We start from the raw sequence: 57,671 nt of genomic DNA on the forward strand, positions 1-57,671 counted from the left end.
ACTAATCGACTTTCTAGCTCGTTAACAATGGCTTTGTGCTCATCCTGAGACTGACTCAGCTTATATTTTTTCAACAAGGCATCAATGTCGGGTTCGATAAAATAATGCTTGGCGTATCGACCTGACTGCTCATCATGGTAGGCGCTGTTAAAGGCTGCATCAAAATAATAAATCGGTGAACTGCCTCTGGGGTAATTAGTCAGGGTCAAAGTGTATCCCGATTCATTTAATAGGGTTTCATACAGGCCAAAATTCAATGAAGAATGTACAACCTTTATTCCCACTACTTTTGCCATTTCCGCAATGACTTCACCGGTGGAATTAAAATCAGACCAGCCTTTTGGAGTAATGAGCGACAGGTAGAGAGGACGGCCCGAAGGCAAATCCCGATATCCATCCTCATCGCGGTCAACAATCCCCATCTCATCCAACAGTTTTTTTCCTGCATTTGGATGATAGCGGATGTAATAGTTGTATTGCTCGCGGTAAGCGCTGTTAACCCAATCGCTGAATCTTGCTCCAGTCCACTGGGGGTCGCCGCAATTTCTCCCTGCCCAAATACCGCAATATTAATTAATAGCTTCCTATCGATAATCATCGACAGGGCACGACGGAACCTGACATCGTTGATCAGTTGTCGAACTTCCTGATCGGGTGCATCAAAGTTCAATAACAAGCTGACAACGCTAGAGACTTCTGGGTGATATTGGTGGTTAGGCGAATAAGCTGCGTAGTTTCTGTCGATATCTGGGATAAAGGCGCTTGCCCAGTCAATCTTGCCTTGACTCAGAGTGTCGATTAATTGGTCGTTAGAGGCTATTTGCGGGTAATCAAGCAATCAACCTTGAGTGAGTCTGCTTGCCAGTAATACGGGTTTCTGCACTGTTTAATATGGCGCTCGGTCAGCTCTTTTATATCAGTGAAGGGACCGGTTCCCACTGGGTTGGGGTTTAAATAGTCGGCAGGTCGGGTAATCGCTTTCCACAAGTGATAGGGGACAATCGGACTGTCAGCGAGAATTGGGAGAAACTGTGAATCAGGCTGTTTGAGTGTTACGTCGACTCGCAACGGCCCAGTTTGTTTCACTGAGCTGATGTGTCGGCCGATGTTGTATATATCGAGCTCCGGCTGAGTTGCCTGAAGGTTGAGGCTATAAGCAACATCCTCAGCAGTAAAAGGTTTGCCGTCAGACCATCGAATACCTGAACGCAATGTGATCGTCAGTTTCCTCAGGTCGTCAGAATAGGTAACACTTTTGGCCAGACGATAATGTTTTTTGTCACCATCGACGATGAAAAGAGGTTCAAAAATAAAGCCATTTGTTGTTGCCAGTACATTCGACCGGAAGGGGTTAAAGTTTCGCTGGAAGCCCTCAGAGAGTTTGGGGAGAACCGTTAGGGTGGATTCTTGAGCCTGTGAAAAAAGAGGCAAAAGTAGTAGCCCGAAAATAAGTGCAATTCGCATCCGTGCAATCCCAACATGGTAAACCAGCGTTTAAGTAAAATTTACCTTACTCCTGATTATCCGGCAATTAGGTCATTTATTTTGGTGGCTGATTGCTAGTTATTTAACCTAACAGACCCTTTTTAGGCAGTGAATGTTGACAAAATGTTGCCGGGTTAGGGTCGCGGTGCTATGTTCAATGCTGGACGGAACAAGGCTATCCAGTCTGTACAGGACGCCTCAATCAGACATTGCCGTATCCTCCGTCACATCACTGAACGCTACTTAGGACAAAAACCACAGGAGTGGAGCGCATGGAAGAAGCAGTAGCGCTGCAAGTCAAAGAACTCCGTAAAAGCTTTGGTCAACATGAAGTGTTGAAAGGTATTTCGCTTGATGCGAGAGCGGGTGATGTTGTCTCTATCATCGGTTCGTCAGGCTCAGGGAAAAGTACCTTTTTACGCTGCATTAACCTTCTCGAGACCCCGACAGGGGGAGACATCATCGTGAACGGTGAGAAAATCGAGATGAAAGCAGGCCGGGATGGCGATCTTATGCCGGTTAATGAGCGACAGGTTCAACGTATTCGCTCGCGATTGGCGATGGTTTTTCAGGGCTTCAATTTGTGGTCACACATGACGGTACTGCAAAATGTGATTGAAGCGCCTGTGCATGTTTTGGGTGTTCCAAAAGCGGAAGCGATTGAAAAAGCGGACGCGTTACTGAAACGTGTCGGTCTTTACGAAAGAAGAAACTATTACCCCGGGCACCTCTCTGGTGGTCAGCAACAACGTGCGGCAATTGCCCGTGCATTGGCAGTAGATCCCGAAGTTTTATTATTTGATGAGCCAACCTCAGCACTTGATCCTGAACTGGTGGGAGAAGTGTTAGGGGTAATGCGCAGTTTGGCGGAAGAAGGCCGGACCATGCTGGTGGTGACGCACGAAATGGCGTTTGCCAGAGATGTGTCGAATCATGTGATGTTTCTTCATCAGGGCAAAGTGGAGGAGCAGGGCGACCCAGCTCAGCTATTCACAAATCCCAATTCTGAACGTTTACAACAGTTTATCTCATCGATTTACTAGCGCGCTGGTAAAGGCCAGCTAGTCTTAGAGGGTAAAAACGTGTCCATCAGACACGATAACCAATGACAACATCAAACCCCGGGACGATAACACTATCGCCCGGCAAGTAGGACAGGAGAAAGGATTATGAAAAAATGGCTTTTTGCCGCAGCATTGGTGGCAGTAGCAAGCTCAAGCTCCGTATTCGCCAAGGATTGGAAGGTGATTCGTTTTGGTATCGAAGGTGCTTACCCTCCGTTTAGTACAACGCTTGAAGACGGCTCTTTGGCTGGCTTTGACGTTGATATGGCGAATGCTCTGTGTAAGGAATTGAAAGCGAAATGTGTGATCGTTGCGCAAGATTGGGATGGCATCATTCCGTCGCTGCTGGCAAGAAAATACGATGCGATCATCGCAGCAATGTCGATCACTGAAGAGCGTAAAAAGAAAATAGACTTCACTGGCAAATATGCCCTTATTCCTAACAAGTTTGTTGCCAAAAAAGGTTCAGGTCTGTCATTCAATGCTGATGGCTTGAAAGGCGTGAAGATCGGTGTTCAGCGTGCAACCACTCATGACAAGTATGTCACCGACAACTATGGCGACTCTGTGTCTATTTCTCGTTACGGTTCATTCGATGATGCTTACCTCGACCTGAAAGCAGGCCGTATCGATACACTGCTGGGTGATGCGTCTGCCCTCGAAGAAGGTCTACTCAACAAAGATGGCGGCGACGCTTTTGAATTTGTTGGCCCATCTTTGACTGACCCACGTTGGTTTGGCGAAGGCTTTGGTATTGCTGTTCGTAAGCAAGACAAAGACCTGACGGCACAGCTTGATAAAGCCATCAAAGCGCTGCGTGAAAAAGGTATCTATCAGGAAATTGCTGCTAAATACTTCAACTACGACGTATACGGCGATTAATCTTCACGGCGGGACGTTTGCTCCCGCCGCTTTCTTCTCTGCGGCCCACAAGGGTCATGCAGTCTGACCAAAAGTAAGTAGTAGTTATGTTGGATTTGCAAGGTTACGAGTGGTCGATACTACAGGGAGCGTGGATTACCCTTAAGGTCGCTTTGCTTTCTCTGGCGCTCGCCGTTATGTTGGGTATGGCGGGGGCATTGGCCAAACTGTCCGAAAATCGTGTTGCTCGCAGTATTGCCACATTTTATACCACGGTGATCCGGGGTATTCCTGATCTGGTCCTAATGATGCTTATCTTTTATGGTGGTCAGATCCTGCTCAATAGCAGTCTTTATTCAATCAATGAAAGCATCAACGAATATTTTACGTCTAATGATCCCAAACACGAGTGGACCTCATACTTACCGGATTATGTCGATGTTAGCCCTTTCATTGCGGGTGTATTGACGATAGGTTTTATTTTTGGCGCTTATATGGCTGAAACCTTCCGCGGCGCAATTTTAGCGGTAGACAATGGACAGCTTGAAGCGGCAAAAGCGTACGGAATGAGTAAAGTGCTGGCCTTCCGCCGCATCTTGCTGCCACAGATGATTCGCCATGCGTTACCTGGCTTTGGTAACAACTGGCTGGTGTTGCTGAAGACAACGGCACTGGTTTCTATTATTGGCCTCAATGACATGGTCCGAATGGGTACATTGGCTGCGGGCTCGACACAAAAGCCGTTTACCTTCTATTTTGCGATTGCCCTTCTCTTTTTGTTATTTACGGCGCTTTCCACGGCAGGTTTGAAGTGGATGGAACGTAAATTCAGTATTCATACCCGATAGCTGGAGGTTGATATGGATTTTTCTCTTGTTATCGAAACGTGGCCAATCTACTGGGAAGGCTTGTACACCACAGTTTGGCTGGTGGGTTTGGCATTAGTCATTGGACTCATGGTCGCGATACCACTCGCTGTGGCGCGAAATGTGGGTAACCCTTTCATATATGGGCCTGCTTGGGCGTTCATTTATTTCTTCCGCGGGACACCGCTGTTGATCCAGCTCTATCTGATCTATTACGGGATGAGTCAGTGGATCGATGTTAAAGATACTCTTTGGCAACATGCGTGGTTCTGTGCTTTGGTAGCATTCGTCCTAAATACTTCCGCATATACAGCTGAAATCGTTCGCGGTGCCATTAACGGTTTGCCGAAAGGCGAAGTAGAAGCGGCTATCGCTTACGGTATGAGCCCATTTAAGGCGTTTCACCGGATTGTTTTACCCAGCGCACTGCGTCGGGCATTGCCTGCTTACAGTAATGAAGTGATCTTCATGCTGCACGGCTCTGCGGTGGCGGGTATTGTCACTATCATTGATTTGACGGGTGCGGCACGTATCGTGAACTCACGCTATTACGCTCCGTTTGAATCCTTCCTGACGGCAGGTTTATTCTACATGCTGCTGACTTTCGTCATCCTTTGGGTATTCAAAAAGGCAGAGCATCGATTTTTGCGCCATATGCGGCCGTTAAGTTAACCCTTATTGCTTACAAAAAAAGGACCTCAGAAGGTCCTTTTTTGATTCTGGTGGGCAGTACTGTCAGGCAAACGTTGACCAAATCGGGGCATGGTCAGACGGCTTTTCGATTCCGCGTAATTCATAGTCGATGCCAGTGTCTTGGCATTTCGCTGCCAATGAAGGCGTCGCCAGAATGACATCAATACGAAGGCCACGGTTATCGTCAAAGCCGCGAGAGCGATAATCAAACCACGAAAACTTATCCGTCACATCCGGGTATTGCTGGCGGAAGGTATCAACAAAGCCCCAGTTCATCAGCGTTGCTAGCCATTCTCTCTCTTCAGGTTGGAAAGAACATTTACCCGTCTTCAGCCAACGCTTACGGTTCGGCTCACCGATACCAATATCACTGTCCAGAGGCTGATATTAATATCGCCCATCACAATGACATCCTGCTCGTTGGTATGGGCGTCGTTAAGATAAGTCATCAAATCTTTGTAGAACTTGCGCTTCGCCGGGTACTTGGTTTCGTGCTCGATGTTCTCGCCCTGCGGGAAGTAACCGTTTAATACTGTTACCTCTGAGCCGTCTTCTTGCTTGAATGTCGCCATGATCATCCGGCGCTGCGCATCTTCATCATCTGTAGGGAAGCCTTTTTGCACGCTGACAGGCTCATGCTTACAAAGCATCGCCACACCGTAGTGCGCTTTCTGGCCGTGGTGATAGACCTTATAACCCATGGCTTCGACATCCTCGAGCGGGAAAGCCTCGTCGTGGACTTTTATTTCCTGAAGGCCAATGACATCAGGCTGATGCTTGTCAATAAGTGCCTGAAGCTGGTGAAGGCGGGCGCGCAATCCATTGATATTGAATGAGATGACTTTCATTGTGAGTCTTGCCTTGGCTAATCATGTGTTGAAAAGCTTATTCTGACTTGTTTGAGATTGTTTTTCTATGAATGGTTCACCATTCGCTTTGGCGATGACTACTTATTCCTGATTCCGAGTAACAATTCAAAGCCGAATAATGATTGTTTTTTGTTGTGTATTCAAGTCTGGAAATGAATACGTTTAATTAATCCATCGCTTTTATAGAAGATAGGCTCAACCTCCCTCTTTACCATCCACTGCTATGTTGATCTCATTCGGAGATAGGTATGAATAAATGGGTAACCTCTCTTTTCAGTCTGTGTGTTATCAGCACCATCACTCGCAGAAGTTAGTACAAATCCAAAAACCATTTCAATACCCAAAGCCCTCAAATGAGTTTTTTTTCATCTCGCTCATCCACAGACTTAACATTCGATGACTTGTGAGTCTCATTTTTGTGACTATGCTTTTTATTGATATTTAAGTTATTTTTTTGGAGCGCCGAAATGAAACTATTCCAAACATGCAAGTTTGCGCTTCTGGCTTTGCTGGCGATATCGGTAACGGGGTGTTCAAAATACGGCCCATTTGATGAGTCACAAATCTGTCGGGCCGGAATTGCTGCTATCAAGAAGAAAAGCCCCGCGGTGGTCAATGTCGACAAGATTGATGAAGAGAAGAAATATAAAATTTATCACGTGTCTTACAAAAGGGCTGACGACGGTAAGTTGTGGAAATACCGTTGCAAAGTGGACAGATCACGTGTTGTTTGGTCTCAGGGTAAAGGACGCTGGCGTGATAAAGGGCAGGATCCAACAGTGAAGTTCGATATTGATGACGATTTTATCGAAATTACAGAAAAGTACCCTGATGGCACTGAATCTAGAAAGGTCAGGTATAACATCAGCCAATTGATGTAGCATCGGCCAATAATAGTGCTGATTTAAAAGTAAAAAAGCCAGCTCAATGAGCTGGCTTTTTCAATGTTGGTGGTGGGGGAAGGATTCGAACCTTCGAAGGCAGTGCCGTCAGATTTACAGTCTGATCCCTTTGGCCACTCGGGAACCCCACCACAAGTGCGGGGCGCATATTATCAAACAGGCTAAAGCTGTAAAGTCTTTTCTCACAAAAGCCGTGCGTTTGCTGGTTTTTTCGGCGTGGTGATGTGATGTCATTCGATATTGTGAACATGGATGGAATTATTTAACCGATCTTGGAGTCAAAAAAGAAAGTGATTGGTGCAGTGTTCGGTCTTGTTGTTGACGCTGGCAAAGGCAGGTAAATGTGAAATTGATTACTTTTTTCTGTTTTCGCACTATGCGCTGACACGGCAGTTCACTAAGATGCCGCTAATTAAAATTTCTGTGTTATTGGTATTTGAATCAATTAATAACACACATATTCAGGCCAAGAGCAGGGAGAATGATCACCATGTTTAAAAAGTTGATTGGGGCCACGCTTATCGTGTTTACCGCATTTGCTGCTAATGCGGCCAAGTTTGATGAGGGGACACACTATCGGGTATTGGACTTACCCAAGTCTGAAACGCCAAATGTGACTGAATTCTTCTCTTTCTACTGCCCACACTGTGAACGACTCGAACCCACTGTTGAGGCATTGAAAAAGCAGCTTCCTGAAAATGCGAAGATGCTGAAAAACCATGTGTCATTCATGGGTGGAAAAATGGGTGTTGAAGTTTCGAAGGCTTATGCGACCGCAGAACTTTTGAAAGTCGAAGACAAGATTGTGCCTGTACTCTTCCACCGTATTCACAAATTACGCCAAGCACCAAAGAGTGTTGAAGAGCTTCGTCAGATTTTCATTGATGAAGGTGTATCAGCTGAGAAGTTTGATAAGACGTTCAACTCTTTTCCTGTCAATGCGATGGCGAATCGCTACATGGCATCGTTCAAAAAAACCGGACTGACAGGTGTACCAGCACTGGTGGTGAACAACAAGTACGTTGTTCAGATGCAAGGTCTGCGCACTATGGATGACCTTTATAGCTTGGTCGATTATCTCCTCGTGAAGTAAAAAGTCATCGTGAAAGAAAGGCCGTCCTCGAGTATCACCCTACGACGATGGCAGCCTTTCTTTTATTATCATTACCAATGCTACCGCTCATGCCCATCCTCCTATCACCTAGAACAGCAATAAGTTGACTCCATCTCTGTGTTCATTAGTATTTTTCTATGCCTTGGTGCATGCGGATAAATGCTTTCCAGCCAATAATGAAAAATAAGTCGTCGGCTGGACGAATGAAAAACACACTTAAAGGAACGACACATGTCTGACGCAATGAACGAACAACAGCAGGATAAAATTGAAGCCGCGACATTTCGTCGTCTTTTGAAGCATCTTGACGATAACAAGGACGTGCAGAACATTGACCTGATGATCCTCGCTGATTTCTGCAGAAACTGTTTAGCAAAATGGTATATGGCTGAAGCAGGTAAAGAAGGCGTGGAAGTCGATTATGATCAGGCTCGGGAGCATGTATACGGCATCCCTTACAACGATTGGAAAGACAAGTACCAGTCTAAAGCGACGCCAGAACAAATGGCGGCGTTCGAAGCACGTCAGAAACAGAAGTCAGAATCGAAATAATTCGTGTGGATTGGTTTCAGTACGATGAGTAAAGGATAAAAAAGCGGCATTGCCGCTTTTTTATTTTCCCAAAGCTCAAACAGAGATGTTCAAGCTGTTTTGCTGTCCAGAGACGCCATGACTGCCTTTTTTTCTGCAAGGTAGTCGTCAAGACCGCGTTGACGAAGGGTGCAAGCAGGGCAATCTCCACAACCAGAACCGATAACGCCGTTATAACAGGTCAAGGTTTCTTCTCTGACGACATCCAATTTACTGTATTTGTCAGCCAGCGCCCATGTCTCTGCTTTGTTCAGCCACATCAGCGGCGTTTTAATATCTAACGGCTTATCCATTCCCTGAACTAAAGCGCTGTTCATGGCCTTGACGAAATCATCACGGCAATCAGGGTAACCAGAAAAGTCTGTTTCGCACACGCCAGTGATGACGGTATTGGCACCAAGCTGATAGGCGAAGATACCCGCAAGCGTCAAAAACAGAATATTTCTTCCCGGTACAAAGGTATTAGGTAGGCCGTTTTCCTGAAGCTCATGAGACACTTCAATGTTGTCGCGGGTCAATGAGCTGGCAGCCAGTTCATTGAGCAAGCCAACGTCCATGATCTTATGGGAGGTCGCACCCAGCGATGCCGCAAGTTTTTTTGCGACGTCAATTTCTTCCTGATGGCGTTGATTGTAGTCAAATGTGATGCAATGCACTTCATCAAACTCGGCCAATGCCTGAATCAGACAAGTGGTGGAGTCCTGTCCGCCACTAAAAACGACAACGGCTTTGTTCATAGCAATACCTTGTGGTGAATCGATTTATGGCGGCATAGTACCTGAAAAATTATGACGCCTCTATCCGTCTTGCTGCTTGATAGTCGAGTTAGCGGCCGACTTATTCTTCTAAGTAATCGTTGATACTGGCGATAATGGTCTGATCGACATGAAAAGTTGCGTCATAATGCCGACCACATAAAAGCATCGCATCATTTGATGGCGTGTTATTCATCAGAGAATACAAATATTCGCCATGTCCGATATTCAAGGTGCACTCAATGTTGTCTTCCTGCACTACCTTATTAACAAGCTCTCCCGTGATGGTGTTTACATGTGAAACAAGAGCATCTGATACTTTTGAACCAGAAATGTCTGATTGCGACTTTAACGTCACGGCCGGGGCTTTGAGCATAAGGAGAACACTTTTTCTTTCGGAAAGTCCGAGACGCAGGCGGCTCGCATGCGTTATGGAGACCGCAATTTCCTGACCATTGGTAAGTTTACAGTTCACCGTATCGCGGAGCCCCTCAGAGAGCAGTGATTTTATCTCGGCTGAGAATTGGTTTCTGGCACTGGTTTGGAGAGAGAAATGTGCCAAAAGATCCAGAAGGTTATCCATTGACAAGTTTTCATCCTGAAGCGCATTCATCGCCAGACCTTGTACCTGTTGAGTGAGGTGGTAAACCTTGAGCAGGCGAAGTCCAAACGTGGTTAATGTCGCGCCGCCACCACCTTTTCCTCCTTTTGCGCTTATAACGATCGGTTTATCAAACGCATGGTTCATGCCATTGATCGCATCCCAAGCTGCTTTGTAACTGATACCCGCCGCTTTTGCGGCTTGATTGAGTGATCCTGTTTGTCTGATTTGATTGAGCAAGACCATGCGCTTTGGGTTGGCAAAAAGCTTGCCGCTATGAGACAACACCAGTTCCGCATCAAGGTTCATTTTTCTGGCAATCTCCAAGTTGTTTGAGGTTTCACAGTGTGATTGATTCAAAGCGACCATTGATTGAAAGAGCTGTGTTGCCAATGATCGCAGTCAATGTCCGTCGGTAAATCTCAGTTTTTCGCTTGTCGAAGCGTTATTTACTAAGGTATATAACGAGTGGGTAGATAGATCAATGAGTGAAGTTGAGTTGTGGAAGTGCGAGGTATGGAATCGACATAATGTTTGCAGTCACTTTATTTCCTGCGTTTAGCAGAGCGACGTTTCATTCAACGGCCTCAGCAATAGGGCGATTTCTTTGCCGGGCAATACTGTGCTTATTGGTTTCGTTCTTTGTGGCTTCTCGCTGCTCAGCGAAAGAGACAATGACCGTTTTTGCTGCCTCGTCATTGACCAACCCATTGACGGAGGTTGGAGAACAGTATGATGCTGAAAACGGGACTGAAACACGTTTCTCTTTCGCCTCGTCTTCTGCGCTCGCGCGGCAAGTTGCCTATGGGCCCTGCCGACATTTATATCAGTGCAAATCAGACATGGATGGATTACCTCGTCGATCAGAAAGCTGTCTCCACTGACACTCGCAAGACATTGCTAACTAATCAGCTGGTGCTTGTTGTGCCCTCTGCAAGTGCAGTTGCCCCTATTACCCTCAACGGTTCTTGGGATATCAAGAAAGCCCTTGGTGATGGCCGACTTGCTGTTGCCGACCCAGACCATGTGCCTGCGGGCCGATATGCCATGCAGTCATTGAAGTTCTTTGACCTATGGCAGCAGGCCGCGCCTCTTTTAGCTCGTGCCAGTAACGTGCGTGCAGCCCTTGCGCTGGTGGAAAGAGGCGAGGCATCAATGGGCATTGTCTACCTCACGGACACGTATACCGAAGACGCCAATGCTCCAAAGAAGGTAAAAGTCATTGCCCGCATACCTCAAAATACACATCAGCCCATTGAATACCCAGCCGTGTTAGTGAGAGAAAAATCGAGCGACACAGTCAGAGCGTTTTTCCAGTACCTACAAAGTGACAAAGCGAAAGCTATTTTTATCAAGTACGGTTTTGGAGTATTGGATGCTCAGTGACTACGAAACGGCAGCCCTGCTGTTGAGCCTTAAAGTGTCAGTCGTCGCCGTTATGTTCAGTCTGCCGCTTGGCATTTTATGTGCGTGGTTACTGGCCAGAACCGAGTTTTATGGCAAGTCGGTGTTTGATGCGTTTATTCACTTGCCGCTTGTATTACCGCCTGTCGTGATTGGTTATCTCTTGCTGGTTGGTATGGGTCGACAGGGCGCAATTGGCCAATTTCTTTATGACTGGTTTGGGCTCAGCTTTTCATTCAGTTGGCGCGGCGCGGCGTTGGCCTCGGCAGTGGTGTCATTTCCGCTCATGGTCAGAGCGATACGACAGGCGTTTGAGGGGGTTGATCTTCGCCTTGAACAGGCAGCCCGTACCTTGGGCAGTAACAGGCTCCGGGTGTTCTTGACTATCACGCTACCGTTAAGCTTTCCCGGCATTGTTTCGGGGATGATCATCGCCTTTGCCCGCACCTTGGCGAGTTTGGTGCCACTATCACCTTTGTATCAAATATTCCCGGAGAAACGCGGACCATTCCCCTTGCCATGTATTCGTTTATTGAAACCCCCGGCGCGGAGTACGAAGCGTTTAGGCTCTGTGTTATCGCTGTCTTTATTGCACTCATGTCATTAGCGGCGTCTGAATATCTGACCCGCAAAGCCAGAGCGAGGGCAGTGGGCACATGCTGAACATCGACATTGCCAAACAGCTTGGTGACATTCGTCTTGAAGTAAACGCCGCCTTACCTGAAAAGGGAGTGATTGCTGTTTTTGGTCGTTCAGGCGCGGGGAAAACATCGCTGGTAAATATGTTGGGTGGGCTCAGTTCACCAGACGCTGGGCAGATTTTTCTCAACGGCCGATGCCTTTTCAAACTTGGTGAGAAAGACCTTCCGATTGAAAAACGCCGGATCGGTTACGTGTTTCAGGAAGCGCGGTTGTTTCCGCATTACAGTGTCTCTGGCAATCTGCGTTATGGCACGCGAGGCAGCAAACCTCAACATTTTGAACAGATTGTCGAGCTACTTGGGATCACGTCCTTGCTTAGCCGTTATCCAGCGACTCTTTCTGGTGGCGAGAAGCAGCGTGTCGCAATTGGGCGGGCGCTATTAACATCACCAGATATCCTGTTGATGGATGAGCCACTGGCCTCTCTCGATACGCCCCGTAAAAGAGAACTCCTGCCTTACTTACAGTCTCTGGCTCAGACATTGGCAATCCCCATCATTTATGTCAGTCACAGTTTGGATGAGATTTTACAGCTTGCAGACCATATGTTGGTGTTGGAGCAAGGGAAAGTTATCGCGCAGGGCGCATTGACTGATGTCTGGAACAGTGAAGAAATGCGCCCATGGTTACCCACGAAAGACTTGAGCACTGTGATGATTGCCACCGTTGATGGGACTCACCCAGACTACCCGATGACCCGCCTCAAGCTTTCGAATGGCAGTGTGCTTTGGGTTAGCGGCACGTTGCTCGAGCAAGATGCCGACAGTTCGCAAAACCAGATTCAACTGCATCAAGTAAGGGTGAGGATTAACGCCAGCCATGTCTCACTGTCACGAGAGAAACCTCTGCGTTCGAGTATTCGTAACCAGTTACAGGGATGTATAAAAGAGTTTCACATCAGTGAGGAGGGAAATCAGGTACAAGTCAAAATCTCTGCCGGACAAGACGAGCTTTGGGCAAATATTACCCCATGGGCATTTGATGAACTTGAGTTAGCTGTTGGTGTTGAAGTGTATGCCCAAATCAAAGGTGTCTCGATGACTCAGGCTGATCTCGCGCAATCTCATTAGCCTGATTTGGCTGAAAGAAAAAATCGGCAGCCGCTTTTATGTCACTTCAAAGCAAGACTGCCGGTGATCAAGTGATCACTTGTGGTTAAATCAACGAGAAGAAAAAGTCACCCTTTGGGGCAAGTCCGTGTTCAGCGGTTATATCGCTGAAGTTCCTGCAAAGCAGGGGAAATATCGCCAATGTGTTCTCTCACCCATTCAGCGTTATAGTAAGTGTCGAGGTAACGGTCGCCACCATCACAGAGCAGCGTCACAATTGAGCCTTTCTCGCCACGTGACTGCATTTCCTCGGCCAGTTTCAGTACGCCGAAAAGGTTTGTTCCTGTTGAGGCACCAGCTTTTCTGCCGATTAATGATTCCAACCAGTGGATGGTCGCGACACTGTCGGTATCGGCAATGGTTGTCATGCGATCGATAACGCCGGGAAGAAAACTCGGCTCCACGCGAGGGCGTCCGATACCTTCGATTTTACTGCCTCTATCGCGGGTAAGCTTGATATCGCCTGTGCGATAGAATTCGTGGAAAACAGAGTTTTCCGGATCAACCGCCATCAACTGAGTCTGGTGGCAGCGGTAGCGGATAAAGCGGCCAATGGTTGCTAGATTGCCGCCAGTACCTGGGCTCATCACAATCCAGCTAGGTTCAGGGAAGCGCTCAAACTTCATCTGCTCGAAAATACTGTTGGCGATGTTGTTGTTACTGCGCCAGTCGGTTGCGCGCTCTGCGTAAGTGAATTGGTCCATATAGTGACCATTCAACTCATTGGCGAGTCGACGTGACTCTGCATAAATCTGATCGGAACGCTCAACAAAGTGCGCTTCGCCGCCATAAAAGCGAATCTGATCAATTTTCTTTGATGCCGTGCTTTTAGGGACAACGGCAATAAAACGCAGACCCAGCAAACGAGCGAAATAGCTTCTGAAATCGCCGTGCTGCCTGATGACGATTCAATGATAGTGGTCTCTTCATTGATCCAACCATTACACAACCCATAAAGAAACAGAGAGCGTGCAAGGCGGTGCTTGAGGCTACCCGTTGGATGAGTACTTTCGTCTTTCAGGTAGATATCAATGTCTTTGAAATAATTAAGCTCAAGCTTAATTAAATGAGTATCTGCTGAGCGCTGAAAGTCGGCTTCAATTTTACGAATTGCTTCGCAAACCCACTGATTATTTCTGGTCGAATTTGGATAATTTGTCATCATTGGCGCTGCCCTTACAGCAAGAAATTCATTTGTTTTTATCTAATCCCGAATATGCTTCTGTTAATTATCATAAGTTCAGTGAAAACTGACTTATTTACAGAGAATGCAGTCATTAACGGGACGTCGTGACGAATACAAACTTTCTTGTCCTTGGTCAGCGTATAAGGTGATGTCACTGACCATGTTCATATCCAACATCATTTCAGGAGGTCATCAAGTGAAACAAACTTCATTCCATACATCTCAGACTCTCCTTTTTGTAAAGCTATTTGGAGCTGTCGCTTTTTAGTCAGTAAGCGATGTAAGCCACTGACTAGGCTGATTTTCTAGCCTCAATCGAATGATATAAATGTAGCAAGATAAGCTGGAAAAAACCTTGCTTTAAATTACTCAATTTAAGCAATATGTAGAAAATTATTTTTCTAAAATTTAATTTTGTGAAAATTATTTTTCCTATATGTGATTTTTGGGGGATTTAAATGGATTCGTGGTTTCTTTCTGGGGCATTCATTCTCCACTGTTAGCAAGGGTGCTTTTCGCCGGAGAGTGTGTTTCGAGATGTTTGATTGATGAAATTGGCTGTTAGCGGATGTCCGCTGAGAATCAGCTTAATAACACATCCCAACGCGATTGCTTGCAGGTTGTGAGCAAAAAACACTCAGGTGGTAAACACAAAAGCTTGTGCCATGAGCAGAGCGATTTCAGACCCTGTTGAACAATCTTCAACAGAACAGGCGTATGGGATAGACAACGCCAAAAGCATACAAAAAGAGAGTAAGACGATGTAACAACCAACAAAGCGATGAATAACGGAAGAATGGCGGCATTGCCGCTTTGAGAATAACGCCCCGAAGAGGGACAGCGCACGGAGGAAGAATGCGCGTTTTTATTGATTTGGCATGGTATTTCCGTCAGCAGTGGAAAAGGTATATAGGCTCTATCCTTGTTCTTTTGCTGGTTTCGCTTTTTGAGCTTATGCCCCCGTATTTAATTGGATATACCGTCGATGGTGTTGTTGATGGCGGCATAGAGACAAAAACTTTGGCAATGATTGTGCTCGGGTCTATCGGTTTATGGACCATGGTGTACTTCCTGCGGATCCGCTGGCGTATCTGGCTGTTTGGCGCGGCGGCACAGCTTGGCAAGGTACTGAGAGACAGACTATATCGTTGCTTCTCCTCGCACTCACCACGCTTTTTTGAACGTTACAAAACGGGCGACCTGATGGCGCGTGGTACCAACGATGTACGTGCAGTAGAGATGACAGCAGGTGAAGGCGTACTGACTGGCGCAGATTCATTGATCAACGGCATTTTAGTGTTGATTGTAATGACTGCCGCGCTGGACTGGCGTTTGACGCTGTTGGCGTTGTTACCGATGCCGATAATGGGTTTCTTGACCAACCGTTTGGGTAAGCGCCTACATACTGCGTTTCGTCAGTCACAGAGTGCCTTTTCTGACTTATCAGACTATACCCAGTCATCACTAAATGGCGTGAGAATGACTCGGGCATTTGGCTTAGAGAATCGTCAGATAAACGGCTTCAACGAAGCAGCTGATATTACCCGTCGCAAGAACATGGAAGTAGAGAAAGTCGACAGTCTGTTTGACCCGGTTATTCAGATAACCATTGGCTTGTCTTTCTTCCTGTCTGTCAGCGGCGGTGGTTATCTGGTTGCGACCGATCAAATGACCATTGGCGAGCTGACTGCATTTACCCTTTATCAGGGATTAATGATTTGGCCGATGCTGGCATTGGCATGGCTGTTCAACATCATTGAACGCGGTTCAGCGGCGTGGGCCCGGCTAAAAGAAGTGTTTGATGAAGAGCCCGAGATAAAAGGCGGTGACAAAACACCGGGTAATCATCAGGTGATCAATATTGAACTGCCCGAGTTTACCTGGCGTGGTCATAGCGAACCGACGTTGAAAAATATCTCACTGCAATTGGCACCCGGAAAAATGCTCGGCATTGCAGGCCCTGTCGGCAGCGGTAAGTCAACGCTGCTCAATCTTCTGTTGCGTCTTGAAGATGCAGAGAAGGGCGGCGTCAGCTATGGCGGGGTGGACATTCGTGAATTCACATTGGGTAGTTGGCGCGGCAAGTTTGCTGTCGTCACACAGGCACCGTTTCTTTTCTCTCGCACGATTGAAGAGAACATCGCGCTTGGTCGGCCTGATGCGTCATTCGAAGAGATTCGTCATGCGGCAAAACAAGCGTGTATCGATGAAGATATTCTCCAATTGCCAGACGGCTACAAAACTGAAGTCGGCGAGAAAGGGATCACCCTTTCTGGTGGTCAGAAGCAGCGTATTGCGATTGCCCGCGCCCTGTTGTTGGATGCTGAAATCCTGATTCTGGATGACTCTTTGTCAGCGGTAGATGGCCGCACTGAGCATACGATCCTTGAAAACCTGCGTAAGCGTCAGGCACATCAGGCAATGATCGTTGTAGCTCACCGCCTGTCTGCGTTGGAGTCAGCTGATCAGATCATCGTGTTGCAAAAAGGGCATATCGATGAAAAGGGCAGTCATAACGCACTGGTTGAACAAAAAAGCTGGTATGCGCAGATGCATCGCTACCAGAAGATGGAACAAGTTCTGGAAGGCAAATAATGAATAAGAAAGAGATTCTTATCCGATTGCTGAAATATATGCTGGCGGATAAACGGACACTGGCTGTGTCTTGTAGCCTCTTACTGCTGGCATCACTGGCTGACGTGAGTGGCCCTTGGTTAATTCGGATATTCCTTGATGACTACCTCGCGAACGACCTGTTTCCACCTCAGGCTCTGTGGGGGTTGGCGGCAGGTTATATCGGTGTCACGGTTGCATCAGGTCTTCTGCATTATGGTTATGGTATTCGCTTTAGCCGAATGGCTGTGGGCATCGTGCAGACTATCCGGAAACGGGTTTATAGCAGCGTACTGAAACAGCCGTTGTCGGCTTTTGACTTTGTGCCGATTGGTAAGCTGGTATCGCGAATAACCAATGATACTGAGTCGCTGAAAGACATGTACGTGACAGTGTTCGCGACATTCTTGAAGACCATTACTCTGTTGACGGTGATGCTCGGAGTAATGCTGATGCTAAGCCCAATGCTGACAGCGGTGGTATTTTTGCTGGTGCCTGTGGTGATTGGTGTGATGTATGCCTACCAAAAACGCTCGTCACCGGTATACCGTGAGTCACGCGATTTACTGTCAGATATCAATGCGGTGATGTCAGAGTCAATACAGGGTATGAGCCTCATCCAACTGATGGCACAGGAAGAAAACTTCTGCCGTCGTTTTGAAGCGATGACGGCTAAGCGCCTTAAAGCGGAAATGCGAATTCAGCGCATGAACGGCTTTTTCCTTCGTCCGCTGATTGATTTGATGTCTGGTGTGGTGTTGATGGCACTGGTTGCACTGTTCGGCCTCAACGGAACCGAAGTGATTGGTGTCGGTCTTTTGTATGCATTCATTAACTATCTGGGCCGTGTAACGGAACCTTTGGTTGAGCTGATGATGCGCCTTGCGTTATTGCAACAAGCCATTATTGCTGGTGAGCGTCTTTTCGAGCTGATGGATATCAAATCGCAGCAATACGGAGACGATGAGCAGCCAATGCAAACGGGCACCATTCGCTTCAACCAAGTCAACTTTAGCTACGATGATAAAGTACAAGTCATCAAAGGTGTTGATATTGACGTTAAGCAGGGCGGCTTTCTGGCTCTGGTTGGTCATACTGGCAGCGGTAAGAGTACACTCGCAAGCCTGATGATGGGGTTCTATGATGTGAATGCAGGCAGTATTGAGCTTGATGGTCGCCCAATAGGTAGCCTCAGCCATTCCTCACTGCGTCAGGGGATTGCTATGGTTCAGCAGGACCCGCACGTCATGTCTGACACGCTGAGAGAGAATGTCTCCCTTGGCCGTGAGGTGTCTGATGCGAGTATCCTTAAAGCGCTCGAGCAGGCGGAGCTGGGAGATTTTACCCGCGAGCTTGCTAAAGGCTTGGATACGCCACTCGGTGATGGTGAAATTGGCCTGTCAGCAGGGCAGAAGCAGCTTCTTGCACTCGCTCGTGTGTTGGTAGAAAAGCCAAAGATCCTGATCCTTGATGAAGCGACAGCGAACATAGACTCAGGGACTGAAGACAAAGTACAGCGCGTGCTTGCAACACTCAGACAAGACATGACAGTGGTGGTGATAGCTCACCGTCTCTCGACGATTGCAGAAGCTGATCAGATACTGGTGTTGCATCGCGGCGAAGTGGTCGAGCGCGGTAATCATAGCTCGCTACTCGGTCAGAAGGGGCGCTATTGGCAGATGTACGAACTGCAACAAGCCAGCGCACAGCTTAAAGAGCTGGAGCAACTTGCCGGGTAAACGCTGGTTTCATTTCGGTATCTACCCAAATCAAAAACAGCCGCTCTTGCGGCTGTTTTTTTATAACGGGGAGGCCAAAGGACTACTGAGCTTTCCTGATTAGTCCTTCTTGCGTGGCCGACGCGACAAGAACACCTTCACGGTTATAAATCTTACCGGTCACGAACCCACGCGAATTGGAGGCGGAAGGCTCTCAATCGCGAATAACAACCAATCGTCGATTCTGAATTCACGGTGAAACCACATCGAGTGGTCAATCGTTGCGATTTTCAAGCCCGGAGACATCGAGGTAATACCGTGAGGTTGCAAAGAAGTCGAGAGGAAACTCCAATCAGAGGCATAGCCCAAAAGGTACTGATGAACCCTAAGATCATCAGACATTTCACCGTTGGCGCGTATCCATAAATATTGTTTACCCTCATGTACTTTTGGCGCCATCGGGTTATTCACCACCGCAGGGCGAGTTTCGATAGCGCGCGCTTCCGAGTAGCGCTCAACTAATCCTTTGGGTAATTGGTCTGCCATAGACAACACCAGTTGTTGCTCAGATTTCAGATCATCCGGCTCCGGCACATCACTCGGCATAGGCACTTGATGGTCAAACCCCGGCGCATCAGATTGATAAGAAGCGGTAAGGTAAAAAATAGGCTTACCATTTTGAAAGGCTTTCACTCTTCGTGTGCTGAAACTACCGCCATCTCTGAGCTTTTCGACATCATAAATGATGGTGCGGTTTGGGTCGCCGGGCAGCAAGAAATAGCTGTGAAAGGAATGCACAAACCGATCTTCATCAACTGTTCTTTTTGATGCACAAAGCGCCTGACCAATAACTTGTCCACCGTAAACCTGAGGAAAACCCAAATCCTCACTCTCCCCGCGGAATAGACCTTCTTCAAGTTTCTCAAGATTAAGCAGTTGCAAAAGTTGCGAAAGTTGTACACTCATCACAGTACCTTCAGTGAACTTACATTTATTGATAGTTCTTCCAGTATAACGGGAACTAATTAGCGAGATCATGGTTCAAAATGTCGTTTTCAGCATTTCAACGATTAACGTGCATTTATCGGGCATTGAAAAGAGAAGGATCTCCCATGAAGAATTTGTTTTTTGGCTCTATTGTGGCGGCGTGCATTTTAATTTTTACCGCGTGTAGCGGCACTGCCAGCGAAAGGGACTTGGCCGAAGTAAAAGGCTCCGTGAGTTACTTACAGCGCATTGCCTTACCACCTAACGCCAAAGTTACTATCACGCTCGGCGATGTGTCAATGGCTGACGCCCCAATGAAAGTGATAAGCAGCAGCTCATACATGACGGAAGGAAAACAAGTACCGCTACCTTTCAGTCTCTTCTATGCTAAATCACAGATAGACCCAAAGAGAACGTATGCAGTTCAGGCGACGATAGAAGTCGATGGGAAATTGATGTTTGTGAACGACACCGCTTACAACGTGATAACCGATGCACAGAACACCGTCAATCTCGACATGATGTTGGTAATGACCCAGCACTAGATAAGATCAGCCATCCGGTTCTCCATTCCAGCGGAAGCGGCGTAGCGACACCACGCCGCCTTCAGACACACCCACGCCTTCATCCCTCAGCTTTTCTCGCTGCCTAACAAGCTTATCCCCTGTAAGCGAAATCGTGCCCTTAGCATTAATAACCCGGTACCACGGCAATGCAGAGTCTGTAGGCAGGTTACCCAGCAACTTACCAACATGCCTCGCATGGCGCGGATAGCCAGCCATTTTTGCGACATCACCATAGGTTACTACCTTCCCTGATGGAATGTTTGCCAGCACAGCATAGATCTGTAAATCAAAGTCAGACATTGAACTTGTAAGAGTCGGTTAAGGTTATAAACTGAAATTAAAAGAAAATTCCTGCGTTAGGGCAATAACCTACCACCGAAGTAATTTTGGTGTCGACAGGAATGAGCAATGGAGAGGCAAATACATGTCAGCACTGACATTAATGATGACTGCTGTGGTCATGGTAGTAGGCGCAGCATACGCAATGGGTGCCTCTGAAGGGGACCTGTCTCTATTGGCTTTTGTTACGCCCACCCTGTTTTTTCTTCGGGGGGGCGCTGCCGTTTGGATACTGGCGCTTGGGCTGCTGCTTTATGGCATCTCCTTTCCTTATCAGCCGTTTCTCTCTCAATGAGCCTTTGGATGATTGTGCCTGCACTCTTTCTCATCACGGGTGTACGAAGAAATACGCAAGTCTCTGTACTTATCCTTGCTGTGATTGTCGCCATGCAGAGCGGCCTGCTTGCCCTACAATGGGAAGAAAAGCTTGCGGGTGAAATGCACTACACATTAATCCAAATCCTGGGCGTTAGCTTGGTATGGCTGTCGATGTACTTCTGGAAGCCGGTCAAAACCATCAGCTGGTGGCCCGCGGTTGTGCTCCCCATGCTGGCCATTAGCGGACAGTTACATGGCATATTTTTAGTGGTATGTGGTGTGCTGCTGATTCAGTCACTTCAATGGCTGAAAGTAGGGAACCATGAGCCCAACGGCGACAAATTTTCTGTCGTTCTACCTGCTATCGCTTTTGCCACTATTGTTGTGTTTCCGCAGTTTTCCGTCCCAAACCCCGTATTTGTATCATGGCTAATGGTGCTGACCATTGCATGGCTGGGTGACTACCTGCTGACGCCGGAAGAGGAAGAAGAGGAATAAACGGATATTTATTCATCAAACAGTCACGGCAGCACTGATAAAGCCTTGCATTGCCTCCCCCCATCCCACATAATGCGGCGCAAAGCTAAGGAATACTTAGCTTTAATCATATCTATGGAGACCTCCTTGGTTCTCCCGCAACACTATCTTGCGTAATGGGTCAGGCCTGGAAGGGAGCAGCCCCCGCTTGGGACGTGTGTGCCGGGATGTAGCTGGGGAGGTTTCCGCCCTTTGTGGATAGCTGTTGTCGTTTCTACCATATCTTCACTAAATTCCAACCATAAAATCATTCTTGACACCAATTGATCATCAAACTACGTTAATTCTGTTTCTTTATTACAAAAGGAGCTGTCGATGTTTGGTAGGAATATTGGTCGCTCAAAGGTTAAGAACATTTATAAGTTTCCAGCCAGAAATGTGGGAAAACTATCCTTCTTGAATCCAGTCTAGAATTCGACACTTGCTTTCACCTAGAGCACTCAAACAAAGTGACTCTTTTCAAATCACAACCCTTCACACATACATTCAACTTCAATGGCAAAGGGGTTCTACCCCAATTTCACGGACACATCTATAAAGAGGCATACTGAATAGCCACTGACTGGACTAGAAATTAAGCGGCTGTCCATACTTTAAGTTATTCATTTTTTACTAATAACTCTAAACCATTTTTGTCCAAATCTGCGCCAGCTTGTCTGGCGTAACTCAAAACCGATGAACAAAGCCATAAGACTAGGTATGCCTGTCAGTTACAGAGTTGAATGACATGAATAATTCTCTTTATATCAGTGCGTTAGATAACTTGTTTGATCAACAACGCCCCTTCGATTTGCTGGTAACAAACGAGGACAGTATCTAGCATGAGCACTTTTCGGACTTAGCCTGAATTAACGATCACCACCTCCATAGGAGGTGTTTTAAGACTGACAACAAAAAAGCGGTACCGAAGCACCGCAATAGTTAGTTGGAGCTCGCCAGCCCCTGTATGAGCGACACTACGCCCTCCTGGGGGATTAGGAGGAACCCAGTACCGCAGTCATATTCGTTTTTATGTTGTCAGATTGAGTACCAAAGATAGCCTGTAGATTATCACCAACCACTACCACATCTATTGCACCCAACGCCTTAATCGAATCTATATTGACTTGCTTTATGTCTTTCAGGTTAACACGCAGTCGGGTGATGCAAGCATCCACATTCTGGATGTTCTCTTTTCCGCCCATAGCAAATACGATGTTGTGAGCCAGTTCTTCACCAACGACACTTGACGTCGCTACCTCTGCTTCGGTTTCCTCTCCACGGCCTGGTGTTTTTAGATCGAACGCGGTAATTGCGAAACGAAACAGGAAGTAGTAAAGCAATGCCCAAAGAGGACCAATGATGGCGTAAAGTACCGCATTTTCTGACAGCCCCCAGTAGAGGAAGAATTGCAGCGCTCCGTGTGCAAAATCGGTACTGTGAAGGATTTCGAAGTAGTTCGTGACGGCAAAACCAATGCCTGTCAGCACACAGTGTACGAAGTACAGAACAGGGGCGACGAACAGGAAGGTGAATTCTACAGGCTCAGTAATACCAGTTAGCCAAGAGGTGAACGCAGCGGATGCCATCAACCCCCCAACCATGACTTTTTTCTCTGGCGCAGCACAGTGATACATCGCCAATGCAGCTGCTGGCAAAGCCACATGGTGTACATAAAGCCGCCACCGAGGCCGGTTGCAGTTTCGTCACCTGCGAAAAAGCGTTGCAGCTCACCGCGCACGACGTCGCCGTTTTCGTTAACGAAACTACCGACTTCAAAGAACCACACCGCATTCCAAACATGATGCAAGCCCAGTGGGATCAGCGCGCGCTCAACAAAGCCATAAATTCCGAATGCAGCAGGTTGACCAAGGCTACTGACAGCATCAATACCACCGTAAATACCCGCACTAACAAGCGGCCAAACAAAGGCGCAAGCAATACCAAGGAACAGCGATACAAAGGCAGTAATGATGGGTACAAAGCGCTTACCAGCGAAGAACGCAAGATAGTCAGGCAGCTTAATAGTGTGGAATCGATTAAAAAAGTAAGCTGCAAACAAACCTATCAAGAGGGAACCGAATATCCCAGTATTCAGGCTGTTTATACCCATTATTTGGGTCAAGTACCCCTGATGCTCATCTATGCCCCGCAGCACGACAGTTTGCCCCATGGCAGCGTTAAACACAATCCAGCCAGCCACAGCAGCCAGCGCGGCAGTACCATCGTTGTTTTTCGCCAAACCAATGGCGACACCAATTACAAATAGCAGCGTGATGTTGCCGAAAATCATGTCCGCCGATTGCATCATGATTGACCAGAATGCATCTGGTAGGAACAGATGTTGCGTTAAACCAAAGTTTCCGACACCGAGCATCAAGCCCGCAGCTGGTAACACTGCAACAGGCAGCATTAACGAGCGCCCGATTTTTTGTGCTTGTCCAAAGAATGAACTGATCATAACAGATCCCTTTTAAATGAATTGTGTTTCCCGGCCTCACTGTGTCGGGATGCTTCCATCATATTTCGCGAAAATCCGCCGTAGGTATCATTTGGAAATCGGTTTGTATCAACACGGTTACATAGTCAATTTCCCCTTGGAAAAAGCTGTGAAACTGTTCGCATAATCACTGACAATCCCACGTTCAACTTCACCGCAATGCCATGATTGCGCATGGGAAACGAGGAGGTAAATCATGGCATTTCAGAAAAGGATTTTGATTGTCGATGACAGCGAGGAATTGAGAGATGCACTCAGTGCTTACCTTACAAAATCAGGCTTTGACGTAACAACTGCCGTCGATGGCGAGCAGATGAACCAAGTACTGGATCAAGGAGAGCCAAGCCTGATAATTCTTGATGTGATGCTGCCAGGCGACGATGGTTTTACCCTGTGTAGCCAAATCCGGAAGACGTCCAATGTACCTATCATCATGCTCACTGCCGTGACCGATGAAATTGACCGTGTTACAGGTCTAGAGCTGGGTGCAGACGATTACATCACCAAAACTTTCAGTCCACGCGAATTGCTGGCGCGTATCAAAGCGTTGCTGCGCCGTTCTCAATTCAACCAGGGTTTAGAAGCCGCACGTTATATTTGTTTCCTCGATTGGAAGCTCGATACCCTGGCAAGGGTCCTGGTGACACCAAGCGGTGATGAAATCATTCTTTCCGGAGCGGATTTTTCGCTGCTAAGTCTTTTCCTTCGGCACCCCAACAAACCGCTCAGTCGCAACATCATTTCCGAAATCATTCGTGGCCGTGAAGCATCCCGCTAGAACGCGGTATCGATATTCAGGTCAGCCGTCTTCGCGCCAAACTGGAGGATCAAGACCATTCACTGATCCGCACCCTTCGTAACGAAGGTTATATGCTGAGTGCGGATGTGATTCATGAAGCCTGAAGCAAGGCCTAAAGAAGACGCTATGCGTGAAATAAAGGTCACGCTGTTCAACAGAATTTGGCCCTTGGGTCTTGCCAGCCGCTTTATCCTGATGCTTTCACTTGTTATCTTAACATCTCAGGTACTTACCAGCGCTGTCTGGTACCGATACAGCTACTCGCAGGAAAAGGAAGGCTTAGAAAACGCACTGGAAAGCATTGCCTCCAATGCGGCATTCACTGTCTCTTATTATCGCAAATTACCTAAATCGAGCCGCCACTTGGTGCTTGAGCAAAATCGCAGTATGGGCGGCACCCGTTTCTTTATTTCGCTCAATAGCAAACGGATTGATGCAAAGGGATTAGCGGGAACAGAGAGAAAACGGGAGTTGGAACAAATCGTTGGCGGGGTGCTAAAAAAGACGCTTGGCCTTCAAATGTTAATTGACATTAACTTCAGCAAACGCGACGATTTGCGGGTATACGATGTAGAAGTGCCACTTGATGATATTCCCCGCTCCTTTGCCCGTTATACTATCGAAAAAGTCAAAGACGACCCACCCGTGCTGGTGATGCAGTTCAAGCTTCCCAGAGAGCGAAATACGCCCGGCGCTCCGGAACAATGGCTTTATCTTGCCACAAATCTTCCCGCACCATATGTCTCGCTGGAATCGCGCTTTCTCGATGCACGCCAGCTTAATTTTATTCTGCTTACCTCCGTGTTCGTTTTACTTTGTACCTGGCTCATAGTGCGCCGAGAGATCAGACCGATTAAGAACCTTGCCAGTGCCGCTAAATTGATGGGAAGCAAGATGGATGCACCTATTCTCAAAGAAGAAGGAAGCGGCGAACTCATTTCCGCCGTCCATGCTTTTAACAATATGAACCGCCGGATCCGCGCTTATATACGCGACCGCGATCTGCTTTTCGGCGCGATATCCCATGATCTTAAAACCCCTATTGCTTGCCTGAAACTTCGTACGGAGATACTGGATGATGAAGAGACCAAAATCCGCTTTGGACGTTCACTCAGCGAACTTGAGTTTATGGTGAAAGGTGCCCTGCACTACATCAAAGACACAGATATATGCGAGCAGGTCGAGTGGACGGATATCAACGCTGTCCTCGAGGAAATCAGAGCCTTCTATGGCTCTGGACAAAGTCAGGTCAGCATTTTGGGTTATGCTTCCCAATCGTTTCTGTGCAAACCTGTTGCCATAAAACGAATGCTGCACAACCTGATTGAGAACGGCGTGAAATATGGTGTGCATGTGGATGTCAGTGTGCTGGATACCCCTAGCAATCTGGTGATTAAAATCCGCGACCATGGCCCCGGTATTCCAGATGAACTTCGCGAGCGCGTGTTCGAGCCATACTTCCGCATTCATCACGAAAAAGAAGAGGGCACAGGGCTTGGCCTTAGTATCGCCCGTAATATCGTGCGTGGTCATGCTGGCAAACTAGTTTTGAAAAATCATGCAGAAGGTGGCCTCGTTGTCACCCTGTCGCTCCCAAGAGAGGAATAACAATGAAAAGAGCCCTTCTCTCGACCGCTTTAGTGGTAGCCAGCTTTCCCTCCCTGGGTAATGCTGTCGAGCTGCTTCACTGGTGGACGTCGAATGGCGAACGTGAAGCTTTGGCAGAGCTGGCGATAGCACTCAAACAGCAAGGTATTGTGTTAAAAAGTTCGCCCGTTCATGGTGGTGGTGGCGATACTGCTATGACAGTCTTGCAAGCCCGAGCTATTGCCGGAAACCCGCCGGAGATGGCGTTGATTGAAGGGCCGGGAATCCAATCTTGGGCAACATTAGGATTTGTTTCTGACTTACATTCAGTCGCTATCGAGCAAAATTGGGACGAAAGACTCCCTGATATTGCTACTAATATCAACACTTACAAAAGTCACTTTGTTGCTGCACCAGTGAATATTCACCGTGTGAATTGGCTTTGGGCGAACAGAGCCGTCTTTGACGAACACAATCTAACCCCACCAGCGAATTGGGATGAGTTTTTTGCCGTTGCACAGGTATTCAAGTCACAAGGGATCCCAGCGCTTGCGATCGGTAATGAGCCCTGGCAACTTGCAATTTTGTTTGAGGTGTTAACTCTGGGGCTTTATGGTAGTGACTACTACCGAGACCTATTGATCGAGTTTGATGACGCCTTAGTGATGAATAACAAAACCGTCGAGTTGTTCAAAACATTCCGTCGTCTCAAACCGTATATGACTGACCCATCTGTCTCTGCTTCATGGGACAACGCGACCTTGAATATGGTAAAGGGTAAAGCCGCTATGCAGCTTCAGGGTGATTGGGTGAAAGGTGAACTCAGTTATATGAGTCTGAAACCAAAACAGGATTATTATTGTCTACCTGCACCTGGAACCGCCAATTCTTTCATTTATAACGTCGACAGCTTTGTTCTTTTCCGATTAAGAACGGAAGCATCTGAAAACATGGCTAATCAACTCGCAAACACCTTGGTTTCCTCTGATTTTCAGTCCCGTTTTAACCAAAAGAAAGGCTCGATTCCCATTCTCAAAGATGTTGACATGACGCCGTTTGATATCTGTGCCAAAGCATCCAAACAAGCTTTTGTTCATGCTGAGGTGAACAACACTCTACTTCCCAGCATGTCCGATTCCATGGCTGTCGCCCCCCAACTTCAAGAAGCGATGCTCGAGTTGATTAACCACTACTTTAATGACGATACCTTTACCGAAGAAGAAGCTATCAGCCAGCTGATGAAAATTGCAGCCAGTGTGCACTTTAATCGCTAACCATTAGAAAGTTCGATAAAGGTCTTTAGTCTATGCCGGTGGTATTTCATTCGGTCGCACCAATACCATTACTAGATCAGTTCTGCGGGGCCAGCAGGTAGGTTAAACATAAGGGTTCTACCCCGAATTTACAAACACATCCATAATGAGGCTGACCTACTCCCCAAAATCTAGACTATACAGCGCTTAGCCAAAAATACATTAGTTTTTATTATCAACTAGGCTATCCAGAAATTAACTTTCCGATTCGCTTTTGTCCAAATCTGCGCCAGCCTGTCTGGCGTAACTCGAAACCGCCCAAATTCACGCTAGCTCGTCTGGCGTAGCCCCAATTCGCCCCGTTCTAAGCTGCTAGTGGGAGTTTCTGACGCTGAAAGAAAATTTCTTTCATTTATACGCACAGTATTAGTGCTAGCTAATTATGTATCATTAATTGCTGCCAATATGTATCACTAACTACCACATGGAAACTTTTAACTATTTGATTTAACTGATAATGACATATCACTTTCTACTGCCATCCACAGATATTCAGTGTCAAAAAGATAAGGTTATGGTGCAAACGACATATTGGCCCAATCGAGACCCTGAAATGGCCGACTACGGGGACGGCGTGATTGCGTATGTTTGCTATATGATGCTGCTGGTGTTTGCTCTTGGGTTACTGTCAGCACATTTAATTTCCCGACATTTCAGTTCGCCAATACTGACGCTAACCAAACAGGTTGAGCAGTATTCAAATCAAAACAGGCCGCTGGTTAACACGAATCGGAGTGATAAGGTAGGTGAGTTGCATCGTGCTTTTTTCGCTGCATTCTCCCGCATTCAAGCGTTTCTTGAGCGTGAAAAGCAATTCACGCGATTCTCAAGCCACGAATTGCGAACGCCGGTACACGTTATTGGTGGCTCTGTGCAGTTACTCGAACTGTCTGACAGTGATGAAAGGCGATTAAATATTCTTAAGCGTATTTCAGATGCAAACAAGGATATGGAACAGCTCATCAATACCTTCTTATTTATTGGCCGTGAGCAGCAAAATACTCAACCTAAAGTGAGTCTTGCTGAGACCCTACGTAATTGCATTACGCAGCATGAATATTTGCTATCCGGTAGGTCAGTCGATGTTGAATGCTATGTTCACTCTGATGAAAAAAGCGAGGTTTATTTCTCTAAGGTCGTTCTGGCGAACATGCTCAGAAACGCGTTCGGTTATGCGCAAAGTCAGGTGGCTATATCCTTAACTGGTCAACGTTTGGTGATCGTAAATGATATTGCCCCTGATACCGAAAGCGGTTTTGGTCATGGCAAGGAAATCATCAGTGCCATTTGTCATAGTGCGAACTGGCGGTTTTATGCGGCTATTGGTGATTCGAAAGCCACAACCGTGCTGTATTTCTAGCTGCTTTTTTTAAGCATCAAGGGATTGATTTTTAAAAGCTCGAAGGTGTCGAATGTACACGCTAAAACATTCCCCTTTGTCGAACCATGAAAAGTAGTCCAATAAAATACAGCCCACCAATTACCGAGACGATGGTGCCTGCGGCAACTTGCGCCGGATATACGATTATCTGACCGATAAAATCACCAGCGAGAAGCAACAGGGCACCAATAGCAGCTGCGGTACAAAGTTGTAATTTCACACTTCTTGCACCAAGAAAAACAGCAATATGTGGTGAAAGCAGCCCAACAAAGGCAACGGGTCCCATTGATGTGGTGGCGACGGCGCAAATGGCAGCGGTGATACCTAACAGTGTCACATAGGCGAGGGTATTGTTGAGCCTCTTGCTGAAGCAAACTGACGCCCCGTTGAAATCAGGGTTAACCATCTCGATAAGAACAGAGTGACAATCAGCAGTGATATGACGCTGACGGCGAGGAATAGGGCGGTGTTAGGAAGCACACGATAGGTCGAGCCTGATAACCATCCAAGTAATATAAACTTCTCTTCACCCATTTTACTCAGTGAGTAATTCACCAGCGCATCAAGCATGGCTGCCAGCGCAATACCCGTCAAAATAATCATTGATGGGGCATACTGATATTTGCGGCCAAGTATAAGAAGAAATGCCAGCACTACTATGCTGCCTGCAAAGCTACCCATGGGCTGAGTTCATGCACCGAAATGCTAAAGATTAAGTTACCAAGCACCAGCGCAAGAATGGCCCCTGCTGATACGCCAAGAATATCAGGGCTGGCGAGGGGGTTACAAACCAGCTTTGCAAAACGACGCCAGCAACCGCAAGCCCTGCTCCCGCACTTAATGCTGTTACCATTCTCGGCCAGCGCACAGACCAAGCAAAGGCGTCGGGCACTTTCCAAAGTTGGTCGATACTCACCGGGTTGAAACTTACGGATACGCCAACCAGCAATAAGAGTAATGCGACCAATATCGGCAACATCATTGCTGGTGGAACGTTTTTTCCTAACGGCATAGTCAGAGATAACCTGTCTCTTGCTGACATTCTTTTAAGAGAGAGGAAAATAAGCGCAGGCGCGCCGATCATCGCTGTTACTGTGCCTGTGGGAATGTTATCGACTGACCAATTGCCGAGAAAGACAGCGAGGGTGTCGGTCATTGCTAATAACATCATGCCAATGAACGCGCTGGCGAATAGCTCACCTCTGGCGGTATTGAAGCAAGATGGCGGCTGATGTTCGGCGCAATTAATCCGATAAAACTTATCACGCCCACCGCTGTTATTGACACAGACACCAGCCATACCCCAATAAGGCTCAATAACGTGTAGGTCAGGCCAAGGTTAAGCCCTCGAGCCGATGCGGCGTCGCCACCAATTTTTAATAGCGTCAACAGGCGAGGTGCGAAGAGTAAGATGAGCATCACTGGCCAAAGCTTGGGCAGTAGCCAACTAAACCATTCCCAACCGTTCTGAGTGAGATCGCCTGCCCCCCAGATGAACAGGTTACTGGCGTATTGCTCATTCAGCATGATCATTGATGTGGCAAGGGCACCCAGTAAAAGGTTAACGGCCATACCAGCGAGAACCAGTGTAACGCCTGTTAGATTGCGTATTCCGACTATCGCAATTACCAACACCATGGCCGCCATACCGCCAGCCATTGCAAGCCAAGCCTTAGTGGTTATTGCCACGTGAGGGGCAAAGATATTGAGAAATACCAGCACCAGCCAGGCACCGGAAGAAGTACCAAGGGTGAGCGGAGAGACAATATGGTTTTGTGTTAACTGCTGAAAAAGGCTACCCACGATGCCAAAAGTGGCACCAATTGCCAGCGCCATTAAACACCGCGGTAAACTGGCATGGAGCAGTATGACCCACTCAAAGCTGTCGGTATCTAGTGTTCCCTTAATGAGGCCAGTGAGTATCTGTAACACCGGGCCGAACTGGCTCTGATTAACGGCGAGCTGGAGAACAACTGAGAGCAAAACACCTAATAGTAGCCAAACCGTTGCTCTCACTGGGCGTTTGCCACCCTAAGCAGACTTTCAGACAGGGCTTCGGCGTTATAAAGCAACGACATTGCGCCACCATAGCTCCACGTGGATTCGATAGACGCCACTTTTTTGTTTCTCACAAACGGCATGGCTTTCCATACCACCGAGCGCTCAACGTTGGCTCTTTCATTGAAAGGCAGAAAGTACAAAGCAATGCCGTTACCAATCTGTCGCAGATCAGTCATTACCTTTTGAGTGACTCCCCACTGCGTCGCAGGTTGTGGCATGGCATTTTCGAAGCCAAGTAACTGAAGAACATGCTCAGGAATAGAGTTTTTACCATAGATGTACACAGAGGTTTCGCTGGCAAAGCGGAAGGTCGTCACTTTGGGCTTTTGCCCCGGGAAGGCCACGTCCAGTTTTTGTTTGAGTGCGTCAAGTTGCTGGTTTAGAAAAGCCAGTTTCTCTTCGGCCACTTTTTCTTTTCCCAGAACCTGGGCAATTTTCCTGAAGTTCTGGAGTGTCGCCTCTGCATTATCATGTTTCTCACTGTATGTCTGGTAGAGGAGTACAGGTGCTATCTTTGAGAGGCGGTCAGTAAGGTCTTTCTGCGGCGACGCAATAAAAATGACGTCAGGTTTGAGCGTCGCCAGCAGTTCATAATTGGGTTCGACGCGGGTACCAATGTCCACTACTCCCTCTGGCAACGCGGGTTTTACCACCCACTTTTGGTAATCTTTAATGCCCGGCATAGCAACTGGCGCGACGCCCAGTTCAATAACCTGTTCTGCAAGATCCCAATTAAGTACCGCAACGCGCTGAGGTACACCTGCCAGTGTTCTCTGGCCGTTGCTGTCTGTGATGAGGTGTTCTGCGATAGTCGGCGTGCAGACCAAGATTGAGGTTGAGACGATGAGAAAAGTAAAAAGGCGAGTCAACATACGATAGCGACCTTATGGTGTTGTTCCGGATGATCAATAAGCTGAATTCGAGTGTCGTACAGGTCTGAGAGCTGTGCTTCATTGAGCACCTCTTCACTATCTCCACTGAATACAACCGTCCCTTGTTTCAACGCAATAACATGATGGGCATAACGCAGGGCGAGGTTGAGATCGTGCAAAATGACGATGACACCCTTGCTCTGTTGTTTACTGAATTGGGTAAGTAGTTTGAGCAGATGATACTGATGCTGAATATCAAGGGCTGAGGTTGGTTCGTCCAAAATCAGCACAGGTGAATCTTGGGCAATTAACATCGATACCCAGGCACGCTGTCTTTCCCCACCGGATAAGTATTCCGCAGCATAATCCGCATACCTTTCCATCTGAGTCGCCTTTATTGCACCATCGACCGCTTTGGTGTCTTCGGGCTGCATTCTCCCGAACACTCCCTGCCACGGGAAACGGCCGAGCTTAACCAGCTCTCGGACTGACAACCCCGCCGCCTGTGGAAGATGTTGAGGCAAAAAAGCGACTTGCTTCGCCACTTCTCGCTTCGACAGTGACCGTATCTCTTTTTGATTCAACAACACCTGACCTGTATCGGGCGTATTCTGGCCAGCAAGTAAATGAGCCAGTGTGGATTTTCCCGAGCCATTTTGACCGAGAATGACAGTGACTCTGTCGGTCGGAATGGCCAGCGAGGCAACCGACAGGATGTCCTTTTTATCGCGATTTACCGTGATATCAACAAGTTGAAACATTCACATTCTCTGTTTGCCATTGCCAGTGAGTTTGAATCATTACTTCGTTGCTTCGACACGGATAACGCTGGCAATCTCTCAGTGCTTTTTTCATACTTTCCTCAGACTCATAGTCGACTTTGACCTCAAAAGAGCGCTCTGCACCAAACCAGCAGTTAGTTTTGTCGTAACAGGTATAGCTTTCTTCATCGAGTGCGTTAGTTACCGCGACATTGGCGGTTGCGCCTGAGAGATGATCGGAAAACTCACCAAGGTCATAACCCAATGAGAGATCTACGATGGTGTAAGCGGGTACTTTTCCCTGAGTATTTCTGACATCCATTTGCATCTCACCCACATAGCGTGCACCACCGCTGATCCGTGTACCGGATAATAGTCCCCAGTCTATGTAATAGGTTGACCAGATATTCCCCGCGTGCTCAGGTACATAGATTGGTGTTGTACCTTCGAGTTGAACGTCGGAATCTTTGGTGACTTTCATGTCGGATAAGGTGTAACTTGCGCCGAATGTGAAGCTATCGGTAAGGGCCCATCTTGTCTGAAACTCGACCCCTTGCGAGACGATTTCTCCCACCTGTAAACGCTTGTTTCTGAAGTCTGTAGGGTCAGTGACCATCGCATTGCTTTTAGTGATGTGATAGGCAGAGACAGACGCGCCACTCTTCTCGTCATCTGACTGGATTTTTACCCCTGCCTCCCATTGCTCACTGGTTTCGGGAACAAATTCTTTGCCGTCGACATCGCTCCCTTCCGTGGGTTCAAAACCAGTTGCGTAACTCACGTAGGGTGCGATACCTAATCCCAGCTCATAGAGCGCTCCGACTCTGTAAGAAAAAGCGTCTTGTTTTGTTTCGATTGTTTCTTGGGTGGGCGGGCTAAGTGCCACATTCAGATCGCGCTCTAAGTTGCCTTCATAAATGTCATAACGACCGCCTGCAAGTAACACCAAGTCACCAGCTCGAATTTGGTCCTGAATGTAGACACCATATTGCTTCCCGGTGATTTCTTCTGAGCGCGAATACAGGTCAAACATCAGTTTATCTTCAAGTACATCATTGTTTGGGTTGAAGATATTGAAGGTATAAAAAGGCAAATTCAGAGTGATAAATTCTTTATAGTCAGCCTTGCCGGAAAGATATTGAAAGTCGATGCCGAATAACAGGTTGTTATCTATCGGCCCGAGACTGAATTCTCCTGAGAACTGGTTATCGACAGTAAAACCTGTCGACTCTTCATCGGTTGAATAGAGGTTTCGCAGCAAAGAACCCGTTGTGTAATTGAAGAAACAATTCGCGGGGTTATCTGGCTCGGCACAGGTATGGTAAGTATTCTTCTGTGCAAGCTCCCCCTGCACATAGCGGGCGTTCTGGAGGAAAGACCAATCGTCGCTGAACTCGTGATTGATCTTGTACCCAGCCATCATTATTTTCCGCTCGAACTGGCTCCAGTGAAGATCACCTGCCGATGTTGAGGGGGTGACACTGCCGAGAGGGTTGTCAATAAACATACCAGACGCAGGCAACGATGAGTTAACACCCATGGAAGGGTCGCTTTGGTAGTAGAGATTAATACTGAGTTCTGTGCTGTCACTAACCTGCCAGTTTAACGATGGTGCGATTAAAAAACGCTCCTCTTTGGCATTATCCACCTGACTATTTTGCTTTCGACCGAGTGCAATGATGCGGTAAGTCAAATCGGTGAATTCGACCGGGCCAGAGCTATCAATACTGGCCTCCATCAAATTACGTGACCCCATTGATAGGCTCAAAACAGACAACTGATCGGGCTGCGGCGCCTTACCGATGATATTGACCATTCCGCCCGGTGGCATCGCGCCATATAGCACTGATGTGGGGCCTTTGAATATTTCAATCTGTTGAATGGCGATAGGATCTATCTGAGGTTGTAGGTTCCAGCCAATTAAGTAGGGCAGTTGTAGGCCATCATAATATGCCTGCCTGATCTGGAATCCGCGGGCATAAAAGTTGTCGTACATGGTGACCGCAGCGCCTTTTGTCTCTGTGACCATGCCAGGAACATATCTCAGTGCCTGATTGAGTGATTTAACACCTTGCTGGGTGAGCGTTTCCCCGTCGATGACGGTGATCCCTTGCGGTGTTTCTTCAGGTTTGAGTGATGTTTTGGTTGCTGTATTACGGTACGACTTTCCAAAGACGGTGACCGTATCGAAAACACTCTCATCCAACGACGTATATTCACCAAATTCATCGTATTCGCCGTATTCATCCGAAAACACGGGCGTAGCTTGGCTAACAACGATGCCCAGCGAGAGCGTTGCCTGCTGTAAAAATGTAATCCTGCGCATAGTTCCCTCTACCGCGTTTTATTATTTTTATTGTTTTAGTGATAACAATTATCGTTTTCAATTTATCTTTTTAAGGAAAACCAAACTTAACAATTTGGTGCAAATGATAGAAATGGCGTTGGCTTTCTTAGTGAAAAGATATGAGGGGAAGGAATATCTGCTATGAATTTTTGCGGGCACTTAATTTAAAAAAATAAAAAAGACACTTATGTCTATATATTTTTTATAAAAGTGCAAATAAGTATTAAAGTGAGTTAATTTCACATAAGTGAAAAGCGGGGTTTTAATAAATCTTCATTAATCATTGATATATATAGAGAAGAAATGAAAATAGTTGAAGTATCCCAGGTCAATGTACCACCCAGCGATTATACGTATTTTTATTGTGGTCTTTTTGCATTCATTGAGCACTTAGTCTCTTAATCTAAACTGGTACAAGGTAATTCTATTTTTTATTTTATTAAAACAATCGTTTGATTTCATTAATAAAAAATATAAATTATTAATTTGTTGGTTACTTTTAATCCTTTAATTATGAACAAAAATTTACCAATACCTACTAAGTGTTTATGTAATCATATTTTTTGAAAACACTGTTGACTGTCTTTTAATTATTACAAGTGCGCACCGAGTAATATTAATTTTTTTTTATGATAAACAGATAAGTGTTACTTGCAAAATCGCTAAAATAGTCATTGCCAATGGGAATGATTATCAATACGCTGCATTTTAATAAATTCTCAAGGCATGAGTTAGTATGACAGAATTATCAGAGAACGCCGTTTTTAGACAAGAAGAAAAAATATCTATACCTGCTGAATTCAACAACAATAATTATATTCTGAATTATAAAAACTTATCGAGTTATGAGGCCAGCTCAATTCAAGCGCTGAGGCATGTTTGTGATACGTTTTCACAAAACAAAAAGGTCTTTAATGGAAAGTTGGCACATATGCTGAGCGACAGCATTCAATCTGTCGATCTTGAAAAGCCTTTATTCAACATGAAACACGCATTAGAAGAAGTGAGTTATTTATATTTGAATAATGCGGTGTATTTCCAAAATCCTAAGTATGTGGCGCATTTAAATTGCCCCATCGCTTACCCAAGTGTTGTTGCCGAACAAATCCTTACAGCAATTAATTCATCGTTAGATACCTACGACCAAAGTGGGGCGGGGACACTGATTGAACAGAAACTAATTGATTGGACGGCTGAGAAAATCGGTTTTGATGAAAATGCTGATGGTGTATTTACCAGTGGTGGAAGCCAGTCAAATTTAATGGCGCTACTATTGGCACGAGATAACTATTCGGCAACGCATCTTGGACACAGTATTCGAGAGCGTGGAATCACAGAACAATGTCAGCGCTTTAAAGTATTTGCATCTTCTGTCAGTCATTTTAGTGTTCAAAAATCGGCCGCCATTCTTGGTCTGGGTTACGAGGCAGTGATTTCAATTCCGGTCGATGACAAATTTAAAATGGATATTGATGCGCTGAATCAGGCGATTGATGAGACATTAAAAGCAGGTGATATTCCTATATGTGTTGTTGGTACTGCAGGCACAACTGATTTCGGCAGTGTCGATCCGCTAAATGAAATCTCTGCGGTATGTAAGCAACACAAAATGTGGTTTCATGCTGATGCTGCTTATGGTTGTGGTTTACTCGTAAGCCCAAAACATAAAGCGAAATTAGCTGGAATATCAAAGGCAGACTCTGTGACGGTCGATTACCATAAATCGTTCCTGCAGCCTGTCAGTAGTAGCGCATTTTTCGTTGAAGATAAACGACATTTGTCACTACTTACTCACCATTCAGACTATTTAAATCCACTACAAAATGATACAGAGAAAACACCAAATCTTGTTGATAAAAGCCTTCAAACAACCCGTCGCTTTGATGCGTTAAAGCTTTGGTTAACTTTACGTGTAATGGGGGCGGATAAGATTGGTCATATTTTCGATACGGTAATAGATCTCGCCTCTAAAGTGCATAAACAGCTTTCAAATGACGAAGAGTTTGAGGTGATACATTCTCCAGAGATCAGTACCGTGGTTTTTCGCTATGTGAATGAAAAGTACTCAGATGAACAATTGAATAAATTGAATTACAGCATAAAAGAGCAATGTTTTTCAGTAGGTAACTGTGCCGTTGCTAGAACAAAATATAAAGGTGTTCAGTACTTGAAATTCACACTTTTGAATCCGGATACAAAGTTTGAAGACATCCTAGAGATACTCTCTGAAATAAAGTCTCATGCCTATTTGATTCGATCTTATGATAAGTACACGGATTAAAGATTATGTTACCTGAGTACGACTTTATTGCTATTGGGCTTGGCCCTTTTAATTTGGGTCTCGCCTGTTTATCTGATCCGATAAAAGATGTGAAGGGACTATTTTTAGAAAAGAAACCGGCATTTGATTGGCATCCTGGTCTAATGATTGATGGCGTTCATTTACAAACGCCATTTATGTCTGACTTAGTTACGCTTTCTGATCCGACAAATCCGTACAGTTTTCTGAATTACGCCAAGAAAAAAGGCACCTTGTACCACTTTTATATTCGAGAAGACTTTTTCTTGTTGAGAAAAGAATACAACCAATATTGCCAGTGGGCGGCTAATTCTGTTCCGAGTATTCAATTTGACCGTGACGTCACCGAGATAAGTTATTGTTCAGAGACGTCGCTTTATCATGTTAAAGCTCGAAATGAGGCAGGGAATAACTTTGAGTTCTATACCAAAAGATTGGTGCTTGGCACGGGGCCCAAGCCTCACCTGACCGAGGTTATTGATCCAAGCGCCGATAACGTTATTCACTCAGGGCAATATCTTCGTAAAAAAGATGAGTTGCTGAATGCAAAGAATATCGTTGTCGTCGGATCGGGTCAGAGTGCGGCGGAAATATATTACGATTTACTGTCTGTAATAAGAGAGCACGATTATCAACTGACGTGGGTAACGAGAGCCTCAAGATTTTTTCCTCTTGAGTACAGCAAATTAACACTTGAGATGACGTCGCCTGACTATGTCGATTATTTTTATGCACTGCCGCAGGCGAAAAAAGATGAATTAAACGCCAAGCAGAAATCGTTATATAAAGGGATAAACAGCTCTCTGATTAATGAGATTTATGACCTGCTTTATCAGTTGAAACTCGATGGTGATGTTCCCACCCGTTTGCTGACAAACAGTGAATTGCTCTTCCAATCGCCGTCGCATCTGCAATTTGAACAAAAAGAAGTTGGTCGTTCGTTTTCATTACCTTTTGATCAATTGGTCATGGCGACGGGCTTCCAGTATCAGATCCCCGATTTCCTTAATCCAATACTCGATCAACTTAACCTCGATGACCGCGCGCGTTTTAATGTGGCTCGTGATTACACCATCGATGATGCACGCTCTGTGTTTGTTCAAAATGCTGAACTCCATACCCATGGTTTTGTTACTCCGGATTTGGGGATGGCCTGTTATCGCAACAGCCAAATCATCAATCAAATAGTGGGTTATGAATATTATGCTGTAGAGAAAACCATTACATTCCAAGAGTTTGTTGCTGATGACATTGACCTGGTCTCTGTTGAGAGGGGCAACTTATGACACTCGGTTTGAAGCAGTGCTTGATTTTATTGACGCTCATTTCTGTGGTGTGCGACACCATGCTATTACCGTTCTATCCGACGTTTTTTTTGCAGCGCTTCGGTATTGATAGCAGTTACCATGTCGGCGCATATCTTGCCGCCATGTGTTTTACGGTGATGGTGTCGTTTCCTTTCTGGGCAAAATTAGCCAAACGTTTCCATGAAATCCATATCTGGATCATTACGCAGCTTATCGCGGCATTGCTTGGCGTGGCATGCTACTACAGCACATCGATTGAAGGGTTTTGGTTAGCATCCATGACCATGCTGATATTCAAAGCCAGCTACCTGCTCATTTATCCCTATGTTCTGAGGCTTGAACAACACGATGCCCACTTGGGGATTGTTGGATTATTTTCCGTACTCATGCACTTTGGCGGTATTGGCGGCGCTATTTTGGGCGGCATGTTGATAGATATTACGGATGCAAACAATATTTATCTGATCATGGCACTGGGCGATCTGGTTCAAGTGGCTATCTGTCTGTATTTGAGCGCTCAGTTGAATCTATCTTGGCAGCAGTTACCTGAAGGCGAACAACAGCCGTCGAGAAGTCGGATCCCAACCTTCATTTTTACTCTCGGGTTTGCGTCACTACTGGTCTATTTTAGTGCGTTTCTGGCAAGGCCTTACTTCACGCTTTATTGGCAACAAGTCAGCCAATATGACAGTACGTTGCTTGCTGGTTTTGTCTACGCTATCCCCGCATGGATGGCACTGCTTGGTCTGCTCATTAGTCACGGAAAGTGGACCTCTGTATTAAGTGTCCGGCAACAGATTATCGTTGGACTTTTTACTGCCAGCGCAGGGCTGTATTTTCAGTCAGCCCCCGATTGGTATGTTGTGTTAGCAGGCCGTCTTTTGTTCGGGTATGCCTTATTCATCATTACGGTAAAACTCGAAGTATTACTGTTTTCTCTCAGTCAACCTGCTCACTATGCCGAGGATTTCGCCAAAGTTCACATCATGCAAAACATCGGAGTGATTGGTGCTTCGTTCTTGGTGGGCTCACTGGTCAGCGATCAGTCTTTAATTTGCCGTTTATGTTTGCCGCAGCCGGTATGGCCGTTACTGGCTTGTTGTTTATCGGTATTTCTGTTGCCAAACAAAGCAACAAAACCATCAACGGCGACAGCCAATTATCCTCTATCGCCCAATCTGATAACGAGTTACGTTGAAATGAAAACTATCACCCAGACCCATATAAATGATGAACGCCTCGGCGATATCTGCTTTCTTCCTTTTGATGTTCAACGTCATTCAGCACAGGTTCATGAATGGGTGACGCAGCCTTATGCCGTGTTTTGGGGCATGAATGAAAATACAGAGAATGACACTGAGTCTTTTTATGCTGATGTGATGGCAAGCCAGCATGAGACTGCGCTGGTGGGGCTTGTTAACGGTCAACCCGCCTTCCTCATTGAGGTTTATGATGTTGCCCATAACGAATGCTCAGCACATGTTGATGTTCAGGATGGTGATGTTGGCATTCATATTTTGCTTGCCCCCAATCGAACCCCGATAAAGGGTTTCAGCCATTCAATTATGACAGCATGTATGGCCTTGCTCTTTGACACATTCAACGCCTCGCGAGTGATTGTTGAGCCAGATATCAACAATCATAAAGTCCATATGCTGAATCTGGCGGTGGGGTTTGAACACCTAAAAGTGATTGAGCTTTCCGAAAAAACAGCACTGCTGGGTGTGCTTACCGCTGATAAATTCAGACACAGCCAGTCTTACTGTTCGTCGTTAAACACGTCGACACAACTGACAAAAGACGGACATGTTGAAAAGGCTTTTAGCCATCACTTAACTCCAGAACTTTGGCAGAGAGCGAATCAGCAGATCGTGACAAAAATGATCACTGAGTTCAGTCACGAGCGGATCATCACACCGAGTGAAGTCGGCGAAAATAGCTACCTGCTGACGAATACCTCCGAGCGCGCAATCTATGCTTTTGATGCGCAGGCTTTACCGTTGAATCACTTGATGATCGGGCAGGGCTCGCTGAAAAAATATGATCAAGATAAAAATGAAATGCCACTTGATGCGATGGCGTTTGTGTTGGAGTTTGCTGATTCACTGGGGCTGAACGGCGACAGGCTTGCCACATACCTCGAAGAGGTGTCGAGCACCCTCAGTGCCGAGTGTTACAAGCTTTCCAAGCCTGTGTTTTCGGCGAAAGAGTTGGCTCATCAATCGTTTCAAACCATCGAATCTGAAATGACTCATGGTCATCCAAGTTTTGTTGCCAACAACGGACGTATCGGATTTAACGCCAGCGATTACCACAGCTTTACGCCAGAGGCGGCGTCTCCCATTCAGGTTGTTTGGCTGGCTGCATCAAAGTCGCAGACCTTGTTCAAAGCCATTGAGGGAATAGAGTATTCCACGTTAATCGACTCTCAGTTGGATCTGAGTGAACGTTACTATTTCTCGAAGCAGCTGGAGACGCGCGGGCTGTCGTCTGACGATTATTTCTTTATGCCTGTGCATCCTTGGCAATGGGAAAACAAGTTTATTCACCTTTTCAGCCGAGAAATTGCCAATAATGTTCTGGTTTGTCTTGGCTCCGGATTTGATAAATATTTGCCTCAGCAGTCTATCCGTACGCTGTTTAACCTCACCAAACCTGACAGTCTCTACGTCAAGGTCGCGTTGTCTATTTTGAATATGGGCTTCATGCGTGGTTTGTCAGCGAAGTACATGGCGGTGACACCTGCGATTAATCAGTGGGTTTATGACCTGGTGATGGGGGATAACACCCTGCGGGATAAACATTTTGTGCCGCTTCGTGAATTGGCCACCATGGGGTTCAGCGGCACCTACTTTGAAGATGAACAAGTGGGTGATACGCCATACAGGAAAATGATTGCTGCGCTTTGGCGAGATAACCCGACCCAACAGGTCAGTTCTCCGCATTGTCTGGCAACGATGGCGAGTTTGCTGCACCTTGATAAAGACGGTAAATCTTATCTGGTTGCCAAAATTAATGCCTCGGGAATTGGCACCGAAGCATGGCTGGCAGCATACTTCAATGCCTACCTCGTGCCGCTCATACACTGTTTTTATAAATACAAACTGGTGTTCATGCCACACGGTGAAAACCTCATCCTTAAGTTCGACAACCATGTGCCTGTCGGTACCTTTATTAAAGATATCGGTGAGGAAGTATGTGTGTTAAATCCAACGGAACCTTTGCCGGAAGACATTGCTCGTATCACCGTCACCATGCCTGAAGAGCATGAGCTGCTCTCTATTTTTACTGACGTTTTCGATTGTATCTTCCGCTACATGATGCCAATCCTGATAGATGAAGCCGATTTCTCTCCGTCATCATTCTGGAAAGTTGTGGCAGACGTGATTGGCGAATATCAGGCGACTCATCCAGAGTTGAATGAAGTATTCCGTACCTATGATCTTTTCTGTGATGACTTTGCACTGTCTTGTTTAAATCGCCTGCAGCTCACTGATAACAAACAGATGGTGGATTTAACCGACCCGACGGGTAGCTTGCAATTTTGTGGTCGTTTAGATAACCCGATTGCGACTTTTCGGCGCTCGTTTTGATCTCCGAAATTAATTCATCAGATATGACGCCCCTTTCAGGTTTAACGCGTCACCCTGAAATAGCCTTTGTCGACGCAGAACACGCTCATTTCAGGTATCAGGACGATGAGTGCGAACATCTGTTTAAGGCTTTGAAAACCGACACACCTGATGTGTCTCGCGCATACCTCGCCGTCAATTTTTGGCGGCAACTGATTTGGCAGCCCATCTATCTCAATGTGGCCAGCTCATATCAATACCGGGTGAACGTAGAGGTTGATCAGCTTTCACAGAGACGGATAGAACACCGTTTGTATGGCGTACATGTTGCAACATTTACTCACTACGAGACGCAAGACCTTGCTGTAGAGGCGAGTCTGAAACAGCTCAAGCTGTTCTTCTCTGAACGGCACCTTGATCTTCAGCAATGTTGCCATTTGTCTAAAGGGTTATCGGACCGGATTGCCTCAGACATCATTGCCAATGCGCTGCTGAGTGTGTCTGGACTGGAACGTCAGATATTGCTTCACGAGGCATTGGCTTGTTGGCAAACAACGCTGTTTAACAAAACACCAACTACTTTCGTTAACCAAGAAAATCAACTTAGGGTCAAGCTTTCCAGTTGCTGTCTGCATCTGGAAATAAACCCAAATAGCCCGTGTTTTTCCTGCCCCAAAAACACCTCAAGGAGGAAATAGAAAATGTCATCTAACCGAGTCAGCACTGTTGACACAGTCAGGGGGATAAGTGTCCTCGCCATGATATGTGTGCATACGTTATGGATGTATGCTGACGTACATACCCAATCGTCCACCATCTTGGGACATGTTATTCATTTTGTTGGCAAAGGGACCGCAGCGTTCTTGTTCTCTATGGGGGTGTCTTTACTGCTTTCGAGCCACCAATCTATGAAAGATAACGTGATACGCGGTTTTGCTATCCTTGCGCTTGGTTACTCAATGAACCTCTTGAAGTTCGTTGTTCCAACAGAGATAGGCATAATGCCTGAAGCCTTTATCAATGCTTACGGTTGGGAGACACCGCTTAATTTTGCTCAATACCGTTACTTGGTACTAACGGGAGATATTCTGCAAATGGCTGGATTCGCACTGATTGTGCTTGGCGTAGTGATGCAGTTTGTTAAGCATGCTTGGCAGTACATGGCCCTTGCGTTTTTGGTCGCGATTTCGAGAGATTTGTCAGCGGATGGGTGCCTAATATTGATGGCCTCGATTACTTCTTCACGGTGGCGTGGGGTAATACTTATCATATCTACTTCCCTCTTTTCCCATGGATAGCGTGTATTTTGGTTGGGTTATTTTTAGGCCAGCGATATGTGCAGAGTAAAGATCTCGACCAATTCCACAAAGAGTGCCTTATTCTTGGTGTGATCATGACACCTATTGGTGCAGGCCTGATGTACTGGGATTATGAGTATCACTTCAATAATTTCTTCCATATGGGCTTCGGCGGGATCACTTATCTTATCGGTTTTAACTTATTGTTATTCTGGCTGGCGAGTTTATTTGTCAATACTTGGATTTATAAAGTGTTCTTACCCTTTTACACCTATTGTTCAAGGCACGTTACCAGTATTTACTTGCTGCACTGGGTACTTATCTGTTGGGGAATGGCGATCATTGGCTACCAAACGATGGATCAACTTCAGACACTAGGCTGATGCCAGTGGTTATCTTCACGACATTGGCGCTACATTATGGATTTATGAGAACCAAAGCATATTTCACGTCAGATCGGCAACAAGTGTCTGAGGCGAAATAGCCGCCACTCTTGTGTCATTCTCATTAGCGAGTGAAAATAAAAAGCCAGTCGTTCTCAGACTGGCTTTTTTGCTTCAACGTTTTAAAGAATTACCGTAAATTCCCTGCCTGTTACCAACCAGCTAAAACGCATACTCTACGTTCAATTCAACGGTGCGCTCTGCGTTGAACCAGCAGTTAGTTTTGTCGTAACAGGGTTAGTTTTCTTCATCGAATGCATTGGTGGCAAAAAGGTTAATAGCAGACACATCAAGCGATGGCTCAATTTCACCAAGTTCATGACCCAACGACAGGTCAACCGTGGTGCAAGCGGGGACTTTACCTTGCGTTATAGTAGCATCCATTTGCATTTCGCCAACATAATGAGCACCACCACTGACTTGCGTGTCCGTCAGCACGCCTTGGTCGAGTAGGCTGCCCACAAGCTGTCTGCATGCTCTGGAACATAAATCGGTGTTGTGCTTTTAGACAATGATGCGAAATGTAGGACTTATTGTTCAGTGAAACTTCTCAATGGGTAGCCAGTACTCCATTTCTGAGGTGGGACTATTGACGGCATAATTGCATGGATAAAGCTCAAGCTCAAAACTCCCTACCTGTCGATATGGTGAATGAGGTAACCAGTCTTCAATAAGCCAGTGAAGAGTGCGCGGTAGCAGTTCAACGGGCCCCTTATGCGTCACAACGGCATAGGTTTGTTCTGGTATACAAAGTTCACTCAGTAACTCTGACGACTTTCCGGTTTTATGAGGTTGAAATTCACTAGGTGTATCGATAAAACCGCCCAGTATTCAATGTTTGTCCCATCAAAATTTGACTGGGTCAGATCAATCACGCCTGCAAGAGGCCTATTTAATTGAGTGCTCATTGCGGCCGCTTTTACAGAGGCAAGGTTTGCGAATTGTTGCCACAAATGCGGCACTTTCGTTGAGAAGTTCTGAGAAGAAGAAAATAAGCCATCAATCTTGCCGTGTATGCCAAAGACGGAGGAAGCAGGCCTTGTGATCACTCTGATATTAATAAATGCCTGATTCTGCTTACTGACATGGCTAATAAATCCTGATGTCTCAATTGGCTTTCTCAACGCAGTTCTTACGCCTGCCTGTCTATAAGTACGGGGACTGACACCAAACATTTGCTTAAATGCTCGGCTAAAACTGATTTCAGAGTTAAAACCTAAAGCGGTTGCAATATCAATAACACGTTCTGGAGAATCAATGAGTCTCTCTGCAGCTTCACTAAGTTTTATTTCCCTGACATAGTTCGCTACCGTTGTCCCTGTTTGCCTTTGAAACACTCTTTGTAATTGCCAACGTGACCAGTGGCTTTGTGTGGCTATTTCTTCAAGACATAGAGGCTCAGAAAGATTACCGTGAATATAATCCAGTACTTTTTTAATACGATTAAACGCTGTCGTTGATCTATCTGAGTGGGCGTTTGAGACCATGATGGAAATCCAATGCTTAAAAAAATGCAGAAGAATATTCTCATGAAATTTTTACTTTGTGAGTATTAAAATAACTTATGCTCAATAATGAAATAGGTGTAAAGATAAAAGGAAGTTATCTAGCTTATTTAAAAACATAAATAGATTAATTTCATTTGAACTATAACCATACTATTAATGCAGGTTAATAAGATGTTTAAGTATTTTATTTATTGAGAGTGATAGAGGTAAAGGGATTCAGAAAAGAATAAAGAGATAAGTATCCACACGTTGCTAGTGGTTTTGGATTACCCCCTTTTTTATCAATGGTTAACTATTTATACGATACAATAGTTAAAATAATAAAGGAGTAATACTCATTGAGATAATCTGGCTTTGATTTGTCAGCTCATTAAGTGGGTGTAAACAGATAGTGGTACGGGCTTACACATCAACAAATAAGTGTGATCACTGCATTGAATTAATCATTTTTGCGTGTGATATCACCCTGATGAATTACAACGAATAACTCTACTCGTTGTTGATACACAATAACTCAGACTATTTACCCTGATAAATATGTGGACTTATGTAAATAGCTTGGTTGAAAGCGTTATTAGGCTCCCTCTGTCATGTAATATTTACCGTCATTTCCTTTTTCATACATTTTTCAAGTGCAGTGACTCGAAAATTGTTTCAATTGTGTGAATTGTCATTTGAGTGAAACAAACAGTCTGAGCAATATGAACACACCCGAGAAGCAGTAACACATTAATAACAAATCTGACTTCATAACGTACCCTACATTCGAGGTGTGAAGTAATTCATGACACTATTTAAAAAAAACAAACTCATCTTAGCGGTATCTCTCGCCGCAGGTGCAATCAGCCCCATGCATGCTCTCGCAGCAGATAACTGTGAAGCCATCAATGAATACCCGAACTGGACGCAAACCAACTGGGCAGGTGATCCTTCCCACGCCAACACTGGCGACCAAATGCACTTCCAAGGTAAAGCTTACACAGCTAATTGGTGGACAAAATCTGAGCCAGGGTCTGATGGCTCATGGGCGTTTGCGTTTGATTGTAATGGGTCTGGCGGCGGCGATGGCTCAGGTTCAGTCGATGGCCCTGGTAGTGCTGATGCAACCTTATTGATCCGTAAAGACCCTGTCAGCCTCGCGGTGTCGGGCTGGCCTCGTACTCTCGCTCTGGGAACGTTTACTGATAAATCAGCAGCGTTAACATCTGAATTAGCTAGTGCAAATGTCAACTCAGTTTTCAGCTCAGCGTCGAACGCGGCCGATGCGTTAGCAATATTGCAACAGGCCAGAAACGTTGAGAAATCTAACGGTGGTCAAACCATCGTTCCGGTTGCTGCTGTTTCGACTGCTTCTGAATTGGGTGAAGCCGATATTTTGACTTACGCGAGCTTGGTCGCTCACTACCAAAACCTGATTCAGATCGCGGCGCAGGTTCAGGCATTCAAAGATAACGCTCACACCTCTCCTGGCTCTATCGTTCTTAACGAGGGCGTTTTGGCTGCATGGCAGGCAAACAAAGACACTGCGTTCTCAATCGTATTTGGTACCGATAATGCGCTGACTGATGTACAGGTTAAACAAGCACTTCGTGAGGCCATCACTGCAGTAGCTTCTTCAACTGTCACTAATGCTCAGGGGCGTCACAAAGTATTGCTAGCCTCTATAACCTCAGCGCTATCGACGCGGCCGTTGCGACTCTTGATGACAACATCAAGGGTTGGGTTGCCTCTCAAAACTTCGTACTAGAGAACTTCGCGAAAGATGTGTCATATGGTTGGTCTCTCGATGTATCAAGCCCGGGTTCAACAGATTGGGTCCATAAAGACTATGCTGGCCTTCGCGCGACATGGAATGCAGCATCGCAATCTGTTGTGTCATTCGTGAACTGGACGGGTGCTTACGCCGATGCGTCAGCGAAACCTGATTTTCTGGTATTCACGCAAAGCAGCCACAACGGCCTGTCTGATGCGGGTCGTGCAGAACATGCCTTTGGCCCTATCGCATGGGATAACTATCTTGTCTATGTGAAGCAGGTGACTGACTCGATTGATGTGCCAGCCATGTTGTATAAACTTCCAGGCGCTCACCTTGCCACAACATCGCAAACAGGTAGCTATGACGTTGCCGCGCAGGCAGGCACTGCAGCCAGCTTCTTCATGGGTGACAAGTCTCTGGGCAATACGGCGACAAACCTGAGAAGCAATGTCGCGTCTATTCGATTGGATAGCACAACATACGGCGTGTCCTCTGTTGCGTCTTTGGTTGAACAAGAGTCCCATGACTGGGGTGTCAGCCAACTGCGCCGCGCCGCGTTCAGCAATGTTTTCTCCGTACTTTGGGGTAGCGAGACGTCGACACCTGTTGTGTCGGCCTCTGTTAACACTGACTGGCTGAAAGACAAAGTTGCCACGTATCAGGCAACGCCTATTCCTTTGTATTACCAGCCTGAAAGCCAGACAGAAACGCCATTAACGTCGGTAACGTCTCTCAACACCGATTTAGAAGGCGCTGAGACTGTGATGGACAATGAAGCTTTCTTGTATGAGCTTCCGGGTAACAAGTGGGCACCGTCGACTATCTACAAGTGGAAAGATTTCCTCAAAGCATTGAACTCTATGCACAACGTAGGTGTAGCAGACAATACTTTCTGGCTTATCGACCCTAATGCTGATGCGGAAACTAACGCCAAGTATGCGAAAGTGGCGATTGCCGCATTCCTTTCTCAAAGTATGCAAGAAACCATTCGTTTCAACGCCTGTGATGAGAATAACTGGGCGGAGGTGAAGTACGGTGCACCAGCTAACCACCCGAACAGCGCGTCGTGCGGTCAGCTTGGTCAGAAGTATGCTGATTACGGTGTGAATCCGAACACAGGTAACGACCACCCTTATTCGTGCCCGCGTAACAACAAATTGGAGCTTTCAGCCAATACGCATGCGTCGTGGTACGGTGCACCGGCTCCTATCTTTGTGGCACCGGATGCCGTCTTGAAAGAAGAAGGCAAAATGGCTGCTAACGCAGCAGGTCGCTGGGATATCAATGGCGAGCATTGTATGGTCAGCCCGAAAACCATCGATGAGAACAAGCAAGTTTGGGAACGTGCTAAATGTGAAATTTATGCAGGTCAAAAAGCGGGTGCGTTCTTGTGGGATGGCAGCAGCCAGCAATCTATCGAAGGCTGTGGTTGGTGGGGCCGTGGTGTTATTCAAACCACAGGCCGTCAGAACTTTGGTACCTTGAACCACTTCATTGGTCGTAGCCATGTTGACCCTGAGACTATTGGGCAGACTATCGATGGTACATTCGTTGAAGCGGCACCTGCGAACCCACTTTATGCTGATTTAGACTTGTGCTCTAACCCTCAGCTGATTTGTTCAACTGAAGAGAACACGGAAATCAAATGGATTGCAGGTCTGTTCTTCTGGATGACGTCTGTACAGAACTACAACGATGAGGGTGGTCCGTATGCATCATGGAATTACCATGACGAACTGAAAGCTTACGTTGACGGTGGCTTGGTGGGTACCAAGTTTGTTGATGCGGTTTCAGGTATCGTAAACCGCGGTTGCCCAGACGATACATGCCCAGTGAGTGGTAAAGTTCACGCAATTAAAGAGCGTCGAGACAACTTCAAACTGGTGCTTAGAAAGCTGGGTCTTAATCCGCAATAAGACAGATATATCGTTGCAGTCTATTTCTAATAGGCCATGAAAAGGAGCTCTCTATGAGAGCTCTTTTTTTTCTGACTTTAAACTATCGATAAAATAATGCTAACGCGTAATGTTTTTTATTTTACTCAATAGAGTTTTTATCATTACCTTTTTAATGTTTATCTTCTCTTACTTAAGCAATCTCGCGCATATCAATAAATAATAATGCTAAATTAGTTATTGTTGATAATTATTAGTGAGTAAACCTCTGGGTTTATTTAAAGTATAACCAATTGCATTCATTTATTTTATAGGCTTTAAAGTCGATTTAAGTCCCCCTTAATTATTAAAAGTTAAACATGGTTATTTTTTTGTTTATTTATATTTTAATCACTAGGTATTTAGAGTGGTACTACACATTTAAGGTGATTTATTTTAAGGATAAAACTATATGAAAAGTGAGCGCTTTTACTATATGGATAACCTACGCGCAGCAGCTTTACTATTGGGGGTGTTATTACATTCAATATTGGCCTACTCACCAAGAACGATAAATGATTGGGTTACATATACACCACAAAATATCAATATTTTCAGTAATATATACTTATTCATCCATCTTTTTAGGATGCCTTTTTTTTTATCATTGCAGGTTTTTTTTGTGGTTACTTATTGCACTCTAGAGTAGTTTTAGATGTATTAAAAAATAGAACGTATAGGCTTTTATTACCATACTTGGTTGGTGTGCCATTTATTGTTGTTGGCCCCTATTTAACTGTCGATTTTTGGGGTGATAAGCTTGTACATGTTCCATTCTTTTTTACTTTGGTTGATGAAGGGCTTTTGCACTTAAATTCAGGGCATCTCTGGTTTTTATTTAACTTGTATGAGTTTATTTTATTACTACTATTACTCTTCTGTTTGAAAATTTATTCTCCTTCGATTACAAAGCTTTTCGTTCACCCAGTATCACTTTTACTTCTGGTACCCGTGTCAATATTGCCTGCATTGATGACTGAATATATTCCATTTCGAACGCCGGATAGTTTGTATCCACAATTATGGTCATTTGGCTTATATGGTATCTTATTCTTCATTGGTGCTTGCCTCTATCATCATCAATCGGTGATAAACAGAATGGTAGGTTGGATTACACCTCTCCTTATTTTGGGTGTTTCAGGCTCCGTGATTTATTGCTTGGCAATGCCAGCACCAGCCACAAAAGAGGAAATGTATATATTATTATCCGGCGACAGCCTGATGGGGAGAGAGCAAACCGTCTTGCTACAAATATTACAGTGCTTTCTCGTGGTCTATCTGAGCTACTTAGCACTGGCTCTCGGGAAAAAATATTGGTCAAACGAGAGTCAAGTGATGCGGTATTGCGCTGATGCATCATATTGGGTGTATCTTGTTCATATTCCTATCATTGTGAATGTGCAGCTGCCAATGATCGATCTAATGTGGTCAGCATGGATAAAGCTTCTGATCACATTGACGGTAACTTTGTCGGTGTCTTTTGCCAGCTATCATTTCTGCGTTCGATACACCTGGATTGGGCGGTGGCTCAACGGCGAACGCAAAAAAGTAAGTACCTCTGTGCCTGTCTCATCATGAGGGAGTCCAGATCGCCTTAGTCGCCGCTAATTTAAATTGAGACATACGTGCCTATGCTATCTTTATTTTTCTGACAGTGAGATTTTTCAATGTTAGTTTACTCAGACTTTTGAAAATCAATGTTGGCTATATGCGGCTCCAACGGGAGATAAGAATGACGAATAGAATACCCGAAGAACAGGCACAGGAACTCTCTGATTGTATTGCAGAAAAATGCGTCGAAATGGGGCTTGAGCCAGACCAAATTTTAGATGGCTTGGCTCGTGTATTACTTGGTGCGACGAACGACTTAGGTGTTGAAGGCTTCGAGCTGAATATTGAAGATTTTGGTCGTTGTAGCGTTGAGTTAGATTAGCGCTACAACAACGCGCTTTGAACCGGTACTCGATAACGAATGAGAAAGACGTTTTCTTTCTCAAGTCGTCTACCGACCTTCACTGGGTAAGCTCTACGTAGGCCCCTTTCTCGATCCCCTCATAAGCGAATACCTCAAGGCGGCTGCACTGACTTTTCTTCAAAGACTCATGCGCTATGTATTCAGCGAGAAACTCAACGGTTGTATCTGTAGGTATGACCTCGCATTTACTTTTATGCACCAGCAATTCAAAGTCGCCTTCAGATGATGAATAGCTTGAATGGATAAACGTCTGATTCTCCACTTCAGTATGTTGCCAGCTTTGGTAGCCGTTGATGTCTTCTTCGGAGACCAGATAGATATCCTGCCAGCGTTTTTCCCAATGCCTCTGCAGTGAGTCAGACCTCACACCGTCCTCGTAAATTTCTATTTTTGAACGGTGGCCATGCACAATACGCTGGCAGTTGCCTTGGTGTTTTTTAAGGCCGTGAGAGTAGTGATAATAGGGGGCATCACCCAGTGCTTCAGTGCGTAAAACGATACTGACCTCTGTCACGTTAGCGGGCATCTTCGCAAGGATTTTGCGCTCTAGGTCTACCTGAATACAGGAGGCAGAGACTTCATCTTCATCGATGAAATAGAACGCATTCTCAGGCGCTTTTACCACAAAATTGTTTTCATTATCGAAGTCTGCAGTGACGGATGTGGTGTCGTTTTCCCTCACCACTTCGATGCCTGAACAGGTGGCAGGGATGATCAGTTTGTGGTCAGCAACCTCATCAATGATTGATTTAATGTGTTTTTTTACTAAGCCAAAATCAAAAATCATTGATTCATCATTCAGTGTGCCTTTGAGCGTGATGTCAACTAACCAGCTTTCACCAACCAGCCCGCGCGTTTTACTGGCAAAGCTTGAATCGATCACGGTAAAGCCTTTGATGAAAAGTGTTGACCACTGCGGTGATGACATTTTCTATTCCTGAGCACTAAAAATTTAAACAAAAAACACTGCGACGCTGGTTTGTGATGAACAGCGATGGAGCACGCATTCAGCGACACACAATGCAGTAGATGAACGATTGCCTTATCGGCTGGCTGTGTGTAAAAGTGTAAACCAATTTGGGGTGCCAAATACGGGGTGGGTGATGTTATAACATTTATGCAAACAGTCAAAGCTTGTGCGCGATTTAACCGCCTGATCGTGGCATTATCCTCTCAAATCGTCCCCACTGCTCCTTCTGTCTTACCGAATTGAGGCATTTTATTGCGCAAAACGACAGCGCAAAAGTCAACATGAAGAATTTTCATGTTCAAGATGAAATAAGACCAATATTAATCATGCAGCTATCCACGTATAAATTACCCATTGCTTAAATTTAAACGGAATACCAGTTGAACCCTGAAAACGCGACGAGGCGAAATCAAGAAAGCCTGCGCAGGTGATTGACTGAAGAAATGGGGTACGGAACGCGATGAATAACGAATTTACATTTTCTATCAAGAGCATCAGCCTCGATGAAAACTATCATCCCGCTGACAGCACGCGCATCACCACAAACTTCGCTAACCTTGCCAGAGGAGAAAGCCGTCAGCAAAACCTGCGTAACGCGCTCAACATGATTGATAACAGTTTCAACTCGCTTGCAAACTGGGATAACCCAAAAGGGGATCGTTATTCTGTCGAACTCGAAATTGTGTCAGTAGATATGAATATTCGAGGGGGCGACCTAAACTTTCCGTCAATCGAGATTCTGAAAACGCACATCGTGGACCACAAAACCGACGAGCGCATTGAAGGCATTGTCGGTAATAACTTCTCTTCTTACGTGCGTGATTACGATTTCAGTGTGCGCTTGCTTGAGCACAACAAAGACAAGCAGGGATTTAGCATCCCGGAAGACTTTGGTGACCTGCACGGCAAGCTGTTCAAACACTTTGTAAACTCCGAAGCGTTCAAACAGCACTTCAAAAAGTCACCGGTTATCTGCCTGAGCGTGTCAGACAACAAAACGTATCACCGTACTGAAAATCATCATCCAATTTTGGGTGCGGAATATACGCCAAATGAATCATCGCTGACAGAACAGTACTTTAAGAAGATGGGTCTTCAGGTGCGTTACTTCATGCCGCCAAACAGCGTTGCACCCTTAGCGTTCTTTTTCTTCGGTGACTTACTCAACGATTACACCAACCTTGAGCTGATCAGTACCATCAGCACCATGGGGACATTCCAAAAAATTTATCGCCCTGAGATTTATAACGCGAATGCGGCGGCGGGGAACGTTTACAAGCCGAATTTGAAGAATCAGGACCACTCGCTGACCCAAATAGTGTATGACCGTGAAGAGAGAAGCCAGCTAGCGGTTAAGCAAGGTAAGTTTGCTGAAGAGCACTTTATAAAGCCTTACCAAACTGTTTTGGAACACTGGTCTGCGAACTACGCGCTTTAATTCATCAAAATTAAAAGAAGCATTGATTATGAAAACATTATTACCGACGTCAACAGCAGGCAGTTTGCCAAAACCTTCTTGGCTGGCTCAACCCGAGAAACTATGGTCACCTTGGAAATTAGACGGTGAGGAACTCGTCGATGGCAAACACGATGCATTACGTGTATCACTGCAAGAGCAGCATAAAGCGGGCGTTGACATCGTCAGTGACGGTGAGCAAACCCGTCAGCACTTTGTGACCACGTTTATCGAACATTTGAGCGGCGTTGATTTCGAAAACCGCAAAACAGTGAAGATTCGTGACCGCTACGATGCCAGCGTACCAACAGTGGTTGGCCCTGTGTCTCGTCAAAAGCCTGTATTTGTGGAGGATGCCAAGTTTCTGCGTCAGCAAACAGACAAGCCTATCAAGTGGGCACTGCCTGGCCCGATGACGATGATTGATACGCTGTATGACGCGCACTATCAGAGCCGTGAAAAACTGGCATGGGAATTTGCCAAAATACTGAATCAGGAAGCCAAAGAGTTAGAAGCGGCGGGTGTTGATATCATCCAGTTTGATGAGCCTGCATTTAACGTTTTCTTTGACGAAGTGAACGAGTGGGGTATTGCCTGCCTGGAGAGAGCAATTGAAGGGTTGAAGTGCGAAACTGCTGTTCACATTTGTTACGGCTACGGCATCAAAGCTAACACCGACTGGAAGAAAACGCTGGGCTCTGAGTGGCGTCAATACGAAGAAGTTTTCCCGAAACTTCAGCAATCTAACATCGATATCATCTCGCTGGAGTGCCATAACTCGCGCGTGCCTATCGAGCTGCTTGAGCTGGTTCGAGGTAAGAAAGTGATGGTCGGTGCGATTGACGTAGCAACGGATGAGGTCGAAACCCCAGAGCAGGTTGCTGAAACGCTGAGAAAAGCGCTGCAATATGTTGATGCTGATAAGCTTTACCCTTGCACCAACTGCGGTATGGCACCTCTGTCACGCACCGTTGCACGAGGTAAGCTGAACGCTCTAAGTGCGGGCGCTGAGATTATTCGACGCGAACTTACTACTGAATCTTAAGTTATACCTTCGGGGGTTACCTTTTAGTTTTGGATATATTTTCATGACGTATTGGGTAGCCCTTATCTTATTTCATATTGTCCCAATACTCCTTTCCAAAGGGGCTTCTAAACGCCTAACTACTCCTACCAATCCGATAACTCTCTAACGCTATAGTTCTGAAAACAGTGGCTGAGTGTCTGTTTGTTTTCGGGGCTAATACCTGGATGAAAATCTCTTTGCCTTCTTCCAAAATACCCAAAGCTAAAATAGTATTTGGTATACGAGGGTAGGGTATATCATTTATTTACCCGGTATTTTCCAGAATATATTGTCAGATGAATGTTGCGAAGCAGAAGTACAGGGAATGTCTGAATTAAGTAAACAACAAAAAGCAACACTGGTTGAACAAGCTTTCGCACAGGGCAGTGCTGAGTATATTGCTGCGCGTCGGGCGATGGTTGCGGGCTTTGTGGAGAGGAATTACTCCTTTAAGGGCGCATTTGATATCAACCGCAAGGCATTCGGCGCAGATATGCTCAAAACTCCCGCCAATATCCTATGGACGCCGCCATACTTTCTTCTTTCTGGTCTTGGAAAATTGTCCCAGAAAGTCAGTAAAGGCAAGTTGGGCAAAGGTCTAAGCAAGCTGCCTAGTGGTTTTAAAACCGATGTAGAGCGAGAGATAAGCTGGCGCATACACAACCAACTGCTTGAGCTTCCCTATGTCGACGGTGAGTTGAGTTGTGAGAGAAATGCGCTGTTTGAAAACATTCTCAACCAAGACTGCCTGCAAGATGTTTTCTCAGAAAGCTTTGAGATTATTGCTGAGCTGGTAAACGACGAGGCTGGGAAGCAAGCGCTTGAAGATAAGCTCTGCCAGTATGTTGATAGCCGCAAAGCGGCCTCAGAGCTCTCGTCTGTATTGTTGTCAGTAGCGGCAGGGTACGCGGCGAATAAAAGTGTTAGCTTGGGGCGTTGAGTCTGGGCAGTACACTGGCATCCACCATTGCCTACCATTCTGCTGTTTCCTCTTTTGCCTTTGGTAACACCTTGGGTGCTATGTATTATTCTGTGATTCCGGCGTCTGCCACTAAGGCGACGCTGGCGTTGAGCACGGGTGGCGTCGCTGTCGCGCTAGGCATTGTCGCCTCATACACCGGTATGCTCACTGATCCTCTACAAAAGTCATTAGGCTGGCATGACAAGAAGCTCAACAAGCTGATTGATTCACTGGAGCAGCAGCTTTGCGCCGAGAGCGACAGCGCGCTTAGCTACAAAGACAGCTATGTTGCGCGGATTCTTGATTTGGCAGACTTATTGTTGCAAGTCTCCATCAAGCTTCGATAACTCTCTTAGGCAATAGTATGACGGCGTGAAGCATTGATGGGCGTTAGCGCCGTCATATTCTGCTACGCAGATTGTTCATTCCTTCCAAACGCATTCACGATCCGCCATACCGCACCAGACAGCAAAAACAGCGCTGCCGATGTACATACGATCGTCGGCCCTGTTGGTGTATCAAACATGTAGGAAGCTTGCAGGCCGCCTAAGCTGGCTGTGCCAGCAATGATCACTGCCACTACCGCCATAACTTCAGGGGTTTTACTGAGCGGCCTTGCAGTGGCTGCGGGGATAATCAACATAGCAGCGATTAATAGTGCGCCGACGACTTTTATCGCCACAGCCACAACGATTGCCAACGCAATGGTAAGAATAAACTGCTCACGCTTGGGCGAGAATCCACTGGCATGGGCCAAATCAGGATTCATGGTAGACAGCAAAAGTCCAGACCAACGCGAGGCGATGAGTGTGATGACAATGGCGGCTCCTACCCATATGACCAGCAAATCATTTGTACTTACCGACAAGATATCGCCGAAGAGATACGCCATCAGATCAATGCGAACGCCGGAGAGAAAAGAGACGGCGACGAGCCCAACCGCCAATGAGGAGTGAGCCATCACCCCAAGCATAGTATCCATCGCGAAACAGCGGCCACTGAGCGAAGTGACTAAAATCGCCATCAGTAACGATACAACTAATGGCCCTGCAAACATGGGGGCGGAAAAGGTCAGTGAGAGTGCAATACCCAAGACTGCAGCGTGAGCGGTGGCATCACCAAAATATGCCATTCTTCGCCAGACAACAAAGCATCCGAGAGGAGCCGCCGCCAGTGCGACACCTAAACCTGCGAATGCAGCGCGAACAAGGAAGTCATCAAACAAACCATCAAACATGAGGCACATCCTTTCTGCCAAATTCAAAAACATTATCAGCAGGTTGCTGTTCTTTATGCAGATAAAGCGCCGTTTCACTCTCATTTTCAAAACCAAAGAGTGCATGATATTCGGGCGTAGCGCTTACCGCTTCAGGTTTACCCTGACAGCAGATGTGTCCATTCAAACAAATAACTCGGTCTGTTTTTCTCATGACGACATGCAGCTCATGACTCACCATGATTATTGCGCAATTGAGCTCTTGTCTCACTGCTTCAATTTGTCGGTAAAAACCGATAGAGCTCGATGATCCAATCCTTGTGTGGCTTCATCCAGTAAGAGCAGATCGGGCTTACCCAGCAGTGCTCTCGCCAAAAGAACGCGCTGAAACTGACCGCCAGAGAGTGACATAACCTGTTGCTGGTCAAGGCTGAAACGCCCGCGTGATCCAGCGCAGTATCAATGTCTTTTTTTGAATGTGTATTCGGCAAACTCATAAACCGTCTGACGGTCATGGGGAGAGTTTCATCAATATGAAGAGTTTGTGGAACATAACCAATCCGTAGGTCTGAGAGGCGGTTTACTTTTCCCTCAGAGCTTGGAATTGCGCCTATTAACGCACGAAGCAATGTTGATTTCCCTGAGCCGTTGGGGCCAATGATTGTCAGTATTTCCCCGCGTTCCACACTCATACAAATGTTATCGAGGATCCGTCTCTTGCCAATGTTTACAGATAATGCGTCGGTAGAAATCAACATAAAAAGGTCATCAGATCGCTGAAATTATTCAAAGTCATATTCACATATTATTTCGATATGTTATAACATAACACTTATGATTTCCAACGAACGTCTGTTCACACCTACTTTATCTGTCATGGAGGACACACTGATGCGTCTACTGCGCGTTTCCGGCCTAATATCAAGCGTACTTTTATCCAGCTCTGCTCTGGCCAGCTCACCGAATGTCGCGGTAGATATTGCACCGGTTCACTCGCTCGTCAGTCAGGTAATGGAAGGTGTGGGTTCTC

General features: G+C 46.0%; 45 protein-coding genes, 1 tRNA gene, 1 other RNA gene and 10 pseudogenes (2 of these 57 cut by a window edge). 36 read left to right on the top strand and 21 right to left on the bottom strand.

The window, feature by feature from the left end; genetic code table 11:
- The 3 genes and pseudogenes from CS022_RS27185 to CS022_RS27190 all read right to left on the bottom strand — a co-directional run.
- On the bottom strand, positions 1 to 431 hold the 5' portion of the coding sequence (locus tag CS022_RS27185) for a periplasmic substrate-binding domain-containing protein (RefSeq protein ID WP_268967869.1). Its footprint begins 208 nt before the window's first position; the window shows 431 of its 639 coding nt (coding positions 1–431); it begins with the start codon at positions 429 to 431; its stop codon lies off the left edge, out of view.
- 158 nt (positions 432 to 589) lie between these two features.
- Positions 590 to 838, bottom strand: a pseudogene (locus CS022_RS27635) (ABC transporter substrate-binding protein); the annotation flags it as partial.
- A complete protein-coding gene (locus CS022_RS27190) occupies positions 817 to 1,464 on the bottom strand; it encodes an ABC transporter substrate-binding protein (RefSeq protein ID WP_129121577.1) in 648 nt (215 codons plus the stop codon). The pseudogene CS022_RS27635 and the gene CS022_RS27190, both read right to left, overlap by 22 nt.
- Before the next feature lie 293 nt (positions 1,465 to 1,757).
- Here CS022_RS27190 and CS022_RS06265 point away from each other — a divergent pair, with 293 nt between their 5' ends.
- The 4 genes from CS022_RS06265 to CS022_RS06280 all read left to right on the top strand — a co-directional run bounded on the left by CS022_RS06265 (position 1,758) and on the right by CS022_RS06280 (position 4,948).
- Entirely contained in the window at positions 1,758 to 2,528 is a 771-nt protein-coding gene (locus CS022_RS06265) for an ABC transporter ATP-binding protein (protein WP_129121578.1), read from the top strand.
- 126 nt (positions 2,529 to 2,654) lie between these two features.
- Complete coding sequence (locus CS022_RS06270; RefSeq protein WP_129121579.1) at positions 2,655 to 3,431, top strand: ABC transporter substrate-binding protein; 777 nt, start codon at positions 2,655 to 2,657, stop codon at positions 3,429 to 3,431.
- A gap of 86 nt (positions 3,432 to 3,517) precedes the next feature.
- Positions 3,518 to 4,258, top strand: a complete 741-nt coding sequence (locus CS022_RS06275) for an ABC transporter permease (protein WP_129121580.1) — start codon at positions 3,518 to 3,520, stop codon at positions 4,256 to 4,258.
- Between the two features lie 12 nt (positions 4,259 to 4,270).
- Positions 4,271 to 4,948 (top strand): ABC transporter permease, encoded by a 678-nt coding sequence (locus tag CS022_RS06280; protein WP_129121581.1) that lies wholly within the window; start codon positions 4,271 to 4,273, stop codon positions 4,946 to 4,948.
- Positions 4,949 to 5,011: 63 nt separating this feature from the next.
- Here CS022_RS06280 and xthA read toward each other — a convergent pair.
- Positions 5,012 to 5,817 (bottom strand): annotated as a pseudogene (gene xthA / locus CS022_RS06285) (exodeoxyribonuclease III).
- A gap of 488 nt (positions 5,818 to 6,305) precedes the next feature.
- On the opposite strand from xthA, the gene CS022_RS06290 reads away from it, so the two are divergent.
- Positions 6,306 to 6,719, top strand: coding sequence for a hypothetical protein (locus CS022_RS06290; protein ID WP_129121582.1), 414 nt, complete (start codon positions 6,306 to 6,308; stop codon positions 6,717 to 6,719).
- Positions 6,720 to 6,786: 67 nt separating this feature from the next.
- Here CS022_RS06290 and CS022_RS06295 read toward each other — a convergent pair.
- Positions 6,787 to 6,871, bottom strand: a tRNA-Tyr gene (locus CS022_RS06295).
- Positions 6,872 to 7,230: 359 nt separating this feature from the next.
- Here CS022_RS06295 and CS022_RS06300 point away from each other — a divergent pair.
- Entirely contained in the window at positions 7,231 to 7,833 is a 603-nt protein-coding gene (locus tag CS022_RS06300) for a thiol:disulfide interchange protein DsbA/DsbL (RefSeq protein WP_129121583.1), read from the top strand.
- Between the two features lie 252 nt (positions 7,834 to 8,085).
- Complete coding sequence (locus tag CS022_RS06305; protein WP_201746229.1) at positions 8,086 to 8,406, top strand: DUF1244 domain-containing protein; 321 nt, start codon at positions 8,086 to 8,088, stop codon at positions 8,404 to 8,406.
- Between the two features lie 89 nt (positions 8,407 to 8,495).
- Here the strand turns inward: CS022_RS06305 and queC are convergent, their stop codons facing one another.
- Entirely contained in the window at positions 8,496 to 9,182 is a 687-nt protein-coding gene (gene queC / locus CS022_RS06310; protein WP_129121584.1) for a 7-cyano-7-deazaguanine synthase QueC, read from the bottom strand.
- 100 nt (positions 9,183 to 9,282) lie between these two features.
- Complete coding sequence (locus CS022_RS06315; protein ID WP_161569582.1) at positions 9,283 to 10,110, bottom strand: TOBE domain-containing protein; 828 nt, start codon at positions 10,108 to 10,110, stop codon at positions 9,283 to 9,285.
- Positions 10,111 to 10,475: 365 nt separating this feature from the next.
- On the opposite strand from CS022_RS06315, the gene CS022_RS27640 reads away from it, so the two are divergent.
- The 4 genes and pseudogenes from CS022_RS27640 to modC all read left to right on the top strand — a co-directional run bounded on the left by CS022_RS27640 (position 10,476) and on the right by modC (position 12,977).
- The gene (locus CS022_RS27640) at positions 10,476 to 10,685 is read left to right on the top strand and encodes a substrate-binding domain-containing protein (RefSeq protein WP_328590321.1); all 210 of its coding nucleotides are present in this window, start codon (positions 10,476 to 10,478) and stop codon (positions 10,683 to 10,685) included.
- On the top strand, positions 10,648 to 11,187 hold the full coding sequence (gene modA / locus CS022_RS06320; RefSeq protein ID WP_328590318.1) for a molybdate ABC transporter substrate-binding protein: 540 nt from the start codon (positions 10,648 to 10,650) through the stop codon (positions 11,185 to 11,187). The genes CS022_RS27640 and modA overlap by 38 nt, the downstream gene beginning before the upstream one ends.
- Positions 11,177 to 11,868, top strand: a pseudogene (gene modB / locus CS022_RS06325) (molybdate ABC transporter permease subunit). The gene modA and the pseudogene modB overlap by 11 nt, the downstream one beginning before the upstream one ends.
- Entirely contained in the window at positions 11,862 to 12,977 is a 1,116-nt protein-coding gene (modC, locus tag CS022_RS06330) for a molybdenum ABC transporter ATP-binding protein ModC (protein ID WP_129121586.1), read from the top strand. The pseudogene modB and the gene modC overlap by 7 nt, the downstream one beginning before the upstream one ends.
- Positions 12,978 to 13,108: 131 nt before the next feature.
- On the opposite strand, the pseudogene CS022_RS06335 reads toward modC, so the two are convergent.
- A pseudogene (locus CS022_RS06335) lies at positions 13,109 to 14,178 on the bottom strand (PLP-dependent cysteine synthase family protein).
- An 879-nt stretch (positions 14,179 to 15,057) separates the two neighbouring features.
- On the opposite strand from CS022_RS06335, the gene CS022_RS06340 reads away from it, so the two are divergent.
- On the top strand, positions 15,058 to 16,797 hold the full coding sequence (locus CS022_RS06340) for an ABC transporter transmembrane domain-containing protein (RefSeq protein WP_129121587.1): 1,740 nt from the start codon (positions 15,058 to 15,060) through the stop codon (positions 16,795 to 16,797).
- On the top strand, positions 16,797 to 18,554 hold the full coding sequence (locus CS022_RS06345) for an ABC transporter transmembrane domain-containing protein (RefSeq protein ID WP_129121588.1): 1,758 nt from the start codon (positions 16,797 to 16,799) through the stop codon (positions 18,552 to 18,554). The genes CS022_RS06340 and CS022_RS06345 overlap by 1 nt, the downstream gene beginning before the upstream one ends.
- A gap of 82 nt (positions 18,555 to 18,636) precedes the next feature.
- On the opposite strand, the pseudogene tesB reads toward CS022_RS06345, so the two are convergent.
- A pseudogene (gene tesB, locus CS022_RS06350) lies at positions 18,637 to 19,499 on the bottom strand (acyl-CoA thioesterase II).
- 146 nt (positions 19,500 to 19,645) lie between these two features.
- Here tesB and CS022_RS06355 point away from each other — a divergent pair.
- Positions 19,646 to 20,065 carry a YbaY family lipoprotein gene (locus tag CS022_RS06355; RefSeq protein WP_129121589.1) on the top strand — a complete coding sequence of 140 codons (420 nt, stop codon included), beginning with the start codon at positions 19,646 to 19,648 and terminating at the stop codon, positions 20,063 to 20,065.
- A gap of 6 nt (positions 20,066 to 20,071) precedes the next feature.
- On the opposite strand, the gene CS022_RS06360 is transcribed toward CS022_RS06355, so the two are convergent.
- A complete protein-coding gene (locus CS022_RS06360) occupies positions 20,072 to 20,386 on the bottom strand; it encodes an MGMT family protein (protein WP_129121590.1) in 315 nt (104 codons plus the stop codon).
- Between the two features lie 124 nt (positions 20,387 to 20,510).
- Between CS022_RS06360 and CS022_RS26025 the strand changes: the two genes are divergently transcribed.
- From CS022_RS26025 to ffs, 3 genes are all read left to right on the top strand, one after another.
- Positions 20,511 to 20,720: a hypothetical protein gene (locus CS022_RS26025; RefSeq protein ID WP_235869296.1), complete on the top strand. Its 210-nt coding sequence runs from the start codon at positions 20,511 to 20,513 to the stop codon at positions 20,718 to 20,720.
- Positions 20,717 to 21,241: a VP0952 family biofilm-associated protein gene (locus CS022_RS06365; protein ID WP_235869297.1), complete on the top strand. Its 525-nt coding sequence runs from the start codon at positions 20,717 to 20,719 to the stop codon at positions 21,239 to 21,241. The genes CS022_RS26025 and CS022_RS06365 overlap by 4 nt, the downstream gene beginning before the upstream one ends.
- Positions 21,242 to 21,365: 124 nt before the next feature.
- An RNA gene (gene ffs, locus CS022_RS06370) (signal recognition particle sRNA small type) lies at positions 21,366 to 21,462 on the top strand.
- A gap of 792 nt (positions 21,463 to 22,254) precedes the next feature.
- Here the strand turns inward: ffs and ptsG are convergent.
- Positions 22,255 to 23,720, bottom strand: a pseudogene (gene ptsG / locus CS022_RS06375) (glucose-specific PTS transporter subunit IIBC).
- Between the two features lie 235 nt (positions 23,721 to 23,955).
- Here ptsG and CS022_RS06380 point away from each other — a divergent pair.
- The 4 genes and pseudogenes from CS022_RS06380 to CS022_RS06395 all read left to right on the top strand — a co-directional run bounded on the left by CS022_RS06380 (position 23,956) and on the right by CS022_RS06395 (position 28,818).
- A pseudogene (locus tag CS022_RS06380) lies at positions 23,956 to 24,662 on the top strand (response regulator).
- Complete coding sequence (locus CS022_RS06385) at positions 24,652 to 26,166, top strand: ATP-binding protein (protein WP_129121591.1); 1,515 nt, start codon at positions 24,652 to 24,654, stop codon at positions 26,164 to 26,166. The pseudogene CS022_RS06380 and the gene CS022_RS06385 overlap by 11 nt, the downstream one beginning before the upstream one ends.
- Before the next feature lie 2 nt (positions 26,167 to 26,168).
- Entirely contained in the window at positions 26,169 to 27,419 is a 1,251-nt protein-coding gene (locus CS022_RS06390) for an ABC transporter substrate-binding protein (RefSeq protein WP_129121592.1), read from the top strand.
- 553 nt (positions 27,420 to 27,972) lie between these two features.
- Positions 27,973 to 28,818, top strand: a complete 846-nt coding sequence (locus tag CS022_RS06395; protein ID WP_161569583.1) for a sensor histidine kinase — start codon at positions 27,973 to 27,975, stop codon at positions 28,816 to 28,818.
- Between the two features lie 61 nt (positions 28,819 to 28,879).
- On the opposite strand, the pseudogene fhuB reads toward CS022_RS06395, so the two are convergent.
- The 4 genes and pseudogenes from fhuB to CS022_RS06415 all read right to left on the bottom strand — a co-directional run bounded on the left by fhuB (position 28,880) and on the right by CS022_RS06415 (position 34,859).
- A pseudogene (gene fhuB, locus CS022_RS27195) lies at positions 28,880 to 30,855 on the bottom strand (Fe(3+)-hydroxamate ABC transporter permease FhuB).
- Positions 30,852 to 31,772 carry an iron-siderophore ABC transporter substrate-binding protein gene (locus tag CS022_RS06405; RefSeq protein WP_129121594.1) on the bottom strand — a complete coding sequence of 307 codons (921 nt, stop codon included), beginning with the start codon at positions 31,770 to 31,772 and terminating at the stop codon, positions 30,852 to 30,854. Before CS022_RS06405 ends, fhuB begins: the two are co-directional and overlap by 4 nt.
- On the bottom strand, positions 31,766 to 32,533 hold the full coding sequence (locus CS022_RS06410; protein WP_129121595.1) for an ABC transporter ATP-binding protein: 768 nt from the start codon (positions 32,531 to 32,533) through the stop codon (positions 31,766 to 31,768). The genes CS022_RS06405 and CS022_RS06410 overlap by 7 nt, the downstream gene beginning before the upstream one ends.
- On the bottom strand, positions 32,517 to 34,859 hold the full coding sequence (locus CS022_RS06415) for a TonB-dependent siderophore receptor (RefSeq protein ID WP_129121596.1): 2,343 nt from the start codon (positions 34,857 to 34,859) through the stop codon (positions 32,517 to 32,519). Before CS022_RS06415 ends, CS022_RS06410 begins: the two co-directional genes overlap by 17 nt.
- Positions 34,860 to 35,616: 757 nt before the next feature.
- Between CS022_RS06415 and CS022_RS06420 the strand changes: the two genes are divergently transcribed.
- The 6 genes from CS022_RS06420 to CS022_RS06445 are packed head-to-tail and all read left to right on the top strand — an operon-like array spanning position 35,617 to position 43,739.
- Positions 35,617 to 37,161 carry a pyridoxal phosphate-dependent decarboxylase family protein gene (locus CS022_RS06420; protein ID WP_129121597.1) on the top strand — a complete coding sequence of 515 codons (1,545 nt, stop codon included), beginning with the start codon at positions 35,617 to 35,619 and terminating at the stop codon, positions 37,159 to 37,161.
- A 5-nt stretch (positions 37,162 to 37,166) separates the two neighbouring features.
- Positions 37,167 to 38,465 carry a lysine N(6)-hydroxylase/L-ornithine N(5)-oxygenase family protein gene (locus CS022_RS06425; RefSeq protein WP_129121598.1) on the top strand — a complete coding sequence of 433 codons (1,299 nt, stop codon included), beginning with the start codon at positions 37,167 to 37,169 and terminating at the stop codon, positions 38,463 to 38,465.
- On the top strand, positions 38,462 to 42,079 hold the full coding sequence (locus CS022_RS06430) for a GNAT family N-acetyltransferase (protein ID WP_129121599.1): 3,618 nt from the start codon (positions 38,462 to 38,464) through the stop codon (positions 42,077 to 42,079). Before CS022_RS06425 ends, CS022_RS06430 begins: the two co-directional genes overlap by 4 nt.
- Positions 42,076 to 42,756: a hypothetical protein gene (locus CS022_RS06435; protein WP_129121600.1), complete on the top strand. Its 681-nt coding sequence runs from the start codon at positions 42,076 to 42,078 to the stop codon at positions 42,754 to 42,756. The genes CS022_RS06430 and CS022_RS06435 overlap by 4 nt, the downstream gene beginning before the upstream one ends.
- Before the next feature lie 3 nt (positions 42,757 to 42,759).
- A complete protein-coding gene (locus CS022_RS06440) occupies positions 42,760 to 43,356 on the top strand; it encodes a heparan-alpha-glucosaminide N-acetyltransferase domain-containing protein (protein WP_129121601.1) in 597 nt (198 codons plus the stop codon).
- A 38-nt stretch (positions 43,357 to 43,394) separates the two neighbouring features.
- Positions 43,395 to 43,739: a hypothetical protein gene (locus CS022_RS06445; RefSeq protein WP_235869298.1), complete on the top strand. Its 345-nt coding sequence runs from the start codon at positions 43,395 to 43,397 to the stop codon at positions 43,737 to 43,739.
- 297 nt (positions 43,740 to 44,036) lie between these two features.
- Here the strand turns inward: CS022_RS06445 and CS022_RS06450 are convergent, their stop codons facing one another.
- Positions 44,037 to 44,261, bottom strand: coding sequence for a hypothetical protein (locus CS022_RS06450; protein ID WP_129121603.1), 225 nt, complete (start codon positions 44,259 to 44,261; stop codon positions 44,037 to 44,039).
- A gap of 75 nt (positions 44,262 to 44,336) precedes the next feature.
- Positions 44,337 to 45,286 (bottom strand): annotated as a pseudogene (locus CS022_RS06455) (helix-turn-helix domain-containing protein).
- An 805-nt stretch (positions 45,287 to 46,091) separates the two neighbouring features.
- Between CS022_RS06455 and CS022_RS06460 the strand changes: the two are divergent.
- From CS022_RS06460 to CS022_RS06480, 4 genes are all read left to right on the top strand, one after another.
- Positions 46,092 to 47,054, top strand: coding sequence for a cellulose-binding domain-containing protein (locus CS022_RS06460; protein WP_129121604.1), 963 nt, complete (start codon positions 46,092 to 46,094; stop codon positions 47,052 to 47,054).
- Positions 47,055 to 47,071: 17 nt separating this feature from the next.
- A complete protein-coding gene (locus tag CS022_RS06465) occupies positions 47,072 to 48,979 on the top strand; it encodes a chitodextrinase (RefSeq protein ID WP_408057221.1) in 1,908 nt (635 codons plus the stop codon).
- Positions 48,980 to 49,603: 624 nt separating this feature from the next.
- Complete coding sequence (locus tag CS022_RS06475) at positions 49,604 to 50,575, top strand: acyltransferase family protein (protein ID WP_328590322.1); 972 nt, start codon at positions 49,604 to 49,606, stop codon at positions 50,573 to 50,575.
- Positions 50,576 to 50,729: 154 nt separating this feature from the next.
- On the top strand, positions 50,730 to 50,930 hold the full coding sequence (locus CS022_RS06480; RefSeq protein WP_129121607.1) for a hypothetical protein: 201 nt from the start codon (positions 50,730 to 50,732) through the stop codon (positions 50,928 to 50,930).
- Between the two features lie 79 nt (positions 50,931 to 51,009).
- Here the strand turns inward: CS022_RS06480 and CS022_RS06485 are convergent, their stop codons facing one another.
- Complete coding sequence (locus CS022_RS06485) at positions 51,010 to 51,900, bottom strand: 6-carboxytetrahydropterin synthase (RefSeq protein ID WP_129121608.1); 891 nt, start codon at positions 51,898 to 51,900, stop codon at positions 51,010 to 51,012.
- A 502-nt stretch (positions 51,901 to 52,402) separates the two neighbouring features.
- Between CS022_RS06485 and CS022_RS06490 the strand changes: the two genes are divergently transcribed.
- The 4 genes from CS022_RS06490 to CS022_RS06505 all read left to right on the top strand — a co-directional run bounded on the left by CS022_RS06490 (position 52,403) and on the right by CS022_RS06505 (position 55,772).
- A complete protein-coding gene (locus CS022_RS06490) occupies positions 52,403 to 53,380 on the top strand; it encodes a DUF1852 domain-containing protein (RefSeq protein WP_129121609.1) in 978 nt (325 codons plus the stop codon).
- A 28-nt stretch (positions 53,381 to 53,408) separates the two neighbouring features.
- Positions 53,409 to 54,443 (top strand): methionine synthase, encoded by a 1,035-nt coding sequence (locus tag CS022_RS06495; RefSeq protein ID WP_129121610.1) that lies wholly within the window; start codon positions 53,409 to 53,411, stop codon positions 54,441 to 54,443.
- A gap of 346 nt (positions 54,444 to 54,789) precedes the next feature.
- Entirely contained in the window at positions 54,790 to 55,404 is a 615-nt protein-coding gene (locus tag CS022_RS06500; protein WP_129121611.1) for a DUF6635 family protein, read from the top strand.
- Positions 55,401 to 55,772 carry a DUF6635 family protein gene (locus CS022_RS06505; RefSeq protein ID WP_129121612.1) on the top strand — a complete coding sequence of 124 codons (372 nt, stop codon included), beginning with the start codon at positions 55,401 to 55,403 and terminating at the stop codon, positions 55,770 to 55,772. Before CS022_RS06500 ends, CS022_RS06505 begins: the two co-directional genes overlap by 4 nt.
- 62 nt (positions 55,773 to 55,834) lie before the next feature.
- Here CS022_RS06505 and CS022_RS06510 read toward each other — a convergent pair whose 3' ends face one another.
- The 3 genes and pseudogenes from CS022_RS06510 to CS022_RS26045 form a co-directional block, all read right to left on the bottom strand.
- Positions 55,835 to 56,662: a metal ABC transporter permease gene (locus CS022_RS06510; protein ID WP_235869299.1), complete on the bottom strand. Its 828-nt coding sequence runs from the start codon at positions 56,660 to 56,662 to the stop codon at positions 55,835 to 55,837.
- Positions 56,655 to 56,855 carry an ATP-binding cassette domain-containing protein gene (locus CS022_RS26040; protein WP_161569586.1) on the bottom strand — a complete coding sequence of 67 codons (201 nt, stop codon included), beginning with the start codon at positions 56,853 to 56,855 and terminating at the stop codon, positions 56,655 to 56,657. The genes CS022_RS06510 and CS022_RS26040 overlap by 8 nt, the downstream gene beginning before the upstream one ends.
- A 53-nt stretch (positions 56,856 to 56,908) precedes the next feature.
- Positions 56,909 to 57,399, bottom strand: a pseudogene (locus tag CS022_RS26045) (ATP-binding cassette domain-containing protein).
- A 133-nt stretch (positions 57,400 to 57,532) separates the two neighbouring features.
- Here CS022_RS26045 and CS022_RS06520 point away from each other — a divergent pair.
- Positions 57,533 to 57,671, top strand: partial view of a zinc ABC transporter substrate-binding protein gene (locus CS022_RS06520; protein ID WP_129121613.1) — the start only. The gene runs 974 nt beyond the window's last position; 139 of the gene's 1,113 nt are visible here — the first part of the coding sequence; it begins with the start codon at positions 57,533 to 57,535; its stop codon lies beyond the right edge, outside the window.

The organism is Veronia nyctiphanis (genome assembly GCF_004116385.1).
In the GTDB taxonomy this organism is placed as follows: Bacteria; Pseudomonadota; Gammaproteobacteria; order Enterobacterales; family Vibrionaceae; genus Veronia; species Veronia nyctiphanis.

Bases quoted from the DNA above. Each gene is read 5' to 3' on its own strand.
- CS022_RS27190 (WP_129121577.1), bottom strand. From the start codon at position 1,464: ATGCGAATTGCACTTATTTTCGGGCTACTACTTTTGCCTCTTTTTTCA.
- CS022_RS06265 (WP_129121578.1), top strand. From the start codon at position 1,758: ATGGAAGAAGCAGTAGCGCTGCAAGTCAAAGAACTCCGTAAAAGCTTT.
- CS022_RS06270 (WP_129121579.1), top strand. From the start codon at position 2,655: ATGAAAAAATGGCTTTTTGCCGCAGCATTGGTGGCAGTAGCAAGCTCA.
- CS022_RS06275 (WP_129121580.1), top strand. From the start codon at position 3,518: ATGTTGGATTTGCAAGGTTACGAGTGGTCGATACTACAGGGAGCGTGG.
- CS022_RS06280 (WP_129121581.1), top strand. From the start codon at position 4,271: ATGGATTTTTCTCTTGTTATCGAAACGTGGCCAATCTACTGGGAAGGC.
- CS022_RS06290 (WP_129121582.1), top strand. From the start codon at position 6,306: ATGAAACTATTCCAAACATGCAAGTTTGCGCTTCTGGCTTTGCTGGCG.
- CS022_RS06300 (WP_129121583.1), top strand. From the start codon at position 7,231: ATGTTTAAAAAGTTGATTGGGGCCACGCTTATCGTGTTTACCGCATTT.
- CS022_RS06305 (WP_201746229.1), top strand. From the start codon at position 8,086: ATGTCTGACGCAATGAACGAACAACAGCAGGATAAAATTGAAGCCGCG.
- queC (WP_129121584.1), bottom strand. From the start codon at position 9,182: ATGAACAAAGCCGTTGTCGTTTTTAGTGGCGGACAGGACTCCACCACT.
- CS022_RS06315 (WP_161569582.1), bottom strand. From the start codon at position 10,110: ATGAACCTTGATGCGGAACTGGTGTTGTCTCATAGCGGCAAGCTTTTT.
- CS022_RS27640 (WP_328590321.1), top strand. From the start codon at position 10,476: ATGACCGTTTTTGCTGCCTCGTCATTGACCAACCCATTGACGGAGGTT.
- modA (WP_328590318.1), top strand. From the start codon at position 10,648: ATGGATTACCTCGTCGATCAGAAAGCTGTCTCCACTGACACTCGCAAG.
- modC (WP_129121586.1), top strand. From the start codon at position 11,862: ATGCTGAACATCGACATTGCCAAACAGCTTGGTGACATTCGTCTTGAA.
- CS022_RS06340 (WP_129121587.1), top strand. From the start codon at position 15,058: ATGCGCGTTTTTATTGATTTGGCATGGTATTTCCGTCAGCAGTGGAAA.
- CS022_RS06345 (WP_129121588.1), top strand. From the start codon at position 16,797: ATGAATAAGAAAGAGATTCTTATCCGATTGCTGAAATATATGCTGGCG.
- CS022_RS06355 (WP_129121589.1), top strand. From the start codon at position 19,646: ATGAAGAATTTGTTTTTTGGCTCTATTGTGGCGGCGTGCATTTTAATT.
- CS022_RS06360 (WP_129121590.1), bottom strand. From the start codon at position 20,386: ATGTCTGACTTTGATTTACAGATCTATGCTGTGCTGGCAAACATTCCA.
- CS022_RS26025 (WP_235869296.1), top strand. From the start codon at position 20,511: ATGTCAGCACTGACATTAATGATGACTGCTGTGGTCATGGTAGTAGGC.
- CS022_RS06365 (WP_235869297.1), top strand. From the start codon at position 20,717: ATGAGCCTTTGGATGATTGTGCCTGCACTCTTTCTCATCACGGGTGTA.
- CS022_RS06385 (WP_129121591.1), top strand. From the start codon at position 24,652: ATGAAGCCTGAAGCAAGGCCTAAAGAAGACGCTATGCGTGAAATAAAG.
- CS022_RS06390 (WP_129121592.1), top strand. From the start codon at position 26,169: ATGAAAAGAGCCCTTCTCTCGACCGCTTTAGTGGTAGCCAGCTTTCCC.
- CS022_RS06395 (WP_161569583.1), top strand. From the start codon at position 27,973: ATGGTGCAAACGACATATTGGCCCAATCGAGACCCTGAAATGGCCGAC.
- CS022_RS06405 (WP_129121594.1), bottom strand. From the start codon at position 31,772: ATGTTGACTCGCCTTTTTACTTTTCTCATCGTCTCAACCTCAATCTTG.
- CS022_RS06410 (WP_129121595.1), bottom strand. From the start codon at position 32,533: ATGTTTCAACTTGTTGATATCACGGTAAATCGCGATAAAAAGGACATC.
- CS022_RS06415 (WP_129121596.1), bottom strand. From the start codon at position 34,859: ATGCGCAGGATTACATTTTTACAGCAGGCAACGCTCTCGCTGGGCATC.
- CS022_RS06420 (WP_129121597.1), top strand. From the start codon at position 35,617: ATGACAGAATTATCAGAGAACGCCGTTTTTAGACAAGAAGAAAAAATA.
- CS022_RS06425 (WP_129121598.1), top strand. From the start codon at position 37,167: ATGTTACCTGAGTACGACTTTATTGCTATTGGGCTTGGCCCTTTTAAT.
- CS022_RS06430 (WP_129121599.1), top strand. From the start codon at position 38,462: ATGACACTCGGTTTGAAGCAGTGCTTGATTTTATTGACGCTCATTTCT.
- CS022_RS06440 (WP_129121601.1), top strand. From the start codon at position 42,760: ATGTCATCTAACCGAGTCAGCACTGTTGACACAGTCAGGGGGATAAGT.
- CS022_RS06460 (WP_129121604.1), top strand. From the start codon at position 46,092: ATGACACTATTTAAAAAAAACAAACTCATCTTAGCGGTATCTCTCGCC.
- CS022_RS06480 (WP_129121607.1), top strand. From the start codon at position 50,730: ATGACGAATAGAATACCCGAAGAACAGGCACAGGAACTCTCTGATTGT.
- CS022_RS06485 (WP_129121608.1), bottom strand. From the start codon at position 51,900: ATGTCATCACCGCAGTGGTCAACACTTTTCATCAAAGGCTTTACCGTG.
- CS022_RS06490 (WP_129121609.1), top strand. From the start codon at position 52,403: ATGAATAACGAATTTACATTTTCTATCAAGAGCATCAGCCTCGATGAA.
- CS022_RS06495 (WP_129121610.1), top strand. From the start codon at position 53,409: ATGAAAACATTATTACCGACGTCAACAGCAGGCAGTTTGCCAAAACCT.
- CS022_RS06500 (WP_129121611.1), top strand. From the start codon at position 54,790: ATGTCTGAATTAAGTAAACAACAAAAAGCAACACTGGTTGAACAAGCT.
- CS022_RS06510 (WP_235869299.1), bottom strand. From the start codon at position 56,662: ATGTTTGATGGTTTGTTTGATGACTTCCTTGTTCGCGCTGCATTCGCA.
- CS022_RS26040 (WP_161569586.1), bottom strand. From the start codon at position 56,855: ATGAGAAAAACAGACCGAGTTATTTGTTTGAATGGACACATCTGCTGT.